This is a genomic window from Yoonia sp. JB2-21 (assembly GCF_055693545.1).
Map to the genome: position 1 here is coordinate 398514 of NZ_JBVFUC010000001.1, position 56546 is coordinate 455059.

Annotated in this window: 55 protein-coding genes and 1 pseudogene (2 of these 56 cut by a window edge); 23 read left to right on the plus strand and 33 right to left on the minus strand. The window is 56.2% G+C overall.

Annotation, left to right across the window (positions count from 1 at the left end; translation table 11 throughout):
- On the minus strand, positions 1 to 390 hold the 5' portion of the coding sequence (locus tag ACZ1G5_RS02015) for an HAD-IA family hydrolase (protein WP_472731270.1). It extends 279 nt beyond the left edge of the window; the window shows 390 of its 669 coding nt (coding positions 1-390); the start codon lies at positions 388 to 390; the stop codon falls past the left edge of the window.
- A gap of 121 nt (positions 391 to 511) precedes the next feature.
- Between ACZ1G5_RS02015 and glmU the strand changes: the two genes are divergently transcribed.
- The 3 genes from glmU to ACZ1G5_RS02030 are packed head-to-tail and all read left to right on the plus strand — an operon-like array spanning position 512 to position 4365.
- A complete protein-coding gene (gene glmU, locus ACZ1G5_RS02020) occupies positions 512 to 1855 on the plus strand; it encodes a bifunctional UDP-N-acetylglucosamine diphosphorylase/glucosamine-1-phosphate N-acetyltransferase GlmU (protein WP_472731271.1) in 1344 nt (447 codons plus the stop codon).
- Between the two features lie 3 nt (positions 1856 to 1858).
- A complete protein-coding gene (glmS, locus tag ACZ1G5_RS02025) occupies positions 1859 to 3682 on the plus strand; it encodes a glutamine--fructose-6-phosphate transaminase (isomerizing) (RefSeq protein WP_472731272.1) in 1824 nt (607 codons plus the stop codon).
- The gene (locus tag ACZ1G5_RS02030) at positions 3679 to 4365 is read left to right on the plus strand and encodes a DNA alkylation repair protein (protein WP_472731273.1); all 687 of its coding nucleotides are present in this window, start codon (positions 3679 to 3681) and stop codon (positions 4363 to 4365) included. Before glmS ends, ACZ1G5_RS02030 begins: the two co-directional genes overlap by 4 nt.
- Here the strand turns inward: ACZ1G5_RS02030 and ACZ1G5_RS02035 are convergent.
- On the minus strand, positions 4362 to 4838 hold the full coding sequence (locus ACZ1G5_RS02035; protein ID WP_472731274.1) for a D-galactarate dehydratase: 477 nt from the start codon (positions 4836 to 4838) through the stop codon (positions 4362 to 4364). The two genes, ACZ1G5_RS02030 and ACZ1G5_RS02035, sit on opposite strands and share 4 nt — an antisense overlap.
- 85 nt (positions 4839 to 4923) lie before the next feature.
- Between ACZ1G5_RS02035 and moaA the strand changes: the two genes are divergently transcribed.
- Positions 4924 to 5928, plus strand: coding sequence for a GTP 3',8-cyclase MoaA (moaA, locus tag ACZ1G5_RS02040; protein WP_472731275.1), 1005 nt, complete (start codon positions 4924 to 4926; stop codon positions 5926 to 5928).
- Between the two features lie 83 nt (positions 5929 to 6011).
- On the opposite strand, the gene ACZ1G5_RS02045 is transcribed toward moaA, so the two are convergent.
- A complete protein-coding gene (locus ACZ1G5_RS02045) occupies positions 6012 to 6425 on the minus strand; it encodes a hypothetical protein (protein ID WP_472731276.1) in 414 nt (137 codons plus the stop codon).
- Between the two features lie 183 nt (positions 6426 to 6608).
- On the opposite strand from ACZ1G5_RS02045, the pseudogene ACZ1G5_RS02050 reads away from it, so the two are divergent.
- Positions 6609 to 7989, plus strand: a pseudogene (locus ACZ1G5_RS02050) (IS1182 family transposase).
- Between the two features lie 186 nt (positions 7990 to 8175).
- Here the strand turns inward: ACZ1G5_RS02050 and ACZ1G5_RS02055 are convergent.
- Both ACZ1G5_RS02055 and argE read right to left on the minus strand, forming a co-directional pair.
- The gene (locus tag ACZ1G5_RS02055; RefSeq protein WP_472731277.1) at positions 8176 to 9339 is read right to left on the minus strand and encodes a M20 aminoacylase family protein; all 1164 of its coding nucleotides are present in this window, start codon (positions 9337 to 9339) and stop codon (positions 8176 to 8178) included.
- Positions 9340 to 9513: 174 nt separating this feature from the next.
- A complete protein-coding gene (gene argE / locus ACZ1G5_RS02060) occupies positions 9514 to 10674 on the minus strand; it encodes an acetylornithine deacetylase (RefSeq protein ID WP_472731278.1) in 1161 nt (386 codons plus the stop codon).
- A 217-nt stretch (positions 10675 to 10891) separates the two neighbouring features.
- On the opposite strand from argE, the gene ACZ1G5_RS02065 reads away from it, so the two are divergent.
- From ACZ1G5_RS02065 to ACZ1G5_RS02090, 6 genes are all read left to right on the plus strand, one after another.
- Positions 10892 to 11896, plus strand: a complete 1005-nt coding sequence (locus ACZ1G5_RS02065; protein WP_472731279.1) for an ABC transporter ATP-binding protein — start codon at positions 10892 to 10894, stop codon at positions 11894 to 11896.
- Complete coding sequence (locus tag ACZ1G5_RS02070) at positions 11889 to 12932, plus strand: ABC transporter ATP-binding protein (protein ID WP_472731280.1); 1044 nt, start codon at positions 11889 to 11891, stop codon at positions 12930 to 12932. Before ACZ1G5_RS02065 ends, ACZ1G5_RS02070 begins: the two co-directional genes overlap by 8 nt.
- Positions 12933 to 12957: 25 nt before the next feature.
- Entirely contained in the window at positions 12958 to 14673 is a 1716-nt protein-coding gene (locus ACZ1G5_RS02075; RefSeq protein WP_472731281.1) for a peptide ABC transporter substrate-binding protein, read from the plus strand.
- An 87-nt stretch (positions 14674 to 14760) separates the two neighbouring features.
- Positions 14761 to 15768: an ABC transporter permease gene (locus ACZ1G5_RS02080; RefSeq protein WP_472731282.1), complete on the plus strand. Its 1008-nt coding sequence runs from the start codon at positions 14761 to 14763 to the stop codon at positions 15766 to 15768.
- Positions 15761 to 16735: an ABC transporter permease gene (locus tag ACZ1G5_RS02085; protein ID WP_472731283.1), complete on the plus strand. Its 975-nt coding sequence runs from the start codon at positions 15761 to 15763 to the stop codon at positions 16733 to 16735. Before ACZ1G5_RS02080 ends, ACZ1G5_RS02085 begins: the two co-directional genes overlap by 8 nt.
- A gap of 101 nt (positions 16736 to 16836) precedes the next feature.
- Complete coding sequence (locus tag ACZ1G5_RS02090; protein WP_472731284.1) at positions 16837 to 17163, plus strand: barstar family protein; 327 nt, start codon at positions 16837 to 16839, stop codon at positions 17161 to 17163.
- Between the two features lie 173 nt (positions 17164 to 17336).
- On the opposite strand, the gene ACZ1G5_RS02095 is transcribed toward ACZ1G5_RS02090, so the two are convergent.
- The 3 genes from ACZ1G5_RS02095 to ACZ1G5_RS02105 all read right to left on the minus strand — a co-directional run bounded on the left by ACZ1G5_RS02095 (position 17337) and on the right by ACZ1G5_RS02105 (position 21001).
- Positions 17337 to 18854 (minus strand): NAD(P)(+) transhydrogenase (Re/Si-specific) subunit beta, encoded by a 1518-nt coding sequence (locus ACZ1G5_RS02095; RefSeq protein WP_472731285.1) that lies wholly within the window; start codon positions 18852 to 18854, stop codon positions 17337 to 17339.
- Between the two features lie 12 nt (positions 18855 to 18866).
- Entirely contained in the window at positions 18867 to 20447 is a 1581-nt protein-coding gene (locus ACZ1G5_RS02100) for a Re/Si-specific NAD(P)(+) transhydrogenase subunit alpha (RefSeq protein ID WP_472731286.1), read from the minus strand.
- Between the two features lie 104 nt (positions 20448 to 20551).
- Positions 20552 to 21001 (minus strand): methyltransferase family protein, encoded by a 450-nt coding sequence (locus tag ACZ1G5_RS02105; RefSeq protein WP_472731287.1) that lies wholly within the window; start codon positions 20999 to 21001, stop codon positions 20552 to 20554.
- 80 nt (positions 21002 to 21081) lie between these two features.
- Here ACZ1G5_RS02105 and ACZ1G5_RS02110 point away from each other — a divergent pair, with 80 nt between their 5' ends.
- The 3 genes from ACZ1G5_RS02110 to kynU are packed head-to-tail and all read left to right on the plus strand — an operon-like array spanning position 21082 to position 23397.
- Positions 21082 to 21840, plus strand: coding sequence for an SDR family NAD(P)-dependent oxidoreductase (locus ACZ1G5_RS02110; protein ID WP_472731288.1), 759 nt, complete (start codon positions 21082 to 21084; stop codon positions 21838 to 21840).
- A complete protein-coding gene (locus ACZ1G5_RS02115; protein ID WP_472734254.1) occupies positions 21840 to 22193 on the plus strand; it encodes a DUF1304 domain-containing protein in 354 nt (117 codons plus the stop codon). The genes ACZ1G5_RS02110 and ACZ1G5_RS02115 overlap by 1 nt, the downstream gene beginning before the upstream one ends.
- A 10-nt stretch (positions 22194 to 22203) precedes the next feature.
- Positions 22204 to 23397, plus strand: coding sequence for a kynureninase (gene kynU, locus ACZ1G5_RS02120; RefSeq protein ID WP_472731289.1), 1194 nt, complete (start codon positions 22204 to 22206; stop codon positions 23395 to 23397).
- Between the two features lie 3 nt (positions 23398 to 23400).
- Here kynU and ACZ1G5_RS02125 read toward each other — a convergent pair whose 3' ends face one another.
- Positions 23401 to 24258, minus strand: coding sequence for a YihY/virulence factor BrkB family protein (locus ACZ1G5_RS02125; protein ID WP_472731290.1), 858 nt, complete (start codon positions 24256 to 24258; stop codon positions 23401 to 23403).
- Positions 24259 to 24456: 198 nt separating this feature from the next.
- On the opposite strand from ACZ1G5_RS02125, the gene ACZ1G5_RS02130 reads away from it, so the two are divergent.
- Positions 24457 to 25098 (plus strand): nucleoside/nucleotide kinase family protein, encoded by a 642-nt coding sequence (locus ACZ1G5_RS02130; protein ID WP_472734255.1) that lies wholly within the window; start codon positions 24457 to 24459, stop codon positions 25096 to 25098.
- Here ACZ1G5_RS02130 and ACZ1G5_RS02135 read toward each other — a convergent pair.
- From ACZ1G5_RS02135 to ACZ1G5_RS02150, 4 genes are all read right to left on the minus strand, one after another.
- Positions 25095 to 26405 (minus strand): TRAP transporter large permease, encoded by a 1311-nt coding sequence (locus tag ACZ1G5_RS02135; protein WP_472731291.1) that lies wholly within the window; start codon positions 26403 to 26405, stop codon positions 25095 to 25097. The two genes, ACZ1G5_RS02130 and ACZ1G5_RS02135, sit on opposite strands and share 4 nt — an antisense overlap.
- Positions 26402 to 26905, minus strand: coding sequence for a TRAP transporter small permease (locus tag ACZ1G5_RS02140; protein ID WP_472731292.1), 504 nt, complete (start codon positions 26903 to 26905; stop codon positions 26402 to 26404). Before ACZ1G5_RS02140 ends, ACZ1G5_RS02135 begins: the two co-directional genes overlap by 4 nt.
- A 41-nt stretch (positions 26906 to 26946) precedes the next feature.
- Complete coding sequence (locus ACZ1G5_RS02145) at positions 26947 to 27978, minus strand: TRAP transporter substrate-binding protein (RefSeq protein ID WP_472731293.1); 1032 nt, start codon at positions 27976 to 27978, stop codon at positions 26947 to 26949.
- A gap of 71 nt (positions 27979 to 28049) precedes the next feature.
- Positions 28050 to 28736, minus strand: a complete 687-nt coding sequence (locus ACZ1G5_RS02150; RefSeq protein ID WP_472731294.1) for a fumarylacetoacetate hydrolase family protein — start codon at positions 28734 to 28736, stop codon at positions 28050 to 28052.
- Positions 28737 to 28853: 117 nt separating this feature from the next.
- On the opposite strand from ACZ1G5_RS02150, the gene ACZ1G5_RS02155 reads away from it, so the two are divergent.
- The 4 genes from ACZ1G5_RS02155 (at position 28854) to ACZ1G5_RS02170 (ending at position 32735) form a co-directional block, all read left to right on the plus strand.
- Positions 28854 to 29483, plus strand: a complete 630-nt coding sequence (locus ACZ1G5_RS02155; protein WP_472731295.1) for a paraquat-inducible protein A — start codon at positions 28854 to 28856, stop codon at positions 29481 to 29483.
- Positions 29453 to 30085: a paraquat-inducible protein A gene (locus tag ACZ1G5_RS02160; RefSeq protein ID WP_472731296.1), complete on the plus strand. Its 633-nt coding sequence runs from the start codon at positions 29453 to 29455 to the stop codon at positions 30083 to 30085. Before ACZ1G5_RS02155 ends, ACZ1G5_RS02160 begins: the two co-directional genes overlap by 31 nt.
- A complete protein-coding gene (locus ACZ1G5_RS02165; protein ID WP_472731297.1) occupies positions 30082 to 32175 on the plus strand; it encodes a PqiB family protein in 2094 nt (697 codons plus the stop codon). Before ACZ1G5_RS02160 ends, ACZ1G5_RS02165 begins: the two co-directional genes overlap by 4 nt.
- 68 nt (positions 32176 to 32243) lie before the next feature.
- Positions 32244 to 32735, plus strand: a complete 492-nt coding sequence (locus ACZ1G5_RS02170; protein ID WP_472731298.1) for a PqiC family protein — start codon at positions 32244 to 32246, stop codon at positions 32733 to 32735.
- Here ACZ1G5_RS02170 and ACZ1G5_RS02175 read toward each other — a convergent pair.
- The 5 genes from ACZ1G5_RS02175 to ACZ1G5_RS02195 all read right to left on the minus strand — a co-directional run bounded on the left by ACZ1G5_RS02175 (position 32724) and on the right by ACZ1G5_RS02195 (position 38040).
- Positions 32724 to 33869, minus strand: coding sequence for a Gfo/Idh/MocA family protein (locus ACZ1G5_RS02175; protein WP_472731299.1), 1146 nt, complete (start codon positions 33867 to 33869; stop codon positions 32724 to 32726). The genes ACZ1G5_RS02170 and ACZ1G5_RS02175 overlap by 12 nt on opposite strands.
- A 3-nt stretch (positions 33870 to 33872) precedes the next feature.
- Positions 33873 to 34925: a sugar phosphate isomerase/epimerase family protein gene (locus ACZ1G5_RS02180; RefSeq protein WP_472731300.1), complete on the minus strand. Its 1053-nt coding sequence runs from the start codon at positions 34923 to 34925 to the stop codon at positions 33873 to 33875.
- An 82-nt stretch (positions 34926 to 35007) separates the two neighbouring features.
- Positions 35008 to 36036 carry an ABC transporter substrate-binding protein gene (locus tag ACZ1G5_RS02185; RefSeq protein ID WP_472731301.1) on the minus strand — a complete coding sequence of 343 codons (1029 nt, stop codon included), beginning with the start codon at positions 36034 to 36036 and terminating at the stop codon, positions 35008 to 35010.
- Positions 36015 to 37382 (minus strand): sensor histidine kinase N-terminal domain-containing protein, encoded by a 1368-nt coding sequence (locus ACZ1G5_RS02190; RefSeq protein ID WP_472731302.1) that lies wholly within the window; start codon positions 37380 to 37382, stop codon positions 36015 to 36017. Before ACZ1G5_RS02190 ends, ACZ1G5_RS02185 begins: the two co-directional genes overlap by 22 nt.
- The gene (locus ACZ1G5_RS02195; RefSeq protein WP_472731303.1) at positions 37375 to 38040 is read right to left on the minus strand and encodes a response regulator transcription factor; all 666 of its coding nucleotides are present in this window, start codon (positions 38038 to 38040) and stop codon (positions 37375 to 37377) included. Before ACZ1G5_RS02195 ends, ACZ1G5_RS02190 begins: the two co-directional genes overlap by 8 nt.
- A 107-nt stretch (positions 38041 to 38147) precedes the next feature.
- On the opposite strand from ACZ1G5_RS02195, the gene ACZ1G5_RS02200 reads away from it, so the two are divergent.
- The 3 genes from ACZ1G5_RS02200 to ACZ1G5_RS02210 are packed head-to-tail and all read left to right on the plus strand — an operon-like array spanning position 38148 to position 41202.
- Positions 38148 to 39134: a tripartite tricarboxylate transporter substrate binding protein gene (locus tag ACZ1G5_RS02200; RefSeq protein ID WP_472731304.1), complete on the plus strand. Its 987-nt coding sequence runs from the start codon at positions 38148 to 38150 to the stop codon at positions 39132 to 39134.
- A 58-nt stretch (positions 39135 to 39192) separates the two neighbouring features.
- The gene (locus tag ACZ1G5_RS02205) at positions 39193 to 39681 is read left to right on the plus strand and encodes a tripartite tricarboxylate transporter TctB family protein (protein WP_472731305.1); all 489 of its coding nucleotides are present in this window, start codon (positions 39193 to 39195) and stop codon (positions 39679 to 39681) included.
- Between the two features lie 3 nt (positions 39682 to 39684).
- Entirely contained in the window at positions 39685 to 41202 is a 1518-nt protein-coding gene (locus ACZ1G5_RS02210) for a tripartite tricarboxylate transporter permease (RefSeq protein ID WP_472731306.1), read from the plus strand.
- On the opposite strand, the gene ACZ1G5_RS02215 is transcribed toward ACZ1G5_RS02210, so the two are convergent.
- From ACZ1G5_RS02215 to ACZ1G5_RS02255, 9 genes are all read right to left on the minus strand, one after another.
- Entirely contained in the window at positions 41199 to 41996 is a 798-nt protein-coding gene (locus ACZ1G5_RS02215) for an ABC transporter substrate-binding protein (protein WP_472731307.1), read from the minus strand. The two genes, ACZ1G5_RS02210 and ACZ1G5_RS02215, sit on opposite strands and share 4 nt — an antisense overlap.
- The gene (locus ACZ1G5_RS02220) at positions 41993 to 42682 is read right to left on the minus strand and encodes an ATP-binding cassette domain-containing protein (protein ID WP_472731308.1); all 690 of its coding nucleotides are present in this window, start codon (positions 42680 to 42682) and stop codon (positions 41993 to 41995) included. The genes ACZ1G5_RS02215 and ACZ1G5_RS02220 overlap by 4 nt, the downstream gene beginning before the upstream one ends.
- A 20-nt stretch (positions 42683 to 42702) precedes the next feature.
- Complete coding sequence (locus tag ACZ1G5_RS02225) at positions 42703 to 43407, minus strand: ABC transporter permease (RefSeq protein ID WP_472731309.1); 705 nt, start codon at positions 43405 to 43407, stop codon at positions 42703 to 42705.
- Between the two features lie 41 nt (positions 43408 to 43448).
- Positions 43449 to 44300, minus strand: a complete 852-nt coding sequence (locus tag ACZ1G5_RS02230; protein WP_472731310.1) for a metal ABC transporter permease — start codon at positions 44298 to 44300, stop codon at positions 43449 to 43451.
- Positions 44300 to 45154: a metal ABC transporter permease gene (locus tag ACZ1G5_RS02235; protein ID WP_472731311.1), complete on the minus strand. Its 855-nt coding sequence runs from the start codon at positions 45152 to 45154 to the stop codon at positions 44300 to 44302. Before ACZ1G5_RS02235 ends, ACZ1G5_RS02230 begins: the two co-directional genes overlap by 1 nt.
- Positions 45154 to 46023, minus strand: coding sequence for a manganese/iron ABC transporter ATP-binding protein (locus tag ACZ1G5_RS02240; protein ID WP_472731312.1), 870 nt, complete (start codon positions 46021 to 46023; stop codon positions 45154 to 45156). The genes ACZ1G5_RS02235 and ACZ1G5_RS02240 overlap by 1 nt, the downstream gene beginning before the upstream one ends.
- A complete protein-coding gene (locus tag ACZ1G5_RS02245) occupies positions 46020 to 46910 on the minus strand; it encodes a metal ABC transporter substrate-binding protein (protein ID WP_472731313.1) in 891 nt (296 codons plus the stop codon). The genes ACZ1G5_RS02240 and ACZ1G5_RS02245 overlap by 4 nt, the downstream gene beginning before the upstream one ends.
- 157 nt (positions 46911 to 47067) lie before the next feature.
- The gene (locus tag ACZ1G5_RS02250) at positions 47068 to 50232 is read right to left on the minus strand and encodes an efflux RND transporter permease subunit (protein ID WP_472731314.1); all 3165 of its coding nucleotides are present in this window, start codon (positions 50230 to 50232) and stop codon (positions 47068 to 47070) included.
- Entirely contained in the window at positions 50232 to 51332 is a 1101-nt protein-coding gene (locus ACZ1G5_RS02255; protein WP_472731315.1) for an efflux RND transporter periplasmic adaptor subunit, read from the minus strand. Before ACZ1G5_RS02255 ends, ACZ1G5_RS02250 begins: the two co-directional genes overlap by 1 nt.
- A gap of 126 nt (positions 51333 to 51458) precedes the next feature.
- Between ACZ1G5_RS02255 and ACZ1G5_RS02260 the strand changes: the two genes are divergently transcribed.
- A complete protein-coding gene (locus ACZ1G5_RS02260; protein WP_472734256.1) occupies positions 51459 to 51746 on the plus strand; it encodes a DUF1330 domain-containing protein in 288 nt (95 codons plus the stop codon).
- On the opposite strand, the gene ACZ1G5_RS02265 is transcribed toward ACZ1G5_RS02260, so the two are convergent.
- The 6 genes in view from ACZ1G5_RS02265 to ACZ1G5_RS02290 are tightly spaced (at most 12 nt apart) and all read right to left on the minus strand, a layout consistent with a single transcriptional unit that may run on beyond the window.
- Positions 51743 to 52672 carry an AEC family transporter gene (locus tag ACZ1G5_RS02265; RefSeq protein WP_472731316.1) on the minus strand — a complete coding sequence of 310 codons (930 nt, stop codon included), beginning with the start codon at positions 52670 to 52672 and terminating at the stop codon, positions 51743 to 51745. The genes ACZ1G5_RS02260 and ACZ1G5_RS02265 overlap by 4 nt on opposite strands.
- Positions 52673 to 52684: 12 nt before the next feature.
- Positions 52685 to 53488 carry an MBL fold metallo-hydrolase gene (locus ACZ1G5_RS02270; protein WP_472731317.1) on the minus strand — a complete coding sequence of 268 codons (804 nt, stop codon included), beginning with the start codon at positions 53486 to 53488 and terminating at the stop codon, positions 52685 to 52687.
- On the minus strand, positions 53485 to 54273 hold the full coding sequence (locus tag ACZ1G5_RS02275; protein WP_472731318.1) for a TatD family hydrolase: 789 nt from the start codon (positions 54271 to 54273) through the stop codon (positions 53485 to 53487). The genes ACZ1G5_RS02270 and ACZ1G5_RS02275 overlap by 4 nt, the downstream gene beginning before the upstream one ends.
- A gap of 10 nt (positions 54274 to 54283) precedes the next feature.
- Positions 54284 to 55390 (minus strand): DNA polymerase III subunit delta', encoded by a 1107-nt coding sequence (locus ACZ1G5_RS02280; protein WP_472731319.1) that lies wholly within the window; start codon positions 55388 to 55390, stop codon positions 54284 to 54286.
- Complete coding sequence (gene tmk / locus ACZ1G5_RS02285; RefSeq protein WP_472731320.1) at positions 55387 to 55995, minus strand: dTMP kinase; 609 nt, start codon at positions 55993 to 55995, stop codon at positions 55387 to 55389. Before tmk ends, ACZ1G5_RS02280 begins: the two co-directional genes overlap by 4 nt.
- A protein-coding gene (locus ACZ1G5_RS02290) for a D-alanyl-D-alanine carboxypeptidase family protein (RefSeq protein WP_472731321.1) crosses the window boundary here: on the minus strand, positions 55992 to 56546 show its 3' portion. The gene runs 627 nt beyond the window's last position; the window shows 555 of its 1182 coding nt (coding positions 628-1182); its start codon lies off the right edge, out of view — the gene reads right to left on this strand; its stop codon occupies positions 55992 to 55994. The genes tmk and ACZ1G5_RS02290 overlap by 4 nt, the downstream gene beginning before the upstream one ends.

Sequence of the window (56546 nt, forward strand, 5' to 3'; positions counted from 1 at the left end):
GCGCGCACCGAGGCTGGTCATCAGAGTTTCGGCCAGCCCTTCTGGCTTATTGGTTGCAATCCCGACGGCGTAGTCGGCCGCAAGCAACCTTTCGACTGCATCCATCGCTCCCGGGTACATCACCGTATGTGTATCAATATCATCTGCATAAGCCGCCAGCAGCGCCGGGTATTGCCTGTCAACCTCAGCCTCACCAAAACCATCGACCCGCGAAAACCCCAACCGCAGCATCGCGCGCCCGCCGCGCAGCGCAGTTGCGGCGTCTTGCCTATGGTCCAGCAGGTCGCCCAAACCCAGCCCACGAAAACAGCTGTTTGCAGCTGCAATCAGGTCACCGCTGGTGTCGGCTAGCGTCCCATCAAGATCAAAAATCACTGTCCGCTTCGTCATGGCTCTGCCCCTTGTTTCATCACTCTCTGTAACGCCATGTAAACTGATGTGAACCCCCATCCCCTTGTGATAATCAAAAAGGGCAGTAGAAGACGGGACAACAACAAGGTTCGAGGCAGCAATGGCAACCGCATTAATCATCCTGGGCGCAGGCATGGGCACACGCATGAATTCTGACCTGCCGAAAGTGCTGCATGAAATTGCTGGCGCTCCGATGCTCGTGCATGCCATGAAGTCTGGGGCCGCATTGAACCCTGAACGCACAGTTGTCGTTGCGGGCCACGGGGCGGCACAGGTAGAGAAAGCCGCAACGGCCTACGACCCAAGTGTGACCATCGCGCTCCAGTCCGAACAGTTGGGCACGGCGCATGCCGTCAACCAAGCCCGCGCTGCGCTGGACGGTTTCGATGGCGACGCGTTGGTGCTTTATGGCGATACACCGTTTATCCGGCCCGAGACACTGGCCGCAATGACCGCCGCACGGCTGACCCATGACGTTGTCGTATTGGGTTTTGAAGCCGCTGATCCGGGCCGCTATGGCCGTTTGATCATGCAAGACGACCAGTTGGACCGGATTGTTGAGTTCAAGGACGCATCGGACGAAGAACGCGCTGTAGCGCTTTGCAACAGCGGCGTTATTGCAGCAGATAGCCGGACGCTGTTTGAACTGCTGGACGCTGTGGGCAATGAAAATGCCGCAGGCGAGTATTATCTGACTGACATCATCGGCATCGCGCGGGCACGCGACCTGACAGCGACGGTCGTGCGCTGCGAAGAGGCTGAGACGCTTGGTATCAACTCCCGCGCGGAACTGGCCAATACAGAGGCGCTGTTCCAAGCCAAAACGCGGGCTGCTGCGCAAGAGGATGGGGTCACGTTGACCGCACCGGACACGGTCTTTTTCGCCCATGACACCGTCATAGGACGCGACACAGTGATTGAACCCAACGTCGTGTTTGGCCCCGGCGTGACAGTCGAAACCGGTGCAACCATCCGCGCCTTTAGCCATCTGGAAGGTTGCCATGTGTCGCGCGGCGCAGTTGTCGGACCCTATGCCCGCTTGCGTCCCGGCGCGGAACTGGCAGAGAACACCAAAGTCGGCAACTTTGTTGAAATCAAAAATGCGCAGATCGCTGAAGGTGCCAAGGTCAACCACCTGTCCTACATCGGCGACGCTGCCATTGGTGCGCGCAGCAATATCGGCGCAGGCACGATCACCTGCAATTATGACGGCGTGTTCAAGCACAAAACAACCATCGGAGAAGATGCCTTCATCGGCTCTAACACCATGCTGGTCGCCCCTGTCACCATAGGCGATCAGGCGATGACCGGCAGCGGGTCTGTCGTGACAAAAGACGTGCCGCCCGGTGATTTGGCCGTGGCGCGCGCGAAACAAGAAAACAAGGCAGGCTTTGCACTCCGCTTGTTCGAAAAACTCAAAACCAAAAAGCAAAAAGGGGCCTGAACCATGTGTGGTATTGTCGGCGTATTGGGCGATCATGAAGCAGCCCCATTATTGGTCGAGGCGCTCAAACGCCTTGAGTATCGGGGCTATGACAGCGCGGGGATCGCCACGATCAACGATCTGCGGCTGGATCGGCGGCGGGCGGTTGGCAAGCTGGTGAACCTGTCAGACGTGTTGGTGCATGATCCGCTGGCGGGCAAAGCCGGCATCGGCCACACCCGTTGGGCCACCCATGGCGCACCCAACGCAGGTAACGCACACCCGCATCAGGCGGGTGGCGTGGCTGTAGTGCACAATGGGATTATCGAGAATTTCCGCGAATTGCGCAGCTTTCTGGCCGATCAAGGCATTGGCTTCGAAACTGACACCGACACGGAAACCGTGGCCTTGTTGGCGAACTACTATCGCGATCAGGGTCTCAGCCCCCGCGATGCGGCAGAGCAAACCATCGCCCGGCTCGAAGGCGCCTATGCCCTGTGTTTCCTCTTTGATGGCGAAGACGACCTGCTGATCGCCGCGCGCAAGGGCCCACCGTTGGCAATTGGATATGGTGACGGTGAAATGTTCGTAGGCTCAGATGCCATCGCGCTCGCATCAATAACCGACCGGATCAGCTATCTGGAAGAGGGTGATTGGGCGGTGGTTACACGCGATGGCGTTGAAATCCGCGATGCAAACGGCGCGATTGCCAACCGCGCGGTCAAGACGATCCAGATTGATACGACCCGCGTTGATAAAGCCGGGTTCAAGCACTTCATGGCCAAGGAAATCGCGGAACAACCTGTCGTTCTGCAAGGTGCGCTGTCGCATTACATCAACGCGGATGGCACCGCGGTGACGATGCCGGAACCCGAAATCGACTTCGCGCAGGTTGAGCGTATGACCATGGTCGCCTGTGGCACCGCGTTCTATGCCTGTCTGGTTGCGAAATACTGGTTCGAACAGGTCGCGGGCATCCCGGTCGAGGTCGATGTCGCGTCTGAGTTCCGGTATCGGGAACCGCCTGTCACGGCGGGCACTGTAGCCCTGTTCGTCAGCCAGTCCGGCGAAACCGCAGATACGCTGGCCGCCCTGCGCTATATGGACGGCAAAGCTGCCAAGATCGTATCGGTTGTGAATGTCCCCGAAAGTTCCATTGCGCGCGAAAGCGATCTGCCCTTACCGATCCTGGCAGGTACCGAGATTGGGGTCGCATCGACCAAAGCCTTCACCTGCCAACTGACAACACTCGCGATCCTCGCGTTGCGCGCCGCCCAGATGCGCGGCAAATTATCCGATGCCGAGATGGCCGCGAAACTGGCCAACCTACGCAGCCTACCGGGGTTGTTGAACCACGCGCTGGGGATTGAGGACAAAACCAAGGACATCTCGCGCAAATTGGCTGAAACCCGCGATATCCTGTTTCTGGGGCGCGGCGCGATGTACCCGCTGGCGCTTGAGGGTGCCTTAAAATTAAAAGAAATCAGCTATATACATGCCGAAGCTTATGCCTCTGGTGAGTTAAAACACGGACCGATCGCTTTGGTCGACAAACACGTTCCCGTCATCGTCATGGCCCCCCGCGACAGCCTGTTCGACAAGACGGTTTCGAACATGCAAGAGGTTATGGCGCGTGGTGGCAAAGTGCTGTTGATCACGGATCAAGAGGGTGCGAATGAAGCCGGCGAAGGCGTTTGGGACACGATTATCATGCCGGAGATTGACGCGTTCCTCGCCCCCATCCTTTATGCAATCCCCGCGCAACTGCTCGCCTATCATACCGCAGTGGCCAAGGGCACGGATGTGGACCAACCACGTAACCTTGCCAAATCGGTCACCGTGGAATGACGACGCCCAAAGCCGCGATCGCGCAGCTGCGCGCCTTAGGTGACCCAGCCAAAGCTGTCGAGATGCACAAGTATCACAAGGTGGACCGACCGTACCTAGGTGTCGCCAATCCTATTATTGATGAACATGTGAAAGCATGGCGTGCCGAGATTGATCTTGATGCACGACTGGCGCTGGCGAAAAGCCTGTGGAGGGGAAATACGCATGAGGGCAGGATTGCTGCCGCGAAGCTGCTGACACAGGCGCGGATCCGGCCCGATGATGCAGGTGCCTGGGATCTGATTGTATCATGGGTGCCTGAGTTTGATGCATGGGCGGTGGCCGATCACGCCAGTATCGCCGGGCAAAAGCGTCTTGTTGCGGATACCGACCGTCTGGATTTGGTCGAGACATGGACCACATCCGATCACCTGTGGACGCGGCGCGCGGCACTCGTGATGACCTTGCCTTGGACCAAGCAGAACCATCCCAAGCCCGCCGATCTGGCGATCCGTGACCGCGTGCTGGGCTGGGCTGCAGGTTATGTCACTGATCACGATTGGTTTATTCAGAAGGCCATCGCCTGGTGGCTGCGCGAGTTGTCCAAACATGACCCAGACCGCGTGCGCGGCTTTCTACAGACGCATAACGCAGACATGAAGCCGTTTGCCGCGAAAGAGGCCGGTCGCAAATTGCCAGATTAGGGTGCCGCGAAAACCGTGATTTCTGGCAGCGATGTCAAGGGCGCTTCAATCAACCGCATGGCCGCCAGGCTCATCTGGCTGCCCGACCCGGCGGCGCCACCGGACGGACGTAGTTCAAGGTTGATCGTTTTACCTTGGTACTCTGCACGACCAGCTGTAAGTGCAGTGACCAAAGGTGTTTTCAGCCAAATTCCTGGCTCTGCCGGCGGTCCAAGTGACGCGATTGTCGTGCCAAGCGCCTGATCTTCTGCGGGTTCTTCGACCACAACGGCAGCATCACGTTCTTCCTGACTCGTTGTGTCGAACTGTTCCACGGTCGTGGCGGTCACCGGCGGTGGTGGCGGCGGTGCGGGGTTCAGGGTTGGCACAGGTGCCGCCACAGCGGGTGTTGCAGCACCCCCAAACACGCTTTGGAAGGATGGGGTGGAACAGCCCGCAAGGGCAACGATCGGCAGGATCAAAAATACTCTCATACGGATACACTATGACGCCTTTCCAGCCCTTGCAACGGCCCTCATGCCGCTTGCGCAGCCGACCGCCCGTGCTTAGGTTGCGCCCATGACAGCCCCATTGATCGACCCTTTTGCCCGCACCATCGCATACCTTCGGGTGTCGGTCACCGACCGTTGCGATTTCCGCTGCGTCTATTGCATGTCAGAGAATATGACCTTCCTGCCCAAGAAAGAACTGCTCACACTCGAAGAACTTGACCGCATGTGTTCGGCCTTTGTGCGATTGGGCGTGCAAAAGCTGCGCATTACGGGCGGCGAACCTTTGGTACGTCGCGACATCATGACGTTCTTCCGAGGCATGTCCCGGCATCTGGACACAGGCGCCCTGCAGGAACTGACCCTGACGACCAACGGCAGCCAGCTTGAGCGCTTCGCTGATGACCTCTTTGCTGCCGGCGTGCGCCGCATCAACGTCTCGCTTGATACGCTCGATGAGGCAAAGTTCGCTGATATTACCCGCTGGGGCCGCCTGCCCCAAGTATTGCGTGGGATTGATGCCGCCCAAAAGGCCGGGTTGCGGGTCAAGATTAACACCGTGGCCCTGAAAGGCTTTAACGAGGACGAGCTGGAAACCCTGACCGATTGGTGCGCATCCCGCGATATGGATCTGACGTTTATCGAAGTGATGCCTATGGGCGACATTGGGAACGAAGACCGGTTTGGACAGTACTGGTCGCTAAAAGACCTGCGCGCGCGGTTGGCGGAGCACTCCGCTTTGACAGACTTGCCGGAACGCACAGGCGGCCCGGCCCGCTATGTACGGGTTGAAAAGACCGGCCAAAAGATTGGCTTCATCACACCGCTGAGCCACAATTTCTGCGAAAGCTGCAACCGTGTGCGGATTACCTGCACAGGCGAGATTTATACATGCCTGGGCCAAGAGGGCCACTCCGACCTGCGGGCTCCGCTACGCGCTTCAGAGGCGGATATTGATCTTGAGAACGCAATCCGGGCCGCGATTGCGCTCAAACCCAAAGGGCACGACTTTGACTACTCGCGCCAGAAGGTCGACGGGCAGGTTAGTCGGCATATGTCGCATACGGGTGGGTAATTGTTGGGCGAGGTGGAAGACTGCGATGCGGGACTTTCCGGACTTTGGCGTAGCGAACTTTAACGTCCGTTCTTTCTAGCTTTCTAAGATTCAAAACCACGACAAGGAACATTTTGAAGAACCACATAGGTTTCGTCAAAGTAGGCAATCCGCTCTTGTATAGTTTCGGTGTCAGTTGATGGACATGTTTCGCCGATAGCGGAGCGGATGAGGTTTATTCGATCTTCTTCGCTGTTTACAGGCGTGGCAAAGAACAACTCGATATCATCCCGAAAAACGTCAGCGTGCCCTTCTGTACCGTCCTCAAAAGTTATTGGCACACCAACCAATTCTCTAACAGCTCGTAGATATACACGAGGTTCTAGGGCCAAATTGTTCTCATAGTAAGGTGTTAGACGTTCATAATACCATGCATCCGAATATCCCGTCCGATCTACTTCAATCGCGCACCCAGAAATGAGTAAAGTAAGAGGTAGAAAAATTTTCTGATATTTCATGGAGCTTACCTTTGCCTCGATACGTAGCAAACCTGCCGACGTTCATACTATGCTAGGCATTAACCAGACATTGGGCAATCGTGCAGCATCAGGTAAAATGGGCTGATTGTGTTGAAAAACTCTGCTTGTTTGGCGAGCTGATCGCTGATTCAATTTCGGTATTCATACTGGAGGTTGATTGCGATGATGGGACCGAAGCAGGAAGCGCAGGCGGCCTTGTTCTATGAGTTCTCGCTTGAAGATCACGTCCCGCAAGATCACCTGCTGCGTGCGATTGATCGGTTCGTTGATCTCAGCAGCATTCGCGCCCATCTGACGGATTTCTACAGCCACACAGGCCGCCCATCGATTGATCCGGAATTGATGATCCGCATGCTGCTGGTTGGATACTGCTTTGGCATCCGGTCCGAGCGTCGGCTCTGCGAAGAGGTGCATCTGAACCTCGCATATCGCTGGTTCTGCAAACTCGATCTGTCAGATCTCGATCCCCGATCATTCAACCTTCTCCAAGAACCGGCATGGACGGTTCCGTGACTGCGATCTGTTCCGCCATCTATTTGAGACGGTCGTGGAGCGCTGCATGGCTGAGGGTTTGGTTGGCGGCGAGACCTTTGCGATAGATGCCAGCATCATCCAGGCCGATGCCAACAAGCAATACTCAGCGTCAAAGGCGGAATGGGAGGCCGCGCAGATCGACCCGGCGGTCGTTCCGCGAGCCGTGCGGGAATATCTTGAGACATTGGATGACGCCGCATTTGGTGCCGCAAGCGATACGACACCAAAGTTCACATCCTTCTCTGATCCCGCCAGCCAGTGGACAGGTGCGTTGAAAGGACCAGCATTCTTTGCCTATTCGACCAATTATCTGATCGATACTGACCATGCGATCATTCTGGATGTCGAGGCGACCCGCGCCATCCGTCCGGCTGAGGTTGGGGCAACCCAAACAATGCTGACCCGCACGCGAGACAGGTTCGATCTTTTTCCAGACCGGCTGGCAGCGGACACCGCCTATGGTTCAGGCAACATGCTGGGTTGGCTGGTCGATCAAGACATTGAACCGCACGTTCCAGTGATCGACAAATCAGATCGCAAAGACGGGACATTCACTAATCTCGAGTTCCGCTACGATCCAGCCACAGACGAATACACCTGCCCTGGTGGCAAACCCCTCAAGAAGTACTGGCGTAAGATGCGCACCCCGCGCACCGGCGTTAGTAAGGATGGCATCAAACGGTACTACGCCAGCAAGACACACTGCTCCACCTGCGCCCTCAAAGAACGCTGCACGCCCAACAAAGATGCCCGCATTGTCTCACGGCATGTCCATGAGGCGGCGCGTGACAAGGCACGCGAGATCGCCAAGACAGACGCATATGCCGAAGCCAGCAGACGACGAAAGAAGGTCGAAATGCTCTTCGCCCATCTCAAGAAGATCATGCGGCTCGACCGCCTGCGTCTGCGCGGACCAAACGGTGCGAAAGACGAATTCCTCCTCGCCGAAACCGCCCAAAACCTCCGCAAACTCGCCAAACTGCGCCCAATGCGCCCCGCGATGACATAAGATCGACGCCAGCCACAATAAACACTCACATCATCGCGCTTCTCAAACCGAGTTTTTCAACACAATCAGCTCTAACCCGCCATTCACCGCAGTCAGCACCAAACCAATCTCATGTCATCATGGATCATCCTATACTTGCGACTGCGCGTCTTCTCTATCGGCAAGACTGGCGTCTTAACCGACCACTCAAGCGGCAGGCATCCTTTGCTCGACAATCTCGGCCCACCACGAACAGCCCGCCGGGATCGCTTCATCGGCAAAATTGTATTCTGGGTGGTGCACCGATGCAGTGTCCCCGTTCCCCACCAAAATATAGGCACCGGGTCGTTCTTCGAGCATGAATGCAAAGTCTTCCCCACCCATGACGAGAGGTGCGTCTTCGCAGGCCCCAGCCACTGATCTTGCCACATCCGCTGCGAACTCTGTCTGTGCATCGCTATTCACCATCACCGGATAGCCGCGAACGTAATCCACATCTGCACGCGCGCCAAAGGTCGCGGCGGTGCCCTGCGCTATCTCAATTAATCGCTTTTCGGCCAAATCACGTGTAGCCGCTGACAGCGTCCGTACTGTGCCACGGAGCTTCACCGTTTGCGGGATGACGTTGTGCGCCTTTGACGAGGTTTCAAAACTGGTTACTGACACCACGACCTGTTCAACTGGATCGACATTGCGCGACGCAATCGTCTGCAAGGCAATCACGATGTGACTGGCGACGACGGTCGTATCAATTGTTTCCTGGGGCTTCGCAGCGTGCCCACCCTTCCCTTCGATGGTCATTTCAAACTGATCTGCTGCCGCGAAAAAGGCCCCAGGGCGGATTGCAAAGCTGCCGACCGGGCGACCGGGCCAATTGTGCATGCCGTAGACCTCTTGAATACCGAAACGGTCCATCATGCCATCATCGCACATTTCCTTGCCGCCACCGCCACCTTCTTCGGCGGGTTGGAAGATGACGACGACAGTGCCATCAAAGTTACGCGTCTCGGATAGGTATTTTGCAGCGCCCAAAAGCATTGCGGTGTGTCCGTCATGGCCGCACGCATGCATCGCTCCGTCGACCTTGGACTTATACTCAAGCCCCGTCTGTTCATGGATTGGAAGCGCATCCATATCGGCGCGCAAGCCGATCACCTTGCCGCCCGTATCACTCTTGCCTTTGATCACACCAACAACGCCCGTTCGCCCAATACCGGTAACGATCTCATCGCAACCAAACTCTGTCAGCTTTTCCGCTACAATCGCAGAGGTCCGGTGCGTTTCGAACAGGATCTCTGGGTTTTCGTGCAGATCACGTCGCCATTGTGTGATTTCGGGTAGCAGTTCGGCGAAACGGTTCTTCACGGGCATGGGGATGTTCCAATCAATTGGGCTACTTTAATGGTGCTTCAAAATGGTGTGGCGTCAATAGCCAACGGTGGTGTTATGGCGGGTCATTCCCTTAAGGTTTTGTAACAAGGTGCAAAAGAAGACCAAGAATTACAAAGATAAATTTCGCGCGTGGGCGCAGCACAACGATAGGCGCTAATCGGCCAGCATATCAACCAGGCGGCCGATAAAGGCTTCACCTTGCTGGAACTGATCAACACTGACAAATTCATTGGGCTGATGAGCCTGAGCGATGTCGCCGGGGCCGCAGATCACCGCAGAATATCCGCGTTCCTGAAATTGGCCAGCCTCGGTGCCATAGCTGACTACATTGCTGGCGTTTTCTCCGGTCAACTGACGCACAAGCGCTTCGGCCTTGCCATCTTTCTCGGGGACCAGCCCCGGAACGTAGAAATGCTGTTCTGCTGTGATCCCCGCCTCGGGTCGCACGGCTTTCATTTCGCTCTCAATATCGGCTATTTTAGCGTGAAAACGAGCCTGCCACTCGGCGATATCGTCGCCCGGGACGATACGAAAATCAAAGCCAAAGTGGCAATCTTTCGCGGTGATATTATGAGCGGTTCCGCCACTGATCATGCCCACGTGCAGCGTAGTATAGGGTGGCACAAAGTCGGCCGCGAGATCGTTGGGCGTCTTCGCGGCATTTTCGGCATTCACCTCATTTGCCCAGTTGATCAGCTTTGCCCCCATCATGATGGCGCTCACGCCAGTAGGGGCCAATGACGAATGCACCTCAAACCCGCGGAAGTGCACCTTATGGCCGATCCCACCCTTATGGCCGGTGACGACCTTCATCATCGACGGCTCGCCCACCAGCGCCGTATCGGCGCGCGGCATGCCCATGCTGACCATATGATCGATCATCGGTGGGGCACCGAGACAGCCAACCTCTTCGTCATAGCTCAGCGCGATTTGCAATGGTCGTTTGATCCCGCGTTCAAGGGCCAAAGGCACGGCGGACAACGCCAAGGCATCAAAGCCTTTCATGTCGCAGGTGCCGCGTCCGTAAAGCTTGCCGTTCCGCTCGGTCACGGTGAACGGGTCCGTATCCCATGCCTGCCCGTCAACGGGTACGACATCCGTGTGTCCAGATAAGACAACACCGCCATCAATCTCTGGGCCAATATGTGCGTAAAGCGCGGCTTTCTTGCCATCCTCGTTTGGGACGCGCGTCGCATTCACGCCGAGGTCAGCCAAGTAATCCTCAACAAAATCAATGAGTTCAAGATTACTGTCGCGACTCACTGTTGGATATCCGACCAAGTGATCCATCAATTCTCGGGCGTTGAGGGTCATATCAATCCTTTCAAGACAAACCGCATTTCGCACAAGTAAGAGCATATCTTGTGCAAAAGACCGGCAGCGACACTGTGGCGGGTTCATTGCTGTCCTGCAAACAGGTTTCGACTTGCGGGATTAAAATTTGATGATACCGTCTGATGCTAACGCCACTCGCGGAAAACAAGCGCAGGGCGAAAAAAACAAAAATACTGAACCACTTGGGAGGTTCTATATGCCCGATGGGGCGCTGCCTGTTCTGGATGTCCGGGACCTCAAAACTGTATTTCGAACGCGCGGTGGCGAAGTCCACGCGGTCAATGACGTCAGCTTCTCTTTGAAGCCGGGGGAATTGTTGGGCGTTGTTGGTGAAAGTGGCTCTGGCAAGTCGGTGACGATGATGTCGCTGCTAGGTCTGTTGCCTTCGCCCCCTGCCGAAGTGCGCAACGGTTCGGTGACTTTTGACGGCAAAGATCTTTTGAATGTGCCACCAGATACGCTGCGCTCTGTGCGTGGTGGCAAAATTGGCTTTGTGTTTCAGGATCCGATGACCTCGCTCAACCCGGTCTATACCGTCGGCTATCAAATCGCAGAGCCTCTGCGTAAGCATATGGGCATGAACAAGCGTCAGGCCGCTGTCAGATCGCAAGAATTGCTCGAGCTTGTGGGCATTCCTGACGCAAAACAGCGCCTCGATGACTACCCGCACCAGTTTTCCGGCGGCATGCGCCAGCGTGTGATGATCGCGATTGCTTTGGCGTGTGATCCGCAAGTGCTGATCGCCGATGAGCCGACAACCGCGCTCGACGTCACCATTCAGGCCCAAATTCTAGAACTGATGAAAGACCTGCGCGAAAAGCTGGGCATGGCCGTGATCTGGATCACCCATGACCTTGGGGTGATTGCAGGTATCGCGGACCGCGTGATGGTCATGTATGGCGGTCAGATTGTGGAACACGCACCCGTGGATCGTCTGTTCAATGACCCTCAGCACCCCTACACCCGCGCCCTGCTCAAAACGATCCCGACGATCCAGGGTGAGCGTGCGGCACGCCTGACGATTATCGAAGGCCAGCCGCCCATTATGACTGGTCCGCCTGTAGGCTGCCCCTTTCGCGAACGCTGCGATGTCGCGTTAGACCGCTGCGACGTGCAAAATCCATTGCGCTACGACCTTGGCGATGGTCATGATGCCGCGTGCTTCTTTGATGCGCGTACCGGGGGTGCACGCAATGTTTGATGAGACCAAAAAACCGTTGGTCTCAGTCAGAGACCTCAAGATGCATTTCCCGATCTATGCAGGTCTTTTGCGCCGCCGTGTCGGCGAAGTGAAAGCGGTTGATGGTGTCAGCTTTGACGTCATGGAAGGTGAAACGCTGGGTCTTGTGGGCGAAAGCGGCTGTGGCAAATCCACCTGTGGCCGGGCGGTGTTGCGCCTTTATGATATCACGTCTGGCTCTATCGAGATTGATAGCCGCGAAATTGGGGCTACCCCCCAATCGCAACTGCGCAGCATGCGCCCGACGATGCAGATGGTGTTCCAAGATCCGCAAGCGTCGTTGAACCCGCGCATGACCGTGGAAGACATCATCAAAGAACCTCTGGACGAGCACACCAAGGGCACCGACGCAGAAAAACGCGAAAAGGTCGGCGAGCTGATGGATGCGGTCGGGCTGAACCGCAAGTTCGCCAAACGCTATCCGCACGCATTTTCTGGTGGCCAACGCCAGCGGATCGGGATCGCCCGTGCGCTTGCGCTAAACCCCAAGTTTATCGTCTGTGATGAACCGATTGCGGCGTTGGATGTGTCCATTCAGGCCCAAGTGGTGAACCTGCTCGAAGATCTGCAAGAACAGTTCGGTCTGACCTATCTGTTTATCAGCCACGATCTGTCCATGGTGCGCCATATCGCGACCCGTGTGGCGGTGATGTATCTGGGTAAAGTGGTCGAACTTGCACCACGCGAGGCACTGTACGCTGACCCGCTGCACCCTTACACCAAAGCTTTGCTGTCGGCGGTCCCTGAGCCGGACCCGAGCCTTGCGCGCACCACAAAACGCATCATTCTCAAGGGCGATGTCCCTTCCCCGTCAAATCCACCAAAGGGCTGCAATTTCTGCACCCGTTGCCCGTCCGTCATGGATATTTGCAAGACGGTGGAACCCGAATACCGCGAGGTGCGCCCCGGCCGGTTCACGGCTTGCCACCTGCTCAACGAAATAACCGACGCTGCGGAGCAAACCGCAGGTCAAGAGGCCGCAGAGCACACAACATGAAAAAGACCAACAAGGAGAATCTAAAATGAAACTCAAAACAGCCCTGATGGGCGCTGTTGCCAGCATGGTGCTTGCGCCGATGGCCAATGCCGATGGGCATGAAGGCGAGCGCGGCCGCGATGGCGAACTGCGCATTATTTATTGGCAGGCCCCTTCCATCATGAACCCCTATCTGTCGGGGGGCACGAAAGAGCTTGAGGCTGCCAGCCTCGTGATCGAACCGCTTGCCCGTTACGACACCGAAGGCAACCTTGTCGCTTGGTTGGCAGAAAGCGTTCCAACCGTTGCAAATGGTGGCGTGTCCGAGGATCTGACATCGATCACGTGGGTTCTCAAAGAGGGTCTGCTCTGGTCTGATGGTACACCCGTGACATCGGCTGACGTCAAATTCTCTTGGGAATATTGCACCGCTGATGGTGGTGGCTGTGCACAGTCTGAAAAATACCTGGACGTCGAAAGCGTTGATACTCCTGATGACCGGACTGTTGTCGTCAACTTCAGCGTGCCAAAGCCGTTCCCGTACGGTCCTTTCGTTGGCGCGCAGGCTCCGATCATTCAGGCCGCCCAGTTCGCAGACTGCCTTGGGCCAAAAGCCCCTGAATGCACCGACCAGAACTTTAACCCAATTGGTACCGGCCCATTTGTTGTCACGGAATTCCGCACGAATGACGTGATCACACTGGCCGCTAACGAAAACTACCGCGAGGAAGGCAAACCCGCATTTGCAACGGTGACCTTCAAAGGTGGTGGCGATGCCGCAGCTGCTGGCCGTGCCGTGCATGAAACCGGCGAATATGACTATGCTTGGAACCTTCAATTGGCGCCAGATGTCCTCAGCGGCATGGCCGAAGCTGGTCTGGGCGAAAACGTGGTGGCCTTTGGGACATCAGTCGAACGCATCTTGATGAACCTGACTAACGTTGATCCGGCTTTGGGTGACCAGCGTGGCGTAATCGGCAATCCGCACCCGTTCCTGACGGATAAATCTGTACGTCAGGCGATGTCGATGGCAATCGATCGCGCGCTATTGACAGAAGTGGGTTATGGTGACTTTGGCCGCCTCACTTGTAACGTGCTTCCTGCACCGGCGATTTATAACTCGACAGCGAATGATTCCTGCCTTGTACAGGATATCGAAGGTGCGAAGGCACTGCTGGATGAGGCCGGTTGGGCTGTCGGCGGTGACGGTTTCCGCGAGAAGGATGGCGTGCGTCTGTCTGTGTTGTATCAGACTTCGACCAATGCGGTGCGTCAGGACTATCAGGCCCTGATCAAAGAATGGTGGGAAGAAATCGGTATCGAAACCGAACTGCGCAACATTGATGCGTCAGTCTTCTTTGGGTCTGACCCAGGGTCTCCTGACACGTTCCAGAAGTTCTTTGCCGATGTCGAAATGTTCACCAACAACTTCGACGGCACAGACCCAGAGGCCTATATGGCTGGCTGGACATGCGATCAGGCACCGCAGCCGGAAAACCAGTGGCAAGGCAACAACATGCCGCGCTTCTGCTCTGAAGAGTATGACGCCCTGCGCGCCGAAATGGCGACAACCGGCGATATCGAAGAGCGGGCACGTCTTGCCAAGGCGATGAATGATATCCTGATGCAAGAGTACATCATTCTTCCGCTGACACACCGTGGTCGTAACTCTGCCCATGCCAAGACGCTGGGCGGTGTTGATCTGAATGTGTGGGACTCTGAGCTGTGGAACGCAGCCGACTGGTACCGCATCGGCGAGTAAATCACTCTGACGCAGCCCTTGAGCGCTCGAGGGCTGCGTTCTCTCCCTCCACCCGATCCCCGAAAGCCACGTGTAAAGGCGTCGTAAATGCTGACCTACACTATCCGTAGATTGCTGCTGTCGATCCCGACGCTTCTATTCATTGCTTTTGTGATTTTCATGCTGCTCGAACTCGCACCGGGCGATCCGATGGCCAGCATGCCTTTGACAATTCCCCCCGAGGTGCGCCAACAAATGCGCGAAGCTTTGGGGCTGGGTGAACCCTGGTGGGTGCGTTTCCCGCTCTGGCTCAACCAGTTCTTCATCGTCGAACCGCAATACTGGATCGACAATACCTTTGGTACCAATTTTGCCGATGGTGCCCAGCGTATCATCAGCTTTCAATCCCGCAGCCCAGTCTTTGACACTATCGCAGAGCGGATGCCGCAGACCCTTTGGGTTGTTGGCATGTCCTATGTGGTTGGCGTGCTGATCGCCCTGCCCATCGGGATTATCAGCGCCTATAAGCAGTACTCGGTCTTCGATCAGGCCGGCACGTTCGTCAGTATGATCGGCTTTTCCGTCCCACCTTTCTTTTCGGGTGTCTTGCTGATCGTGATCTTCTCTGTCCAGCTAGGCTGGCTGCCGTCGATTTACGATACCACGCTTGTGGTCAACTCGTGGGACGCGTTTGTGCAGCAGCTGCGGCAGATGGTCATGCCGGTGATGGTTCTGGCCCTGCAAACGACCGCGCAGGTCAGCCGCTATATGCGCGCCTCGATGCTGGATAACCTCAGCCAAGACTACGTGCGCACAGCCCGCGCCAAAGGCATGACCGAGAGTGTCGTGGTGATGAAGCACGTGTTGCGCAATTCCATGATCCCTGTTGTGACGGTGATCGCGCTCGGCATTCCATCCATCTTTGGCGGTGCCATTATCACCGAGCAGATTTTCAAGGTGAATGGTCTGGGGCAGCTTTTGATCATCGCGCTGCAAGGGTCTGACATTCCGATGGTCATGACCATCACCTTCCTGCTGGCGGTACTGATCGTCATGATGAACCTGATTGCCGATGTGCTTTACGGCATTCTTGATCCGAGGATCCGCTATGACTGATTTCTCAAATCCGCCAGGTGCAGATCTGTTGCCCGACGAGGCGCCTGCCCCCGTCACCCGCAACCAGTGGTGGGATGTCTGGGACCAGTTCCGCACCCACAAAGGCGCTGTTTTTGGTCTAGGGTTTCTTGTTTTCATCACGCTTTTCGTGACCGTCGGCCCATGGCTCTGGCAGGTTGATCCGGGCAAACTGGACATCCGCAACAAGGACGTGCGCCCCATTTATATGGCTATCTTTGATGGCAACGCCAAGGTCAATTGGGGCAATCCGATGGGGACCGATAACCTTGGCCGCGATATCATGGCGAACATCATGCAAGGTGGGCGCATATCGCTTGCTGTGGGCTGGACCGCCATGATTTTGGCAGTGTTCTTGGGGACGCTGGTCGGCGTTCTGGCAGGGTACTTTCGCCGGTTGGACGGCCCGCTGATGCGCTTTACTGATCTGGTTTTGTCACTGCCTTTGCTGCCACTGCTGTTGGTGATGATGCTACTGTTCCGCGATCCGCTGCGTGCAGCCTTTGGGCCAGAGAACGGCATCTTCATCCTGATCGTGACGGGCATCGGCATCACCTCGTGGATGCAAACCGCCCGCATCGTGCGCGGCGACGTCATGGCGCTGAAAGAGCGCGAGTTCGTGTTGGCCGCCCGGTCCATCGGCACCCCTGCCCGGAGGATGATCACACGGCATCTGCTGCCCAACGTGCTGTCGCCGATCATGGTATCAGCGACCTTGGGTCTGGCCACAGCGATTATTACCGAGAGTGCTTTGTCTTTCCTTGGCCTTGGCTTCCCGTCTGACTTCCCCACATGGGGTAAGATTTTGTTTGATAGTGTCGACCGGATGACAGCATTTCCAGAGCGCGTGCTCTGGCCCGGTCTGGCGATTTCGCTGACAGTGCTGGCCGTGAACTATATTGGCGACGGGTTGCGGGATGCGTTGGATCCAAGGATCAGAGGGCTGTAGGGAAGGACGTCAGTAGGGTTGGCTTGTGTCAGCTTCGCGGACGGAGCTGCCGTTAGCGGTAGGGCACCTCATCTTTTTAATCGCGCATGTAAGGTACCGCTATGAAACAGAGTGTGACAATCGATTGTTCGGAAATTCACGATTGGTCATCGTTTCATGACGTGTTTGCTGCCGCATTTGGATTCCCAGATTTTTACGGGCGAAACTGTGACGCGTGGATAGATTGCATGACCAGATTAGATGAGGAATTCTCCAAAATTGAGGTGCCCGAAGGCGAAATCGTGGTACTACAACTTGAAAACGCCCAGAAGCTTAAAAAAGCCGCCGCTGACATTTTAGGTGGTCTTCTTGAGATTTCGGCATTTGTGAATTGGCGGCGGATTGAAGTTAAACAGCAACCAATTCTATTGGTATCGGGATACGCTTAGGGCTTGCCGAACGTCATCAACACGCGGCGGCAGTACAATCAAAGAATGGGCTCAAACCAGACATTCGCAGACCTTGTTTCTTTTTAATATGCTCAACTGCACGCAAAAGCCCCGCAGCAGATGCTGCGGGGCTTTTTCTTGTAAGGTGGATCATGATCCACCTTACCCGATCATCAATCAATCTTTGGCAGTAGCGCATCCAGTGATGCCTTCGCATCACCATAGAACATCCGCGTGTTGTCCTTAAAGAACAGCGGGTTCTCGATGCCTGAATAGCCTGTCCCCTGCCCGCGCTTAGACACGAACACCTGCTTGGCTTTCCAGCATTCAAGCACTGGCATCCCGGCAATCGGGCTGTTCGGATCATCCTGTGCCGCCGGGTTCACGATGTCATTGGACCCGATAACAATAGCGACGTCCGTTTCGGGGAAGTCTTCGTTGATCTCGTCCATTTCCATCACGATGTCATAAGGCACCTTCGCTTCGGCCAGCAGCACGTTCATGTGCCCGGGCAGACGCCCCGCAACCGGGTGGATTGCAAAGCGCACGTTCTTGCCTTTGGCACGCAGTTTGCGCACCAGTTCAGAGACAGCCTGCTGCGCCTGTGCGACGGCCATGCCGTAGCCCGGGATGATGATCACGCTGTCAGCTTCGTTAAGTGCCGTCGCAACACCATCCGCGTCGATCGCCACCTGTTCGCCTTCCACGGCCATCTGTTCGCCCTGTGGGCCGCCGAAGCCGCCCAAGATCACGCTCACAAAGGAGCGATTCATCGCCTTACACATGATGTAGGACAGGATCGCGCCGGAGGACCCGACGAGCGCACCGACCACAATCAACAGGTCATTGCCGAGGCTGAAACCAATGGCCGCCGCCGCCCAGCCAGAATAGCTGTTCAGCATGGACACAACGACAGGCATATCTGCGCCGCCAATGCCCATGATCAGGTGATAGCCAATAAACAGACCCGCCAGTGTCAGCAGGACCAATGCCCAAGAACCAGAGCCGCCCATATACATGATCAACAAGATCACAGACAGCGCCGCCGCACCCGCGTTCAGGAAGTGACCGCCGGGCAGCTTGTTTGCACCTGTGTCGACCTTGAAGGGCAGCAGGCTGGAATTGCCCGCCAGCTTGGCATAGGCGATCACGGACCCCGTAAAGGTGACCGCACCGATCCAAATACCCAAAACCAGCTCAACCCGTAGGATGCTGATCTCAACGCTGGATTTCTTGGCGATCAGTTGGCCAAAGGCGCTGAGGCCCTCGTAGGCTTCTTTTGGCAAGCCGATGGCGGTGATCCCATCTGGTCCCACAGCGCCCAGCACTTGGCCGTTCGCCTCATAAAGTGCGCTCATGTTGTTGATCATGATGTCAGCATTAAAGCCCACAAAAACCGCAGCCAGACCCACCATCGAGTGCATGATGGCAACCAGCTCTGGCATTTGCGTCATCTCGACTTTGGTTGCCAGTTGATAGCCAACCAAACCACCCAGACCGATCAGCAAAACTGACAGCAGGCCAAGGCCCGCACCGGGGCCAACCAGCGTAGCAAAAACAGCCAGCGCCATACCTGCGATCCCGTACCAGACGGCCCGCTTTGCGCTTTCCTGCCCGGACAGACCGCCCAGTGATAGGATGAAAAGTACCCCTGCGACCACATAGGCCGCGATTGTGAATGCGTTATCCATTGCCCTGCCCCTTTAAGACTTTTGGAACATGGCGAGCATGCGCCGTGTCACGAGGAAGCCACCAAAGATATTGATGGCTGCCATGAAGATACCAAGTGCTGCAAGCAGCGTGATCAGCGCGCTGGTTGATCCGATCTGGATCAGCGCACCGAGAATGATGATCGAGGAGATCGCATTGGTCACAGCCATCAGCGGCGTGTGCAGCGAATGTGCCACGTTCCAGATCACCTGAAAGCCGATGAACACAGATAGCACAAAAACGATGAAGTGTTGCATAAAGCTGGCCGGCATTCCCGGGATCAGACCGATCCCAAGGATCAAAGCCGCACCAATGGCCAAAAGGCCCACTTGCGTCTTGGTTTCTTTCTTAAAGGCCGCATCTTCTGCCGCACGCTTTTCTTCCGCTGTCAGCTCTTTTGGTGCTTCCTTCTTGGGGGCCGCCGCGATGGCGGCCACCTTCGGCGGTGGCGGTGGGAAGGTAATCTCGCCCTTATGGGTGGCTGTCGCCCCACGGATGACATCGTCTTCCATATTGTGGTTTGGCGTGCCGTCTTTTTCAGGGGTCAAGTCCGTCATCATATGACGGATGTTTGTCGCATAGAGCGTAGAAGACTGCGCAGCCATCCGGCTTGGGAAATCAGTGTAGCCGATGATCGTCACGCCATTGTCGGTCACGACCTTTTCGTCCATCATGGTCAGTTTGCAATTCCCGCCACGTTCCGCCGCCAAGTCGACAATGACTGAGCCGGGTTTCATGCTTTCGACCATATCTTTGGTCCAAAGCTCCGGCGCGTCGCGGCCGGGGATCAGGGCAGTTGTGATGACGATGTCGATGTCGGGTGCGATTTCACGGAATTTGGCCAGCTGTGCGGCTGCAAATTCGGGGCTGGACACAGCGGCGTAGCCACCTGTTGCAGAACCATCCTGCTGTTCTTCCTCAAAATCGAGGAAGACGAACTCTGCCCCCATGCTCTCAACCTGCTCGGCCACTTCTGGGCGCACATCGAAGGCGTAGGTAATCGCACCCAGCGATGTGGCCGTGCCAATCGCGGCCAGACCAGCAACGCCTGCACCAACGACAAGCACCTTAGCGGGGGGGACTTTACCCGCCGCCGTGACCTGACCAGTGAAGAAGCGGCCAAAATTGTTCCCGGCCTCGATCACAGCGCGGTAGCCTGCGATATTGGCCATAGACGATAGCGCGTCCATCTTCTGCGCACGCGAAATACGCGGCACCATGTCCATTGCGATAACAGTAGCGCCTTTCTTATTGGCCGCCGCCATCAGTTTTTCATTTTGTGCTGGGTAGAAGAATGAGATCAGTGTCTGATCTTCGCGCAGTTTCTTCACTTCGGCATCTGAGGGTGGGCGCACCTTGGCGATAACGTCGGCGGCTTTGTAAAGGGCAGTGGCGGTCTTGACGACCTCAACACCGGCGTCCTTGTAAGCCTGATCAGAGAACCCGGCACCGGCACCGGCCCCCGCTTCAATCACGCATGTATAGCCAAGCTTTTGCAGATCCTTGGCAGAAGCAGGTGTCATTGCAACACGGTCTTCGCCCTCAAACGTCTCTTTTGGTGTGCCGATCTTCACGGACCATCCCCCATATCAGTTCTCGCAGTGAAAGTGCATTATAGCGCGAAAGATTATTTCACAAGAGAATGGCAGCTATGACTCTATATGTCATGCGCTAACAGTCACACCCAACGTCGCGTCTTTTGGCAGTAGCGCGCGAAATCCGCCCGAAATTTGACCCGCAAGCGGTTCTCTTCGGGGATGATGAAGCGTTGGGTGATCGTGAACATGAAGAGCGGGACGAGCAGAAGTGCGACGGGCGCGTCCCACCGTAATGCTAGACCTGCAAGGATCAGCGCATCCCCAAGATAGATCGGGTTGCGGGTCCGTTTGAATATGCCAGATGATACGAGCCGGTCGGCTTCCATATGCGGGATGATTGTTGTGCGTTGTTTGCGCATCTCAGCTGCGGCAAGTAAGATCAGCACGATCCCGCCGCCAACCAAAAGCCCGCCCACAAAATCCGCGAGCGGTCCGTCGATCGTCCAAGATGTTGGCTGCAGTTGTGCAATCCACCAAGTCAGAACAGCGGCCAGCAACAACCAAACGGGCGGTATGTCGATCCATTTCATGTCAAATCTTTTGACCGACAGCTTTGCCCTTGTCCATGCCTGCCTTGCGGTTAGCATAGGGTCAAACGAAAGGATCACCTATGGAACACGCAGGCAAACACGCGTTGGTTACGGGCGGTGGCACGGGCATTGGCGCTGGGATCGCGATTGCCTTGGCCGAAGCTGGTGCCGAGGTGACAATTACGGGCCGACGCGCTGATAAACTGGCAGAGGTCGCCGCGCATTCAAATCGCATTCATGCGTTGGAAATGGATGTGAATGACGAAGCATCGGTCAGGGACGGCATTGCCCGAGCCGCAGCAGCGCGCGGGCCGATCCAGATCTGCGTCGCGAATGCTGGCATCGCCGAAGGTGGCCCCTTTGAGAAAACCACGCTGGATCAATGGCGCAAGACCATGACAACCAACCTTGATGGTGTCTTTCTGACCGTCCAAGCAGCCATGGCCACACTAGAGGACGCCACCCCTGCCCGCATGATTGTCGTCAGTTCCATCGCCGGGGTCCGGGGGCTGAAGAATGCGATCCCCTACACCGTGACCAAACATGGCGTCATCGGCTTGATCCGGGGATTGTCCGAGGAATTCATGCGCCGCCCCATCACGTTCAACGCGCTTTGCCCCGGTTATGTGGACACCGACATCGTGCGCAACCAGCTGCCGGGGCTGATGAAGCGTTTGGGCGTCGATGAACAAGGGTCGATTGATGCGATTGCCAAGGGTAACCGGCATCGTAAGTTGCTGGAGGTGGATGAGACCACCGCCGCGGCTATGTGGCTCTGCTCGGACGGGGCGCGCAGTATCAATGGGCAAACAATTCAAATTTCAGGAGGGCAAGTTTGATGATTGGTCCAATCCTTGTCGTCCTCGTCGCGCTGATCCATGCTTATTTTCTGGTGCTTGAGATGTTCCGTTGGGAGGCACCGCGTACCCGCAAGGTCTTTGGCACAACGCCTGAATTTGCTGCCGAAAGCAAGGTCATGGCGGCCAATCAGGGGCTTTACAACGGTTTCCTGTCGGCCGGACTGCTGTACGGATTGATCATGGGCGTGGCTGGCGGCCAGATGGTCATCTTCCTTTTGCTCTGCGTGGTTGTCGCGGGCATCTATGCGGCGATGTGCGGGATCAAAGCAGCGCTCTTTGCGCAGACTGTTCCAGCAACGCTGGCATTGATCGCGTTGTTATTGAAAATCTAAGGACTGCGCCATGACCGACTTTGCGGCCACCAAAGCCATGTTCTATTTGCCTGAGGGCATGATCTACCTTGACGGCAATTCCTTAGGACCACTGCCGAAAGCCACCGAAGCACGCGTGGCACGGACCGTGACCGCCGAATGGGGCGAGAAAGTGATCACAGGCTGGAACCGAGCGGGCTGGATGGCGCAGCCGACGGAACTGGGTGACCGTATTGGACGGCTCATTGGGGCAGAACCGGGACATGTCGTCTTGGGCGATACCCTGTCGATCAAGGTCTATCAGGCGCTGGCGGCGGCGATTGATCTGGTACCCGACCGTAAGGTGATCCTGACCGATAGCGGGAATTTTCCCTCTGACATCTACATGGCCGAGGGGTTGATCAAATCGCTGGGACGCGGGCATGAATTGCGCGTGGTGGCACCCGAGGATGTCGCCGATCACATCAATGATGATCTGGCCGTGCTGATGTTGACACAGGTAGACTACCGCACGGGCCGGTTGCACGACATGAAGGCGCTGACAACGCAGGCTCATGCCGCCGGGGCTGTTACAGTGTGGGACCTCGCGCACACCGCTGGTGCGATGGCCGTGGATTTACAGGGCTGCAAGGCAGATTTCGCCGTTGGATGCACCTACAAGTATTTGAACGCTGGCCCCGGTGCGCCGGCATTCATTTACGTCGCACCAGCTCACATCGACAATTGCCAGCCCGCTTTGTCAGGGTGGCTGGGGCATGAGGCCCCCTTTGCCTTCGACCTCGACTATCGCCCCGGCACCGGGATCGAGCGGATGCGTGTCGGCACACCGTCAGTATTGCAAATGGCAGCGCTCGATGCCTCGCTTGATATCTGGGATGGGGTTGATATGGCCGCCCTACGCGCAGCCTCTATTGCGCTGACCGAACAGTTTATCGCAGGGGTCGAGACGCGTTGTCCGCAACTGACCCTTGCCAGCCCGCGTCATCCGCATCAGCGCGGAAGTCAGGTGTCATTCGCGTTCGCACATGGCTATGCCGCAATGCAGGCTTGTATCGCGCGCAATGTCATCGGTGATTTTCGGGCCCCCGACATCATGCGCTTTGGCTTTTGCCCGCTATTTATTGATGCCGGTGATGTCGACCGTGCCGTGGGGATCATTGCAGATGTGATGAACAAAAGACTGTGGGATGACCCGACCTATAGACGGGTTGCACGCGTCACGTGACCACTAGATGAAGGTCGTATCATCGCCCTGACCGTGATTGTCGTAACCATGGACTTCAACGTTCAGTGCCGCGCCCAGCAGGATCAGATAGGCGCTTACATAGAGCCACAACAACAACCCGATGACGGCCCCTATCGAGCCATAGACTTCGTTGTAGCTGGCGAAGTTCGTCAAATAGTAGGACAGGCCAGCCGACGCCCCGACCCACAAAACAACGACGACAAAGGCACCAATAGTGATCCAGCGACCACGGCTGCCAATCCGGGCGGGGCCGAAGCGATAAAGCAAGCTCAACCCGATCATCAGCACGCTGAGGGCAACTAGCCAGCGGATACCTTCCAGCAACCACGCCGTTGAATTGGCAACAGGAATGAAGGCAAGGCCAATGGGGACAATGACGACAACAGTCAGCGCCACGATCGCCAATGACACCAATGCCACCGTCAGCATCAGCGCCACCATCATTTGCCAGACCCCGTTGCGCATCCGCTGCCCCGCGATTGCGTTCAAACCACCAATCAAAGCTGCCACCCCGGCCCGGCAAGACCAAAGCGCAAGTGCAATGGAGACAACGGTTGCCCAACCTAGCGCCCCAGAGGGTGCAGCCACCAAACGAAAGACCTGAGATGCAATCAGGTTATAGGCGTCGGGCGGAATGATGTCTTCCATCAACGCAAGTTGTTCCGCAATGACGACCGGATCAGCGATCAAACCAAAGATGGCGATGACGGCTGCAATCCCTGGAAAAATGCCAAACATTCCAAAGAACGCAACACCAGCGGCGATCAACCCCAGATGCTTTTCGCCTGCAGTCGTCCAAACCGCAACCAACACCCGCCATATCTTTAGTAGGTTCGCCATCTCAACTTGTTGCTCACGTGGTTTCGCATCTTTGCTTCTACTTAGGGCAAACCATCAATAATCACCACTTTTGACCGCAAACTAGATCTTTTGTCCTCAGCGATTGACTGCTTGCACGCAAAAAAAATGTCGCGTCAGAATGAAACAAGGGCTAGGCTAAAACAAAACGGGGCAAACCCCGAAGCTGAGGCAGACGCAGTGAACACCCTGACCGAACACACCAACACGCTGGCAGAGCGCGTGTTGAACCAAGACAATGATCGTTATCTGGTCGCCATTACCGGTGCACCGGGATGTGGTAAATCGACCTTGGCAAGTGAACTTGCACGGCGCCTGAATGCGCAAGGTCGCAAGGCTATTGTCGTGCCTATGGACGGTTTTCACCTTGATAATGGTATCCTCGAAGCGCGCGGTCTGAGACCCCGCAAAGGTGCACCAGAAACCTTTGACGCGCCCGGGTTCCTGCGTCTTGTACGCGCGCTCAAAACTGGCGATGAAGTCTTTGCGCCCTCATTTGACAGAACACGCGATTTGGCGATTGCAGGCTCTGTGGCCGTGCCCGCCGAAGCGAAGGTTGTTATCGTAGAGGGCAACTACCTGATGTTCGACGAAGTGCCCTGGTCCGAACTTGCGGGCCTGTGGGACTTGTCCGTGCGCCTTGACGTACCAATGCCGGAGTTGCGTGCGCGCTTGATACACCGATGGCTGAGCCTGAATTATTCCTCGGCTGTTGCCACACGTCGTGCGGAAGGCAATGATATTCCGAACGCCCAGCGCGTTATAGAGCGCGCCCTGCCCTGCGATTTCATCCTCAATGGAGAACCTGCCCCAAGTTCCTAAATGAAGACCAGTGTGATGGCCGGGAACATTAATAGGATGATCACGCGAACGACGTCTGACCCGACAAAAAACAGCACAGATCTATAAGTGGCCGTCATCGGCGTATCTTGGTCCATACTGTTGATAATAAACAGGTTCATCCCGACCGGTGGGGTGATCAGCCCAACCTCTACGACAATCAGAACCATGATGCCGAACCAGATCGCCAACTCTTCGGTTGTCATGCCAAAATCAAGACCCGAAATCACAGGCCAAAAAATTGGCACGGTCAGCAAGATCATCGACAGACTGTCCATCAGGCAGCCCAAGATCAAATAGAACATCAGGATCAGGATCATCACTATCCAAGGGCTGAACCCTTGATCTGTCACCCATGACGACAACTCTTGCGGGACTTGGGTCAATGCCAAGAACCCGTTGTAGAACCCGGCCCCCAGCACGATGAAAAAAATCATGCCGGTGCCAGTGGCAGTTTCCGTGATACTTTGACGAAAAACCTCCCAATTCAGTGCCCCCGAGAAGAGCGCGATCAAGCCGGTTCCCATCGCACCAACAGCGGCACCTTCGGTTGGCGTGAACCAGCCGTTGTAGATACCGCCCACCACCAGACCAAAGACGATCAACACTGGCCAGACTGCGCCAAGCGCAAGGAAACGCTCCGTATAGCCGATCCGGGGCCGCGTGCCGGCCTGATCTGGATAAAGCCGAACATAAAACGCGATTGTCAGCATATAACCCAATGCGGCAAGGATCCCGGGTATGAAAGCAGCAGCGAAAAGCTTGGCGATATTCTGTTCAGTCAGGATGGCGTAAATCACCAAAATGACGGACGGCGGGATAAGAATGCCCAAGGTGCCGCCCGCGGCTAGTGTCGCGGTCGAAAAACCACCCGAATAGCCATATTTGCGCAATTCCGGCAAAGCGACTTTGCTCATCGTTGCAGCCGTAGCCAAGGACGACCCGCAAATTGCGCCAAAGCCCGCGCATGCCCCGACAGAGGCCATCGCCATCCCACCTTTGCGGTGCCCCAACCATGCCTCTGCCGCTTTGAACAGGGACCGCGACATGCCTGAATAGGTCGCGAATTGGCCCATCAGAAGGAACATGGGGATGATTGAAAGATTATAACTTGAGAAGGTGGAAAACACCTCTGACTTGAGCCGTGCCATAAAGACCGTTGTTCCATCGGTGGCCAGCCACAGACCGCCAATCCCGCACAACAACATTGCCAGTCCGATGGGCGCGCGCAGAAAGATCAGCAACAATAATACAGGAAAGGACAGATAGCCCAGCGTCAGATCTGTCATATGATACGCTGACCCGTCAGGCGCATCACGGCGCAATAGATACTCACGATGCTCGCAGTGATCGCCGCAATAAGGCTTGCCGCATAAGCCCACCAAATCGGAAATTGGATCAGATAGGTTGTCTCGCCATAGCGCATCTTGTCTTGCATACCAACAAACAGCCGCCATGTGATCAACACGATGATCGCAGCCATCACAACGCTCCAGAACGTGCCCAGCGCACGGTCGACACCCGACCCCATCCCGTTGGTGAACACATCCACCTTGGCATGTGCACCACTGAGCTGCGTCAATGGCAAGAAAGCAAAGATAGCAAAGGCAACACCCGCCTCTACCAGTTCGAAGTCACCCAGAATTGGCCCGACACCTAGGTCAATCAGCCAATCACCCATACTGCGCAAACCGCCCGAGTGGGCCAGATCGCTCAGTTCACGCCCACTCACACTGATGCACACAACAAACACCAATACGCACAGTACCACGCCGCCAAGCAAGGCCATCACATTTGCCAGTCTCTGAATGCCGGTGTGCAACACCTGCCTTAGTTGTCCATATTATGTTTGGCAATCAGGGCGGTTGCCGCTTCAAAAAGGCCGGTGCCATCGATACCGGCGGCATCAGCCTCGGCGATCCAATTGTCAATTGTGGGCTGGCTGGCTGCACGCCATGCGGCAACCTGATCTGCGTCTAGCGTGACGATATTGTTGCCCGCTTCTTCGGCCAGTTCACGCCCGGGCGCATCGTATTCCTGCATTGTCCGCCCAGCAAATGCCGAAAATTCTAGACCTGAGTTGGCCTCTACCACGGCCTGCAAATCCGCTGGCAATGCGTCGAAAGCATCCTGATTCATCGCCATGATAAACGCTGTTGTATAGAGCGCTTCGCCCGGGAATTCGGTGTGGTTGCTGATCAGCTCCTGCACCTTCAACGCTGGCACAACTTCCCATGGGATCACGGCGCCATCGATCACGCCACGCGACAGGGATTCAGGCACAGCAGGAACGGGCATGCCGACCGATGTTGCACCCAATTCTGTAAACAGCGTCGTTGTTGTGCGGGTTGGTGCGCGCAGCTTGAGGCCGCGTAGATCGTCGACATCCGTGATGGGTCTGTTGGCATGGATCACACCGGGGCCATGCACCCACAGCCCCAATGGTTTGAATGCTGCGAAATCGGTATCCATCATCCGCGCCTCTGCCAGTTCCCAAAACGCCCGTGACGTTGCCTCGGCATCGGGCGACAAGAACGGCAGTTCAAACACTTCCAACTGTGGGAAACGCCCCGGTGTGTAGCCAGCCACTGTCCAGATGATGTCGGCGACGCCGTCAATCGCCTGATCAATTAGCTGGGGTGGCGTACCGCCAAGCTGCATGGAAGGGAAGCGGTCGATCTTGATCCGGCCATCGCTGTCCGCCTCTACCTTGTCGGCCCAGACATCCAGAATATGCGCCGGTACATTTGCCTGTGCTGGCAGGAATTGATGTAGGCGCAATGTAATCTCTTGCGCGGTCGCAGCCGCCGCAAAGCAAGCGCTGGCCAGCGCCCCCATCAAAATCCGACGAGAAATGGTCATGATGATCCTCCAGGCATGAAATATGAGGCGATAGTGTCGTGATCGCGCGACAAGACGCAAGGCTCATTCAATCAGATGATTGTTGTTTCAACTGCGGCGAATTCGCCAATTGTCCCACGTAAAACGTCACCGCGCACAACCGGACCTACACCAGCGGGCGTGCCTGTCATGATAAGATCACCAGCGTGAAGAGTGTAAAGCGATGATAGATCGGCGATAATTTCAGGAATTGACCAGACCATATTGGCCAGCAGTGCCTGTTGACGCACCTGACCGTTCACCTCAAGCCGCAGCGTCAAATTGCTGATGTCGGTATCGCCAGATTTTTCGGTCAGCGGGCCGATGATGGCTGCATCGTCGAAATCCTTGCCGGTGTCCCAAGGCCGGCGCTTTGCTTTTGCCGCGGCCTGAAGATCGCGCCGCGTCATATCCAGACCGCAACCATAGCCAAAGACCGCCGTCATGGCGTCACTCTGAGGGATGTCTTTCGCCGTCGCGCCGATGGCAACCACCAATTCCATCTCATGATGTAAATCAGAGGTGCGTGGCGGATATGGCATTTGATTGCCTGACAGCAAAACCGCATGCGCCGATTTGGTAAAGTAGAATGGCGCTTCCCGGTCTACTTCATGACCCATTTCAGCCGCGTGATCGGCGTAGTTTCGGCCAACACAAAAGATCCGCCCCACGGGAAAGCCTGATGCCCCTTGCACGGGGACAACAGGCGTTGGACGAGGTAGAAAAACTGTGTCTGTCATTGCACTCTCTGCGCGTTGCGTTGAAGGTGGCGAAGGCCTATCCTATTTATGATCCACGCGATATCCTCGTGACAGCTTTGGGGCAAGACCCATTGACCGGCAGGAGCCTGAAACCAGGTGACAGTAAGTACAACGCAACTTGACGATCTGGTGGCCTGTCCGCAGTGCGACACGCTGCACCTTGCGCGTGCGCTGCCTGACAATGCGCGCGCGCACTGTCAGCAATGCGGTATCATCCTGATGACATCACAACCCGCGGCGATGGCCCGTATTCTGAGCCTTGCCTTGACCGCGTTCATCATGATGATTGCCGCTGTCAGCTTTCCATTCCTAACGCTTGATGCAGGCGGATTGCACAATGCGACATCGGTGATTGATGCGGTATTGGCGTTCAATGACGGCTATGCCTTCCCGCTGGCAGTCGCCGTTGCTTTCTTTATCGTTGTGATCCCGCTTATCCGTCTAACCGCGCTGATCTATGCGCTTGGCCCTTTGGTTCGCGAGAAGAGTCCACGTCAAGGCGCGCGCAAGGCGTTTGCATTGGCCGAAAGACTGCGCCCCTGGAGCATGGCCGAGATCTTCATCGTTGGCGTGACCGTCGCGCTGATTAAGGTGGCTGGCCTTGCCGCTGTCACTATTGGCCCCGCATTTTGGGCTTTCGCCGGGGTGGTGATCATCACCGTCCTGAAAGATCAAATGATTTGTAGGTATTCGATTTGGGAAGCGCTGGACAAAGCCACGGCCTGATCACGGCGCGGGATGCGGGCCTTGTGGCCTGTCAGCAGTGTGGACAGGTGCATGCTATTGGCACGCCGGTTTGCAAACGCTGCGAAGGCCGTTTGCAAAGCCGCGATACTGAAAGCCTACAGAAAGTCTGGGCGTGGCTGATCGCTGGCATGATTGCCTATATTCCGGCCAATACCTACCCGATGCTGCTAACATCGACGCTTATCGAACGGTCTGAGAGTACGATTATCGGTGGTGTGATTGAACTTTTTGAGCATGGCTCTTGGGGTATCGCTACGATTGTTTTTGTAGCCTCCGTGATGATCCCCGTGGGGAAATTCATCGCAATTATCTATCTCGCGCTGAGTGTGCAGCGCCGCTCGATCGCCAATCGGCACGAACGTCACAAAGCCTACGAGATCGTTGAATTCATTGGTCGCTGGTCAATGATTGACGTCTTTGTCGTTGCAATCCTTTCAGCGCTGGTGCAACTCGATACCATTGCTACAATCAACCCCGGTATTGCGGCCATGAGTTTTGCCTTGTCCGTGATTTTCACGATGCTATCCGCGCAAGCCTTTGATGCGCGATTGATTTGGGACACAGACAGGACGCAAGCATGAGCGACCCGACCGGAAATAGCCCAGCGCCACTTGATGTTAGACCAGTAGAACGACGGGTCTGGCAGCGGCTGTCGTTGGTCTGGCTTGTACCGCTGATCGCTTTGGCCATTTCCTTGGGTGCCGCATGGCAAAGCTATGCCGATCGCGGGACGCTCATCACGATCAGCTTTGAAAACGCATCCGGTATCAGCGCTGGCGAAACGATGATAAAGTACCGCGACGTCACAATCGGCGAGGTCGAGGATGTGGAATTCTCCGAAGGTCTGACTGATGTGCTGGTTCATGCCCGCATTGACAAAACGGTCGCACCTTTTCTGGATGATGATGCACAGTTCTGGGTAATACGACCTGACGTATCGGTTCGAGGGATCACCGGACTTGAGACTGTATTGTCGGGCGTATTCATCGAAGGCAATTGGGACACTGAGGCCGACGTTGCCCAGACACAGTTCACCGGGCTTGAGCAACCTAATCTGACGCGTGCCAATCAGCGCGGCACGCGTGTCGTTCTACGCGCCGATGAAGGTGGAAGCATCGCCGCCGGTGCGCCGATCCTGCACAAAGGGATCGAGGTCGGCTATCTGGAAAAGCCAGAGTTGTCGTTTAACGGACGGCAGGTGGTCGTGAACGCTTTTATCGAAAGCCCCTATGACCGACGCATCACCAGCAGCACCCGTTTTTGGGACACATCGGGGTTCAGCGTATCATTCGGCACCGGTGGTGTCTCTTTGGACGTAAACTCACTGGCTTCATTGATTGAGGGTGGGATCGCCTTCGATACTGTTGTGTCAGGGGGCGAGGCAATTAATGATGGGCATCGCTTCAATATCTTTGAGAGCGAACAGGCGGCGCGAGACAGCCTTTTCACCGACCCCAACGCAGAGGTATTGGAAGTTGCTGTTCTGTTTGAGCAGTCCGTGAGCGGTCTGGCCGTTGGGTCTGAAGTCCGCTTCCAGGGTATCCGAATTGGTGAGGTCAGTGACCTGAACGCCATTGTGGTTGGAGATGCAGACAATGCACAAGTCCGGTTGCAGGCCGTGTTGGCGATTGAGCCATCTCGTCTCGGGATGGGCCCCGACGCAACGGTCGACGAGGCGTTGGAGCTTCTCTCCGATTTCGTAACGCGCGGTCTGCGCGCCCGGATGGTGACGGGCAACATTCTTGCGGGTACATTGTTTGTAGAACTGGTGACGCAGAATGATGCATTGCCCGCGATCATGAACAGAACCTCTGGGGACTTCCCGGTTATACCAACAACGGACTCGCTGATTTCCGATGTTGCAGCCACGGCAGAGGGTTTGTTGGCCCGGATCAACTCCCTCCCCGTAGAAGAGCTGATGGATGGGGCGATCAACCTTATGGATAGCTTTGAGCGATTGGCCAATGACGAATACACCCGTGCCACGCCCGCCGCCTTGGTGGCATTGCTGGACGAGTCTCGCGAGCTTATTGCATCGGAAGATATCCAAGCGATACCAAAGGACCTGCGGGATGTGATCGCAGATCTAGATGGGCTGGTCGCCGAGGCGACCGAGGTGGGGTTGATCTCTGATCTGGATGCTGCGATCGCGACGGCTGGCAAAGTCGCCGAGAACATTGACCTGGCCACACGCAACTTGCCCCAAATCACGGCAGATATCGAAGCCTTCACCGCCCGCGCCAACGCTTTGGAACTGGAAGCGCTGGTTGTCTCTGCAACGGAAACGCTCAACGCCATTGATGGGTTTCTCAGCACTGAAGATGCCATCGCTTTTCCCGGCGAGGCGAACGCAGCGCTGTCAACAATGCGCGCACTGTTGGATGAGGTCCGCGAGGGCGGCGCGGTTGCAAACGTTAACGCCGCGCTCGCGTCGGCAAATGAAGCTGCAAAGGCGGTCGAAGACGCCGTCAGCACGCTGCCCGCCTTGGCCGCCCGCGCAAATCAGTTGGTCAGCCAAACAGAAGCTGTCGTGAACAGCTACAGCGAACGGTCACGGTTCAGCGCGGAAACTTTGGCTACCCTGCGCGACATCCAAGAAGCTTCGGATGCGATTTCTTCACTGGCGCGCACGATTGAGCGAAACCCTAACTCCTTGTTGATTGGACGGTAAGAATGTTTTCACGACTGTTAGTCTTGGCCATCGCGGCCGCGGCGGCCTGCAGCCCGCTTGAAAATCGCGTGGCCCTTAGTCCAATGCAATCCTCGCTGGACCTGCGTCCTTTGGTCGGCAGCGCAATGGTCCGTACCGTTTCGTTACCAACTTACGCTGCTGCGGAAGAGATCCCCCTTGCGACGGCTGGCGGACGCATCACGATCAACGAGGACGTGCTTTGGGCCGACGAACCCGAACGCGCGGTGACGCTGATTCTGACCCGCACAATTGGCGATATCATCAATGCGGACGTTGGCCCCGATCCCTGGCCATTTGTCGGGTTGCCGGATGTCTCTGTTGACGTCCGGGTCGAACGGATGCTGGGCAGTGTCGATGGGACATTCGCGTTGACCGGCCAGTTCTTTGTTGCCAGCGAAGGCGCCCAGTTCCGCGACAGCACGCACAGCTTCGAGATCTCACAAAACATGGCTGATACGTCGCTTGACAGCATTGCCGCGGCACAGTCGGCCGCACTCCTTCAGCTATCAGAACAGATCGCACGGACCCTAGGGCGCTAGTTTCACCCAAGCGCCATCCCGTTTGGATGACCGGACGCAGGCATCCACGAATTGCATGCCCTTCAGACCGTCTTCGATAGTTGGGTAGAGCACATCCGCAGACACATCGCGCCCTTCGCGGTGTGCCGTGATCGCGTCTGCGGCTTCGCGATATATCGTGGCAAACCCTTCAAGATAGCCTTCGGGGTGGCCCGCAGGGATACGCGTGACGCGTTCTGCGGCATGGCCAGTGTCTGCCCCACCCCGTGTCAAAAGCTGTTTAGGTGCGCCGTAGGGTGTGAACCAAAGCTGATTGGGATTTTCCTGCATCCATTCCAGCCCCCCTTTTTCGCCATAGATGCGCAAACGCAACCCGTTTTCATTGCCAGGTGCCACCTGACTGCACCACAGCATTCCACGTGCACCGCCGGCAAACCGCATCATGACATGGGCGTTGTCATCCAACTGCCTACCGCTGACAAAGGCCTGAAGATCGGCGGACAGTGTTTCGAGTTCCAAACCGGTCACGAATGACGCAAGGTTGAACGCGTGCGTCCCGATATCGCCGGTTGACCCGCCGGCCCCCGAACGCGCAGGATCGGTGCGCCATTCCGCCTGTTTGAACTCTTCATGTTGGGTCAACCAGTCCTGCGCATATTCAACCTGCACCACGCGGATTTTGCCCAATGCGCCATCCGCGACCATCTGGCGTGCCTGCCGCATCATTGGGTAGCCAGTATAGTTATGGGTCAGCACAAAAAGCGCGTCGCTGTCATGGGCCGACTTTGCCAGTTTCTTGGCATCAGCCATCGTCGATGTCAGCGGCTTGTCGCAGATTACATGAATGCCGCGTTTGAGGAACTCGCGCGCCGCCGCATAGTGCACGTGGTTTGGCGTCACAATTGCGACCGCTTCGATCCCGTCTTTCAGACGCGCTTCACGGATCGCCATGGCTTTGAAATCATCATAAGTGCGCGCCGGATCAAGCCCAAGTGCCGCGCCGGACACCTGCGCCTTTTCGGGTGTGGAGGACAGAGCACCAGCGACGAGGTTGAACCGGCCATCAAGCCGTGCCGCAATACGATGCACGCCGCCGATAAAGGCGTCATTGCCCCCGCCAACCATGCCAAGGCGAATAGGTCTATCATAGCTCATGTTCTAAATCCCCAACATCTTGCGGTTCGTGGCGGCATCTACCGCGCCACCAGCAAAGTCATCAAAGGCCCGTTCTGTGACGCGAATAATGTGGTCTTTGACGAATTGCGCGCCTTCACGTGCGCCATCTTCCGGGTGCTTCAGACAGCATTCCCATTCCACCACGGCCCAACCGTCAAAATCATTTGCCGCCATTTTTGAGAAGATAGATGCGAAATCAACTTGCCCATCGCCAAGGCTCCGAAAGCGCCCTGCCCGATCGACCCATGATTGATAGCCGCCGTAGACACCTTGCCGCCCTGTCGGATTGAATTCCGCATCTTTGACATGGAACATCTTGATACGATCTTTGTAGATGTCGATGTGGTCAAGGTAGTCGAGGCACTGCAACACATAGTGCGAAGGATCATAGAGCATGTTGCAGCGGGCGTGGCCGTTCACCCGCTCCAAGAACATTTCAAATGTGATGCCATCATGCAGGTCTTCACCCGGGTGAATTTCGTAGCAGACATCAACGCCATTTTCATCGGCATGATCCAGAATAGGGCGCCAACGCGCGGCAAGTTCATCGAACGCGGCCTCAACAAGACCGGCAGGGCGTTGTGGCCACGGATAAATATAGGGCCAAGCCAATGCACCTGAGAACGTGGCCATCTGGCCGATACCCATGTTTTTGGACGCGCTGATGGCCATCTTGACCTGATCGACGGCCCAGGCTTGGCGCGCCTGCGGATTGCCCTGCACATGCGGTGCCGCGAAACCGTCAAAGGCCGTGTCATAGGCCGGGTTCACCGCAACAAGCTGGCCCTGCAAATGTGTTGAAAGCTCTGTGACTTCAACCCCATTTTCGGTTGCCTGACCGGTGAACGCGTCGCAATAGTCTTTTGACCCGGCGGCTTTCGTAAGATCAAAGAAGCGGCCATCCCAACTGGGGACTTGCACACCATCATATCCGCAATCCGCGGCCCATTTGGTGATACCATCCCATGTGTTGAACGGTGCATCATCACCGGCAAATTGTGCCAAAAACAACGCGGGCCCTTTGATCGTTTTCATCGCAAATTCCTCCAACTAGAAGAAACTATAACGATTTAGAAATGACTGACTAGCCCCTATGAAACCCGACCAGGAAATCAATTTATTGCGACGCACTGGTATCTGACTGGATGATCGCGCTCTCCCATTCTCGTACGAACGTGCGCCGCTTCAGGCGATCGAGATAGGTCATAAGGGCAGGTTCCAATGCGATGCTGCTCCGACCCTTGATATCAAGGCGTCGGTCAAGTAGCGGCAAAGGGAACTCATCGGTTTGCGTATCATCTGATTGTGCTGAAATCAGGTGTCTGACAAAATCAGCTGCTGCATCCGACTGTTTACTTTGGTTTGAAACAAATGCCGTGCGCATCATCGTTGTCGGAAAATCCGAAGGCAGTATGATCTCGAGTTGATCATGGGTATCCTGCCGGGCGCGCGCATAGCTGCCAAGTACATTGTAGGCGACCGCAATCGTGCCATCAGCCAGATCGTCTATCATAGCTCCTGAACAGCAATAGAGCTTCGCATTCAGGCTCCCCATGACTTCGGTTAGCCGCCAAAAGCTCTCTGACGCCCGCGCATCTTGTGTTGCAAACAGATAACCCAGCCCCGACTGCCGCACATCATATGTGCCGACCCTGCCGCGAAACCGATCTGGATCAGCACGTAACGCTTGTATCAGTTCCAGGCGGGTGCGCGGAATGGCGACGCCAGCGAACGCTGCTTTGTTGATGACAATTGTGGCGGGTTCTGTGGTAAAGGCAAAAAGGCTTTGTCGCCACTGCGCCCATGCGGGATGCGTGATATCATCAATCCTCAGCGCATATCCATCGTTTGCCAACTTCAACTGCAAATCCATCGCGCTCGAGATCACGACATCAAACTGATCAGGAGATGCGCGAAATACCTGATCAAGATCGGCAGTTCCGGTAACAAGATAATCAACCGCAAGGTTCGGCCGCGTGCGCAAAAAACTCTCGATGATCGGTGCGAAAAAAGAGGTGTCCGTACTTGAAACAATCCGCAAGGTTTGTGCGCTCTGCGCCCCTTCGAACAAGCGCTGATCTTCCCAATCCTGCGCATGTGCAAACGCTGGAAAAAAACAGATCGCTAAAAAGATAATGTAACGCATGCGCCCCCCTCAGGTCTGTTAGCCAAGGTTAGTTTTCCGCCGTGTGCGTTGGCTACATCCTGCACAATTGTCAGACCCAACCCCGACCCAACAATACCTGCGACGTTCGCACCGCGCTTAAACCGCTTGACCAGATCGGCGATCTCCTCTGTCGCAAATCCGCTACCTTCATCGGAAATGCAAATATGGCTTTCGGGCGCGGCGCCGACCGTAATCGTAATTTTGCTTTCAGCGGGTGAGTACTTCAGCGCATTGTCGATCAAATTACGCACAGCATTCTGTACAAGAATTGGATCACCTTCCACCCAGGCCTGCCGATCTTGCGTCATCTGCAGATCAATATCCTTCATCTCTGCAATGGGGGTGAGCTGCACCAAGAGCTCTTCCACAAGACCGACCAGATCAATCCTATGCTGCTCGAGGTTATCTGTTCGAAAAGCGATCATCGCATGGTCCAGCAGCTGTCCCGCCGCACGAGAACTTTCATCAATCGCACGCACCATCGACCGGAGCGCCTGACGGTTCTCTGGTAGTTCAACACGATGCAAGGTCGTTTCAGCATGAGACCGCACAGTCGCAAGCGGCGTGCGGACGCGGTGCGCCGCCTCAGCAATGAAGTTTTCGGATTGTAGTAGCGATTGGTTCAGGCGGGCCATGAGGCTGTTCAGCGATGATACAAGTGGGGCCATCTCAACCGGAACGGGTTTGACAACCGGCCGCAAGTCCTTGGGACCACGTCGCGTGATCGAATTGGTCAAAGTTTGCAGTTGACCCAATGTGATCGAGGTGGCCCAGAACGCAATCAGTGTAGCAAGCGCAAAAAAGCCAGCACCAAAGAATGCGACGTTTTGGGAAATTCGGTTCAGCGTCCCTGAAAGCGCATCTTGCGTCTGACCGACCGAGACGATGATATTGGTGCGAAAATCAGCCCCAATCAAGGTGCGCGATGCGCTTGCCAACCGCACCGGCACACCGTCAAAATCTATCGTCTGATAAAGTCGATCAGCACCCGCTGGAACCACAACCATAGGCAATGCATCATAGCCGGAAATAACCCTGTCATCCTGATAAATGGCGTAGAATACCCGATCATCGGATTGGGTGCTGAGCATCGAAAGCGACGCATAGGGGAAATCGACCTCAACCAATCCATCCCGCACGATGGCTGCATCCAGGATGGAGCTGACAGATGCACCAATGATCTGATCCTGCCCGGCCTGAGCGATCTGGGTCGCATAACTGCGCACAACCACAAACAGCACGACCGCAAGCACCGCAGCGCCCCCAACGAGAGTGACAGCCAAGCGATTACGCAGCGATCCAGCGACGCGCACACCATCAGTCATGATCGAGCCGATAGCCAAGACCACGATGTGTTGTAATCGACACGCTGGAGTGTTCCAGATGTTTGCGCAGACGGCCAATATAGACCTCAACCGCATTTTCAGACACGTCTTCCTCGTAAGAAAACAACCTATCAATCAGCTTGGTTTTCGGAAAGAGTTGCCCTGGCGCACTCATCATCAATTCGAGCAGGCGCAGTTCACGATTGCGCAGATTTATTACGTTTTCACCGATTGTCAGATGCCCCGCAACCGGATCAAACGCCACGTCTCCGTACCTAGTGACTGTGCGTGCTGTCCCGGCCTTACGGCGTAGTACGGCCCGACAGCGCGCCTGTAGTTCTGCGTGATCGAATGGCTTGGTGATATAGTCGTCTGCCCCCAAATCCAAAACGCTGATTCTGTCTGAGACTTCCGATCGGGCCGTCAAAACGATGACCGGTGTATCGATTTCACCGGCCCGGTGGCTCTTGAGAAAGCTGCGCCCATCGCCGTCAGGAAGCATAATATCAAGCAAGATAAGATCGTACTCACCCGTTTCCGAAAACGCCGTTGCATCCTCTAATTTCTCTGCATGGTCAATGACATGCCCATCAAGTTGCATCCTTGAGCAAATCGCGTTTGCCAGTTCGATATTGTCCTCAACCAGAAGAAACCTCATCCCTTTGATATGCCTTTCTTACATCGTGACAGGTCCGTGTCAGGTTATTGTGGTCCCTTCTCGTAACTGATCCACCACGCGGTCAGTTGTCAAATGGGAGGACTACTATGAAATCGTTTAACATGACCCGCCGGGTCGTGATGGCTGCTGCTACGGCGGCGCTGTCTTTTGCGACGCCTGCGGCTGCTGATGGCCACCAGGTCGTCGACAGCATCCACTTTCTGATTCCCGGCGGCGCCGGCGGCGGATGGGACGGCACCGCGCGTGGAACGGGCGAAGCGCTGACGGCGGCTGGCCTTGTTGGTCAAGCCACATATGAAAACATGTCAGGCGGCGGTGGCGGCAAAGCCATCGGCTATCTGATCGAAAACGCCGACAGCCAGCACGGCACATTGATGGTGAACTCTACGCCTATCGTAATCCGGTCACTGACGGGTGTGTTCCCCCAAAACTTTCGCGACCTGACGCTCGTGGCAGGCACCATTGGTGACTACGCGGCTATTGTCGTGGGCAAAGATAGCCCTGTGAATGACATGGCGGGTCTTGTTGCTGCCTATCAGGCGGATCCACGCGGTACTGCCATCGGTGGTGGTTCGGTGCCAGGCGGTCTTGATCACCTTGTTGCGGCTATCGTCATGAAAGCGGCTGGCGAAGATGCCACCGAAGTGAAGTACATTCCGTATGACGCAGGTGGTGAAGCCATGGCAGCGCTGTTGTCTGGCGAAATCGCAGCATTGAGCACCGGTTTCTCTGAGGCGATTGCACTCGCAGAAGCTGGTGAAGTCAAAATCATCGGTGTTACTGCGCCAGAGCGCATCGAGAGCTATCCCGACGCACCAACGATGAACGAGCAAGGCATCGAGGCCGAGTTCGTCAACTGGCGTGGCTTCTTTGCGGCCCCGGGCCTGCCGGATGACAAGCTTGCCATGTATCAAGATGCCATCGCCAAAATGTACGACACACCAGAGTGGGAAGCTGTGCGCGCCCAGAACGGTTGGGTCAACATTTACAATAATGGCGACGATTTCCTGAGCTTCCTTGAGAACCAAGAGCAAGTGATTGGCGATCTGATGAAAGAACTGGGCTTCCTCTAAGAAGCTACTTTTTTGTCCGGCGGGCACGCTCGCCGGACGTCTCGACTTGGGGGAGACTATGGCGCTAGATCGCTGGATTGCACTGATCATTCTGCTGATGTGCACGGGCTATGCCTACACTGCATTTTTTGCGATGGACGATAAGCTGGCGCCTTTCATGCGCCGTGACCCAATCTGGCCGTCGACATTTCCAAAGGTCTTGTCTGTCTTTGGCATCATCGCCGCCGTCATTATCATTCTGGGATTTGAGAAAGGCGACGGCGCGATCAAAGCAGGCGAAATCAACTATCGCCGCTTGCAAGACTACAAGATTGGACAGGCCGTTTTCTTGCTCGGCCTTATGGCAGCCTACGCTTTGCTCCTGCGCCCTTTGGGTTTTCTCGGGTCAACGGTCGGCTTTCTTGCAATCGGTTCGTTTTTGCTGGGCGAGCGTCGCTTACACATCACAATTCCTGTCGCGCTGATCGCAGCAGGCAGCATCTGGTATCTGGTCCAAGAAGTGCTTGGCATTTTCTTGCGACCGTGGCCGTTCTTTCTCGGAGTTTGAGGAATGCTTGAAGGACTCATGATTGGCCTAGTAACGGCCTTTTCCTTAACGAATATACTGATGGTCATCGGCGGTTGCCTGATCGGCACGTTCATCGGCATGCTTCCCGGCCTTGGCCCAATGTCGATCATCGCCATTATGATCCCTGTTGCGATTTCGATCGGGGATCCGTCAGCGGCGCTGATCTTGCTGGCCGGGGTCTACTACGGTGCAATCTTCGGCGGCTCGACTTCGTCGATCCTCATAAACGCCCCAGGCGTTGCCTCAACCGTTGCCTCCAGCTTTGATGGCTACCCACTGGCCCGCCAGGGCAAGGCCGGCAAGGCACTGACAGTTGCCGCGATTTCGTCTTTTGCTGGCGGCACAATTGGTGCAATACTTTTGATGATCTTCGCGCCAGCCCTATCTTCTGTTGCGCTGTTATTCGGCTCGCCCGAGTATTTCGCGCTGATGGTTGTCGGCCTGTCTGCAATCGCTGCCTTTGCGGGTACCGGCCAAGTGATCAAAGCTTTGCTCATGACACTCGTTGGTCTGATGTTGGCAACGATCGGCGAAGGCGTGCTGTTCAACATGCCACGTTTCACCTTTGGGATCATGGACCTGCAATCCGGCCTTGGGTTTATCACACTGGCGATGGCGATGTTTGCCTTGCCCGAGGCGCTCTATCTCGTACTCGACCCGTCCCGTTCAAAATCTGAGGACAGCAAGGGCGAAATCAAAGACCTGCGTATCACCCGCGAAGAGGCCCGCCAGATTGCCCCGGTTGTCGGTCGGCAATCCATCCAAGGTTTCCTTATCGGCGTTCTGCCTGGTGCTGGCGCAACGATCGCATCTTTCTTGGGCTATGCCGTTGAACGCAACATTGCCTCTAAAGAGGAGCAAGAACAATTCGGGAAAGGTAGCCTGAAGGGCCTCGCCGCCCCAGAAAGTGCCAACAACGCGGCCTGTACCGGATCCTTTGTGCCCCTGCTGACGCTTGGGATACCCGGCTCTGGCACCACGGCCATCCTGCTCGGCGCTTTGATCGCGCTTAACGTCTCTCCGGGTCCGCGTTTGATGATTGATGAACCTCAAATCTTTTGGGCGGTGATCATTTCCATGTACCTTGGCAACCTGATATTGTTGATCCTCAACCTGCCACTGATCCCCTACATCGCCAAAGTCCTGCTGGTACCGCGCACTTTCCTGATACCCTTCATCCTGTTTTTCACGATGATGGGGGCTTATATCGGGCAGAACAACGCGACTGAATTGTTGTTGCTGGTCGGGCTTGGCATCTGTGCGACGATACTGCGCTTTGCCGACTATCCGCTGGCGCCACTCCTGATTGGCTTCATCCTGGGGCCGATGCTTGAGAACAATTTCTCACGGTCCATGAACTTGTATGATGGTGTTGGGTTCATCTTCGAACGCCCCATGACATTGGGACTGCTGGTCGTCGCAGCGTTGCTGATCGTGCTTCCGAGCTACCGTGCCCGTCGCGCAAGGCTGCGGGCAGCAGGCGTCGCAGACGGGGATTAATCGGTCGTCTGCGCGTTGAAGGTAAATAGCTGTTCGCCGTTGATCTGATAGGCATTGATCAACGCAGCGGCCGTTTCCGAGGTAAGCCAGTCTTCGAGTGCCACAGCCTGTGTGAATTTCGCATGCAGGTGCCGGTCTGGGGCAACGGGAATATAGGCATATTGGTTAAACAGCGCGGGATCACCGGAAAAGAGTACGACCAAGTCCCCCTTGTTGCCGAAATTCAACCAACTCGCGCGGTCAGCCAGGACATAGGCATTCATCGCAGATGCAGTGTTCAGAGCGGCCCCCATGCCAGCTCCCACTTCACGGTACCACGAGCCGGTAGGCGTTAGTCCGGCGGCGGACCAGAGTGCCTGTTCCTTCTTGTGGGTTCCACTCTCGTCCCCTCGGCTGACAAAGATCGCCTGAACGTCTTCAACAGCCCTGAGCGCCGCAGGCGCGTCTTGGACGCCCGCAACCTTTGCAGGATCATCCAGCGGGCCGATCAATACAAAGTCGTTGTACATGATTTCGCGCCGGTGTGTGCCATAACCATCAGCGACAAAAGCATCTTCTGCGGTTTGGGAATGGGTCAGGATCGCGTCGACATCACCGGCGGCACCCAGGCGCAATGCTTGGCCCGTCCCGACGACAAGCAACTCAACCTTGATGCCGGTCTCTGCCTCAATCGCGGGCAGCAAGATATCTGACAGACCGGAGTTCTGAAACGAGGTCGTCACCGCCATACGCATCGTATCTGCATGCGCGGTGGAGCAAAGCGCGAGGAGTATGATCGTAAGAAATCGCATCATTCAACGATACCTCCTTGAAGCAGTGCCGTGGCTTGCGGTGTCTGTGGGGCCTTAAAAAATGCCTCTGCCGGGCTTTGTTCGATAATGTCACCATGCATCAAAAAGATGATGTCTTGGGCAAGTCGCTTTGCCTGACCAATGTCGTGCGTCGCCATAACAATCCGCGTTCCTTTGGCCTGCACCTCTTGCAAGATCGCTTCGATTTCGCGGGTGGCGCGGCCATCAAGGTTTGCGCAAGGCTCATCCAGAAACACCACGTCCGGCTCACGAATAAGCGCCCGCGCAAGTGCCAGTTTCTGCTTTTCACCGCCGGACAAACGAGGTGCAGATCGTACAAGCGCATCACCCAGCCCCACTCGCTCTGCCCATTCACCGGCGCGCGCATCGGCTTCGGCTTTGCTGATACCACGCAACCTGAGCGGATAGGCCAGATTGTCTTTGACGGATCGGCGCAACATGATCGGCGCTTGGAACACAAAGGCCTGTCTTTCTTGTGCTTCGGCCGTTGGGACTTGCCATGCAACTTGACCACTTGCCAGCCGCTCAATCCCGTGCAGCGCGCGCAACAGCTTGGTCTTGCCAGCCCCGTTCGGCCCCATAACAATGGTAAATCCCTCGGACGAAATCTCTAAATCGACAGGCCCAAGCAGCGTCTGATCACGCCGTTTCACCACGGCACCAGACATTTTGAGTGGCAAAATGGATACTACCATTTTTCCTCACTCTCTGTCTGGCTTACAGCGTGGATTGCCAGATTGACCGCGATGGCCAACCCGATCAGGACAAAGCCAAGTCCCAGAGCCAGCGCAAAGTCCCCCTTTCCGGTTTCCAATGCAATGGCCGTCGTAAGAACACGCGTCGCATTGTCGATGTTCCCACCCACAATCATGATGGCGCCGACTTCGCCTATCGCGCGGCCAAATCCCGCCAGCGAGGCGGTGATCAAGGCACGCCGTCCATCCCAAAGCAACGTCTTGATCCGTTGCCAGCGTGAGGTGGACAGCGAAATCAGCAAATCATGATATTCCGCCCAAATGTCTCGGATCGCTTGATGCGCAATGGATGCGATCAGCGGTGTGATGATAATCACCTGTGCGATAATCATCGCCGTTGGCGTGAATAGCAAATTGAACACCCCAAAAGGACCGGATCGCGATAAGAGCAGATAAACGATCAACCCAACAACCACGGGCGGAAGCCCCATCAGCGCGTTCAACAGTGCAATCGTCGCGCGTCGATGGCGGAAACGGCGAATAGCAAGCCACGCCCCGAAAGGCAAACCTACCGCTGAAGCGATGACAACGGCTGTTAGTGTGACTTGAAGTGAACGTAAGGTGATATCGACAAGGTCAGCATCGAAAGACACCACGAGCCAGAAACCAGCAACGAGCCCTTCCCAGATTTCACCCATGTCTGCACCCTCAAAACTGCACGCATCGTTTCACGTGCAGTTCACCCGTTCAATGCGGAATCCGACACCTGATCGGTCATTTGGCGCATCTTGATGTTGGCGCGGACAAATGCCGCCACGAAGATGATGGTCAGAACCAGAATAACGGTTGGTGCGGGTGCGCTGTCGATGAAGAAACTCAGATAGACGCCCGCAAACCCGGACAGCAATGTGACGCCAACGGCGATAGGCAACATCATCGCAAAACGCTTGGTGAGCAAAAAGGCGATTGCTCCGGGCGCGATCAACAGGCCAATGGCAAGGATAATCCCCACTGCCGCTAAGGTTGCAACGATGGTCAGCGAAATGAGCGCGAGTAGGCCGTAATGCAGCCACCCAACGCGCAAGCCAACCGCTTGCGCCTGGACGGGGTCAAAAGCATGCAGCATGAAATCCCGGCGCTTTGCCACGACCACCACAGCCACTAAAACCGCTATCGCCCCGGCTGTCCAAAGGTCTTGCGTACTCACACCAAGCATGTTGCCGAATAAGATATGATCAAGATGCACATCGGTCGTGACTTTGGTGTAGAGCACGAGCCCAAAGCCAAACATGCCCGAAAACACAATTCCCATAATCGTGTCCTGCTTGACCCGGCTATGGGCAGCCAAAAACCCCGTACTCAGCGCACAGAACATACCTGCCACAAACGCCCCGATAATCAGCGGTATATTCAACAGATAGGCCAGTATGATCCCCGGTAGGACCGCGTGGCTGATCGCGTCGCCCATCAGCGACCAGCCCTTCAGCACCAGATAACAAGACAGCAAACTGGTGGGGACCGCGATGATGGCCATCATCAGGAATGCCTTATTCATAAATGCGAACTGAAACGGGAAGAGCAGCGTTTCCATCAGTTGACCTCGAGCGCCGATGCCGCCCGGCGGCGGGCGGCGAGGTACCCGTGTTTGGGTGCAAGAAAGAAGGCTGCCAGGAAAATCAGCGTTTGCAGCGACACGATGATCCCGCCCGTCGCTCCGTCCGTAAAGTAGCTAAGGTAGGCCCCGGCAAAGCTGGTGCCTGCCCCGATAGTGACGCTCAACACCAAGAGCCTTGGGAACCGGTCGGTCAACAGATAAGCCGTTGCCCCCGGCGTCACGACCATCGCGATGACAAGGAAAGCCCCGACAGTTTGCAGGGCCGCAACGCAAGAGGCCGAGAGCAATGTAAAGAAAACGACACGCAAAACATCTGGCCGCAACCCGATGGACCTTGCATGGTTTTCATCAAAGAAGGTGACCATCAGGTCTTTCCATTTAGCAAGCAGCACGGCCAATGTAACAAAACCGATAATCGCCAGTTGAACTGTATCTGACGGTGAAATCGCGAGGATATTGCCAAGGGTGATCGTCTGTACGCTCACGGATGTGGGTGACAACGACACCATGAAAAGCCCCAAGCCAAAGAACGACGTAAAGATCAAGCCGATGATCGTGTCCTCTTTCAACCCGGAGCGTTGGTTGAGAAACAGCATGGCACCCGCCGCCAATCCCCCCGCCGCAAAAGCACCCAGCGCGAACGGCAGACCCAGCATGTAAGCCCCGGCGACACCCGGCACGATAGAGTGGCTAAGCGCGTCCCCGATCAGCGACCAACCCTTGAGCATCAGATAGGCGGACAGAAATGCGCAGATGCCGCCGACCAAGGCGCTGACCCACATGGCATTAAACATGTAGGCGTAGCTGAAAGGTTCCAGCAGCCAACCCATCAGCTTGGTTCTTTCGTGTCGTCTTTGGTGGTTTGGTGATCGTCGCCGTAGACGATGAAGGGGCGTTCGTCATCCGTGATTACCCGGATCTGGCGACTGTCGTCGTCGTCATGCAGGTCCGCACCGCCAAGCACAAAGTGACGCAAGACGCCGCCAAAGGCGCGCTCCAGATTGTCATGCGTAAAGACATCTTTTGTCAGACCGTATGCGAGGATCGTTTCTTTCACCAAAATCGTCCGATCACAAAACTCCGGTACTGAGCCCAGATTGTGGGTCGAAACCAGTATGACCCGCCCCTCATCCCGCAAATCGCGCAGCAGGGCGACAATGGCATCCTCGGTCTGGACATCAACGCCAGTGAAGGGCTCATCCAGCAAGATCACCCGCCCGTCTTGTGCCAGAGCACGCGCCAGAAACACGCGTTTACGTTGACCGCCCGAAAGCTCGCCGATTTGGCGTGTGCGAAAGTCAGACATATTCACCCGCGCCAAGGCATCAGTGACCGCGGCATGATCGGCGGCTTTGGGGCGGCGAAAGAACCCCATATGCCCATAGCGACCCATCATCACGACATCTTCGACAAGCACCGGGAAGGTCCAGTCGACTTCCTCGGATTGCGGGACATAGGCCACGATGTTCTGGCGCAAGGCCTCGTTCACATGCATACCCAGCACGGAAATTTCGCCCTTGGCAGCGGGCACAAAGCCCATGATTGCCTTGAACAACGTGGATTTCCCGGCGCCATTGACCCCCACAAGGGCCGTGATGGTCCCTGTTGGAATTTCAAAGCTCGCATTGCGCAACGCCGTGTGGCCGTTGCGGTAGGTCACCGTCACATCGTGCGACATGATGCCGGGGGTGTCGCTCATTCTGTCAGGCCTGCCGCAATGGTCTCGGTCGTGACCCGTAGCAGGTCGAGGTAAGTCGGCACGGGGCCATCCGCTTCGGTCAGGCTATCGACGTAAAGCACGCCCGCATATTCTGCGTCTGTCTCTCGGGCGACCTGTTCAGCCGGCGCTTGGCTGACGGTGCTTTCGCAGAACACCGCGGGGATATTGTTCTCGCGCACTGTGTCGATCACACGGCGCACCTGTTGCGGGGTGCCCTGTTGATCAGCGTTGATGGGCCAGAGGTACAGTTCCTGCATCTCAAAATCACGGGCGAGGTAGCTAAAGGCCCCTTCGCAGGTGACCAGCCAGCGCTGCTGGGCAGCAACGGCGAGGATTTGTTCACGCAATGGGGCAATGGCTTCGGTAATCTCGACCTTATAGGCCTCTGCGTTCGCAGCGTAGATTTCAGCATTGTCGGGATCATGTGCGATGAATGCATCGCGAATATTATCCACATAGATCAACGCACTCTCGAAACTCATCCAGGCATGCGGGTTCGGCTTACCGTCATACTCGCCCGAAGAAATACTCATTGGCTCGATGCCGTCGCTGAGTGTCGCACTGGGCACATCAGACAGGTTGGCAAAGAACTGTTCAAACCACAGTTCCAGGTTCAGTCCATTCCACAGGATCAAATCGGCGTCCTGCGCGCGGATGATGTCGCGGGGCGTTGGCTGATAGCCGTGGATCTCTGCCCCGGCCTTTGTGATGCTTTCAACGATAGCGGCGTCACCGGCGACATTTTGAGCCATATCGGCGATCACCGTAAAGGTGGTGACAGCTTTGAACTGCGCCTCATCAGCCATCGTGGCGGTGGAAAGGACGGTCGCGACAGCAATCGATGAGAGGTGTTTGATCATCTTCATTCAGTGTCCCTTCGAGCGCAATGTATCGATAAGAAGCCTGCTTATGCGACTTATTCGCAATTGTAAATCTAAATGAGAACGATTCTTAACTGGTCACATGATTTTGAATCCATTCAAGGTTTGCGGTTCAGCGCACGACCGGATTGCGTAGCTTTGCCTACTCGGCCGGGGCAACGGCCCCCAACGTTTCTTCAAGCGGTTCCGGCTTGCGCAAAACAAGCCGTAGTAATGGTGGCACAGTCAAAAGTGTCAGGAACGCCGACATTGATAGCCCGCCCACGACCACGGCACCCAGACCGCGATAAAGTTCAGACCCTTCGCCCGGAAACACCACCAATGGCAGCATGCCCATGACGCTGGTTAGCGTGGACATGAAGATGGGTCGAATACGGTTGCGCGTTGCCTCTTCGATTGCGGCGACCGGATCCATCCCCTCTTCTCTGAGGTGGTGCAATGCTTGGTGTACAATCAGGATCGCATTGTTCACCACGATCCCCACCAGGATCACAAAGCCCAGCAGTGTCAGCATATCCATCGGTTGGGTCTGGTAGAGGTTCAGCACGGCCAAGCCCCCAACCCCGCCGGCTGCCGCAACAGGAACAGCGATCAAAATGACCAGCGGGAGTACGAAGCTTTCAAACAGGATTGCCATCACCAGAAAGACGATGATCAGCGCCACGATCAGGTTAATCTGAATAGCGGACCATGTCTGGCTCAACTGGTCTGCCGTGCCCGAAACGCTCAGCCTGATATCACTAGGAATGCCCTCTTCTTGCAGCACGGCGACGACCTTTTGTTCCAACAGCTCCACGGCCTGTTCCAACGGAAGCGTATCGGCGGGGCGCACTTCAAGGGTAACCGTTCGCAACCTTTCGCGATGCCGGATTTCTGTCGGCCCGGCGGTCAGCACGACATCTGCAAGCGCTGAAACAGGAACGATCTGTCCGTTTGGGGTGACAACCGGGTAGTTTCCGACGTCCTGCGTGCGGGCGGCCTGGTTCGTCGCAGGGTCACCTTTCAGCACCAGATCGACCCGTTCCGCGCCGACCGTAATCTCGGCCACACGCAAGCCATCGTTGAAAGCATCAACAGTCGCAGCCAGCGCTGAACTGTCCAAACCAGCGTCAGCAAGGCGCAACCTGTCTGGGATCAGCCGCACCTCTGGCGCGCCAAGCTCAAGCCCCGGAATAGGACGGAACTGGTGCCCTTCGGAACGCGGCAACAAGCCAGAGACGATACCCGCTGCACGACCTGCAACACCGAGGATATCCGCCAGATTTTGCCCAGATACGTTCAGCTCAATCGTACGACCGCCACCCACACCTCGGCCAAACAGTGATGGTTGCGTCATAAAGCCAAAGGTTCCGGGCTCTGCAAATATTGGCCGGCTCAGTACGGGGATCAGTTCGCCAGCGCGCTGGCTGTCTACGGCCCCTGCCCCAACGAATGAGTTCCCCGGCGTTGCAACGAAGAAAAAGCTCTCGATTGTCGGGGTGCCATCGTCGGTCTGTGTCTCCGGTGCGGCCTCCCAAAGCGGCTCGGCAACACGCTCAATCCGCTGCGCAATCGTTTCGGTGGTTTCAAGATTATAGCCGGGCGGCGGAATGATCAGGCCAAACACAAGGTTGCGGTTGCCTTCGGGCAGATATTCGAGCCTTGGCAGAAACGTCCAGCTTGCCACTGCTGCACCACCCGCGATCAGGGCCACCATCAAAACTCCAATGGTCCTGAACCGCACGGTCATGCGCACATACGCCATCACCATCGCACGAAACCCACGCGCCAGATGATCAAGCCCCCAGATACCTATCGCCTTTTGATCGTCGCGCCGCAGCAGACGGCTCGCCAGTGCCGGGATCACGGTCACCGCAACCACCAGTGACAAAAGTACGGACACAGAGATTGCAACGGCGATGTCACGGAACAATTGCCCAGCCTCAAGCTGCGTGATCAGGATCGGGACAAAGACCAGCACAGTCGTCAGCGCCGAAACAAGGATCGCGCCCCAGACCTGTTTTGCACCCAGATAGGCCGCCTCACGTCGGGAATAACCCTTTTCACGCAGGCGATATATGTTCTCCAGCACAACAATCGCCGCATCCACGATCATGCCGACGGCAAAGGCGATGCCTGCAAGTGAAATCACGTTCAGCGTGCGCCCGGTTGCAGCCATCACCACGAAGGTGGCGACGATGGAGACCGGGATTGACAGCGACACGATGACCACCGCCCTTGGCGACCGCAGGAACAGCATCAAGATCAGCGCTGCAAGTGCCCCGCCGATGTAGATGTTCTGCGTGACGAGGTCGATCGCGCCTTCGATATAGACCGTTTCGTCATAGACTTGATCCATGATCAGCCCTTGATCAGCGACGGGCCCGGCTTGCAATTCCGCCAAGACAAGCCGCAGTTCCTCCATCACCGTGATGACATTGGCCCCGGATTCCCGCACGACGTTGAACGCCAGCCCCGGCTCGCCCTTGAACCGCAAACGCGCGGTCGGTTCTTTGAATGCAAAGGTAACATCCGCCACGTCACCAACGCGGACGCGTCCCGTCCCGCCGCGCGCCGCATCAGAGCGCAGAACAACATTGCGGATCGCCTCTTCGGTATTAAGGCTGCTCTCTGTGCGGACAACGTAGCGCCGTTTGCCTTCGTCAACATCCCCTGCTGAGATTGAGATATTCTCGGCCCGCAGCCGTTGCACCACCTCTGGTACAGTCAGGCCAAAACGTGAAAGACGCCGGGGGTCGACAACCACCTGCAATTCACGGGTCACGCCACCGAAGACGTTGACGGCCGCCACACCGGCAATCCGTTCCACACGGTCTTTCACGATGTCTTCGAGGAAATCGCCGTAAGTCGGGATCGGTTGTATGTTTCCATCCTGCGCTGTGATCAGCACCCACGCAATGGGGCTGTCGTCCGCCCCAGACGTGTTGAGCGTTGGCTCATTCGCTTCGGCAGGATAGCCACCAACCCGGTCAAGTCGGTTGGAGACCAGCATGAGTGACTGGCTCATATCCGTACCAATCGCAAACTCAAGCGTGACCTCGGCCTGACCAGTCCGCGATCGTGATGTCATGATCTCCAGGCCGTCGAGACCGCGCAACGTCTCTTCTTGCGGATTGACGATCTCGCGCTCGATCTCAGACGGGGCCGCACCGGGCCAGCTGGTTTCGATCACAACAATCGGTTTGCGGACGTCAGGCGCCAACTGGATTGGTATCTGTGTCAGGGCAAGCGCGCCAAACAGCACAGCCATGAGCACAGCGGCAATTACTGCAACGGGACGCTCTATGGAATAGCGAATAAAGTCCATCAGTTCGTCTCGATTAGGTTGGCGGCAATGGCCTGACCAGGCCGGAGACGCTCATTCCCACGTACCACCACCAGATCGCCGGGTGCTAAACCGCTGAGAACCTCGTAGCGGTCGCCCAAAGGAACGCCCAAAGTGATCGGGCGTGGCTGCGCCTGATCGTCGGCAGCTACAAAGACGGTCCAGCCACCGCGCCCCTGTACCAGAGCATCTTTTGGCACCGACAGGACGTCGCGTGCTTCGCCGACCGGGATTTCGACGGTCAATGACTGGCCCACTGCCGCACTGGTGACAGCAGACAAGTCTGGCGCGGCGAAAAGGACAGCACGTGTGCGTGTTGACGGATCCTCGACTGGAAGGATCGCGCGGAGTTCGAGCGTGAGTTCAGCCCCTGTTTCTGTGCTTGCCTCAACAATCTGGCCTGGCTGTAGAAAAGCCGTGTAACGCGACGGCACATTGGCCTGGACCTCAAATGCATCGGTATCCAACAGACGAACGACAGGTGTCCCGGCCTGAATGAATGCGCCTGGAATTGTGTTTACCTCCAAGACAACCCCAGAAAACGGGGCAAGGATTTCGCTGCGATCAAGCTGATAATTTGTTTCGGCAATACGCGCTTCGGCACTTTTCTGACGCGCTTGCGCTTCGACAAACTGCGCTTCCGCTTCAAGGAAATCGGCCTGTGCATCATCAAATCTGCCCTGACTAAACGACGTCCCGCCACGCAACGCTTCGACCCGCTCTAGTGCGACGCGCGCCCGATCAACGCGCGCACGCGCCGTCTCTATCGCGGCGTTCGCTTCGGCCAGTTGCGCCTGTGATTGGGCCACCTGAATAGTCAGCAAATCATCGTTCAATTCAACAAGCAGATCACCCGCTTCAACGCGCATGCCGGCCAGAACCGCCACGACCTCGACGTTGCCAGCCACACGTCCCGCCACATTGCCATCTCGCGCTGTCGTCACCTCGGCAAATACTGGAACGGTCTCGGCCAACGCTTGCATTTCAACCGGTTGAACGCCGACGGCCGCTGGACGTCCTTGTGCCTGCAGGGACGAAGTGGCCAGCATCACAAAGATCATAGAATGTACGAAAGTGCGCATTGTCGGCTCCGTCCTGGCCCCTCGCTAAGGTAGCTTACCTGCACCGAAGTCAACAAAACCAAATGCTTGCCATTCCGCTGTCAAGGACTGACCATGCGCAAACTGCCCAACAAAGGAGCGCCAGAAATGCCCAAAGGCTACATCATCGGCCATATCACTGTGAACAACCCGGAAGCCTATCAGGAGTATGTGGTGCGCGATACGCCCATCATCGAGGCTTATGGAGGCAGACCGTTGGTGCGCGGCGGCACCTCGGAACAGCCAGAGGGCCCACAGTTTGCGCGCCACGTTGTTTTTGAGTTCGACGATTTTGCGCAGGCAAAGGCGCTCTACAGCGATCCAGAATATCAGGAGGTCGCCCGCATCAGGCGCGAGAATGCGACCAGCATGATCGTTTTGGTCGAGGGCGTTTAGGGCAGCAGCGCAAGCCACACCCACACCGACAGTATCGACAAACCTGTTGCCATCAACACGGATGAGGCCGCGACGCGGCGCGCCTTACCATACATATTGGCAAAGACATATGCATTGATCCCCGGCGCCATTGCGGCGGTCAGGATGGCCGAGCGCAGTGCGGCATCCGACAGACCATTCATCCGTGCCAAACCCCAGACCAGCATGGGCTGCAAGATCAGTGAGATCGCGACGACGAACAGGATGGTGCGCATGTCCCCCTCGGGACGATAGCGATAGAGCACCCCGCCCAATCCAAACAATGCCGCAGGCAAAGCAGCGCGCACCATCAGATCAATCGCATCGGTCAGCACCAGAGGCAATCGAATACCACCCAGATTGACGACAAAACCCAGAGTGATCCCGACGATCAGAGCATTATGGAACATCGCATTCAGGACTTTGCCGGGAAGCGTCGCGATACTGCCGCCGCGATTGCGCACAATTTCCATCGCCGTAATGCCAACCGCATAGCAAAATGGCGAATGGATCGCGATAATCGCATAATTGGCCTCAAGCGCTGCAACGCCATAGGCGCGTTCGGTTATTGGCAAACCCAACAAAAGCGAATTTGCAAATAAACAACAAAAGCCGATGGCGACGCTATCTTCCCAGTCACGTGCAAAAATGTACCGCGCACCCACAAGGCCCGCGACAAAACAGGCAAAGGCGGCGATATAGTAGCTCCCCATCAGCGCGAGATCGAAATTCTGCTCTAGATCAAGGGTCGAAATCGCACGAAACAACAGACACGGAATGGCAAAGCCTTGGGTGAATTTCATCAGCCCATCAACGCCACTATCGCTGAAATAGCCTTTCCAGACAGCAACATAGCCGAACCCGATCACAAAGAAGACCGGTAAGATGACGTCAATTAAAGCTGCCATCGTGGCTTCCTTTTATGTGACGTCAACCGTCAACGTCATGCCGTCATAGGCCGGGTGGACGTGCTCTGGGGTCTCTGCCGCGACCACGGCATAGTCCAAATCATTGTGCATATTCGTCAGGATGGCCCGTTTTGGGCTGGCACGTTCGATCCATGCAAGCGTGTTACTCAAATGTGAATGGGTCGGATGCGGGTCACGGCGCAATGCGTCAACGATCCAACACTCTAATCCCATCAAATTGGGCCAGACATCTTCCGGGATTGCAGAAACATCAGGGAGATAAGCCACGTCGCCAATGCGGAACCCAAGCGCATCGATACCACCATGTTCGACCTCAAAGGGGCGCAAAACAATGTCACCACCTGCGCCGCTGATCGTGATGTCGCCATCAATGGCGTTCAAATCGCAAATTGGTGGATAGGCTGATCCCTTGGGCTGAACAAATGCATAGCCAAACCGGCCCAACAAATCATTGGTCGTGTCGCCATCTGCCCAAACCTGCAACCGCGCGCGCATGTTGAAGACGACCATCCGCAGATCATCAATCCCGTGAACATGGTCCGCGTGCCCATGCGTGTAGACGACGGCATCCAGCGTACCGACATCAGCCGCCAGAAGTTGTGCCCGCATATCGGGGGATGTATCGATCAAGATCCGCGTGATTTGCTCACCGCATGTGCGCGTCACCAAAAGCGAGCATCGGGTACGCACATTTTTTGGGTTCTGAGGGTCACATGCCCCCCACAGCCCACCAAGACGCGGAACTCCGCCCGACGACCCACATCCCAAAATTCGAAAGCTGATCTGGTCTGTCATAGCCGCGCTTTCCAAAACAGTCTGTCAAAATTTTCTGTCGTTTTCTTGGCGAAATCCTCATAGCTCAATCCGAAAATTTCCGCCCCGACTTTGGCCGTGTGTGCGGTGTAGGAGGGTTCGTTTCGTTTCCCACGAAACGGCGGCGGTGCCAGATAGGGACTGTCCGTCTCTACCAAAATCCGATCAACAGGTGCTGTCGCAAAGATATCGCGGAGGTCTTGGCTCTTGGGAAAGGCTGCAATGCCCGACATCGACAAGTAGAACCCCATATCAAGGGCTGCTGTTGCCAGCGCGGCACTGCTCGAAAAGCAATGCATCACGCAAGTGAATGCACCCTGATCAAATTCTTCGCGCAAAATATGCGCCATGTCATCGTCGGCCGCACGCGCATGAATGATCAGTGGCAACTTGGTCTGGCGTGCCGCGGCGATATGAATGCGCAGGGACTGCTGCTGTATTTCGGCACTTTCAGACATATAATGATAGTCCAGACCAGTTTCACCGATACCAACAAATTTGGGGTGGGCTGCAAGGGCAAGCAATTCGTCAAGTGTCGCAAGGGGCTCTTCTGAGGCACTCATTGGATGGGTCCCAGCGGCATAGAACACAGGCGCATATGCGTCTGCGATGGCGCGAACCTGCGGCTCAAGGCGCAGCTTTGTGCAGATTGTCACCATCCGTGTGACACCCGCCGCGACGGCACGCGCAATGACGTCATCACGCTCTGCGTCAAAGTCGGGAAAATCAAGGTGGCAATGGCTGTCGACGATGGTCGCTGGGGTCATGACGCGGCTTTCAGGCTACGGCAGTCCCTTGTGCCGTCTCTTCTATCTTGAAAATCATATCAAGGATCAATGCCGCAGGGTCAAGGTTCACAGCGCGCCCATGGCGGGACCGATCGGTTAATTCTTGCTGGAGCTGCGCCCAACGCCGCGCCGCGCGATCATCTGGCGCAAGTCTGGCCAAGAGCCGCGCCTCTCCGGGTGCACCTTGTGCAGAAGGCTCACCCATCAGTCCCGCACGTGCAACACGTGACAAAAACAGATCAATCAGATCAAGCGTCATGCCAAAATGCACCTCTGCCGCGCGTCCAACGCAGCGATCAGCAATCCCCAACGCGTTGGGACGATCGACGTGCGGCAGCTGGTCAAATGTCTTGATCAGTTGCGCATACAGCGCCAACCCATCATGGTTCAATAAGCGGATTGCGTCCCCCGCAGACCCACCGGCCAAGGCCGCCAAGCTTTCGGATTGTTCTGACGCGTGACCGGCCTGTTCCAGCGCGCGTTGAAGATCATCTGCGCCCAAACGTGCGCACCGCAACTCACGACATCGGGAACGGATTGTGGGCAACAACCGCGAGGGCTGATGCGCGATCAGCAGGATGGTACAATTTGCGGGAGGTTCTTCCAACTCCTTGAGGATCGCATTTGCTGCGTTGCGGTTCAGTTCATCTGCGGCATCCACGATGACGACCCGGTGCCCGCCATCTGCTGCCGACATCTGAAAAAAGGTCTTGAGACTACGCACTGCATCGACCGTAATCTCTGACTTCAGCTTTTTTGTTTTCTCATCCCAAGGGCGGCGGATCAAAGACAGACGTGGATGCGCACCCGCCTGGATCAGCCGCGCATCCGGATGCTCAGGGTCAACGGCAAAGGTTGGCTCCCCTAACAATCCAGCACTTGGATCGGCAAGAAGGAATGTCGCAATCTTCCATGCCAACGTTGCCTTGCCAACACCGCGTGGCCCCGTGATCAGCCACCCAGAGTGCAGGCGCCCTGCCCCAAAGGCATCCAGAAAATCAGCCTCGGCCTTTGACTGCCCGAATAACTTTGGTGTCTGACGGGGATGGGGAGCGCCAACAATACGATCCGGCTCTGGGATATCGTCGTCACTCATCCGTGGGCTGCAATCTCGCTGGCGATTTGATCAGCGGTGCGATTACCGTCAATCAGCACACAGCGGTCAGGGTTGGCTTTTGCAAGCGCAAGAAATCCATGACGCAAGGTTTCCTGAAACCCCAGTCCGAATTCTTCGAACCGGTCTTCGCCCGACTGACGCGCCAAGCCCCGCTTTAGTGCTGTTGCCGGGTCCATATCAATAATGAAAGTCAGATCAGGCTCGCGGCCGATCATCAAAGAATGCAAACTGTCGACGATACCGCATAGATCACCACGGGTCGCCCCCTGATAGACGCGCGTGCTATCGGCAAACCGATCCGAGATCACGGTCTTGCCTGCAGCCAAGGCCGGTTCAATCGTTTTTTCCAGATGATCCCGGCGAGACGCCGTAAAAAGCAGAATTTCGGTTTCGGGCGACCACCGGTCCGGGTCACCGGTCAAGACCAGCTGCCGGATTTCCTCAGCCCCCGGGCTGCCGCCGGGTTCGCGGGTCAAAACAATATCTTTGCCTTGGGCGCGCAGGTGATCTGCAAAGCGGCGTGATTGCGTAGACTTTCCAGACCCGTCAATGCCTTCGAACGTAATAAATCGGGGTTCAGTCATGCCTCTTCGGCAACCTCTTCACTCCCGCCAGGTCCATACTTATGCCAAAGTACCAGGGCCGCGGTGCGCATCCGCGTCGCAAAGCCGCCGCGCGCCACGTCGACTTCAGCAACCAAAGGAATACGTTTCTCGGGCAGGTCGTCGAGTGCGATGACCAACTCGCCTAACTGTTGGCCGGCAGTGATCGGCGCTTCGATCGGACCATCATAGACAACATCCGCTTCAATCTCGCCTTGGTTCAATATTGGCACCAGCAATGAAAAGTCTTCTGCCACCGTCAAGCCAACCGTTGGCAATTCACCCATCCATACATCAGCCGACGCAATACGCGTACCCGCCTCTGCCACCTCTTTTTCGGCAAACTGCCGGAACGCCCAGTTGATAATTTTTGTCGATTCCTCGGCGCGTTGCTCGCGTGTCTCAAGCCCGGTAATGACAAAGATCACACGACGATCGCCCTGCTTGGCAGAGCCGACCAGACCATAGCCTGCTTCTTGCGTATGCCCGGTCTTCAGTCCATCAGCGCCAATGCCCATCGACAAAACAGGATT

Excerpts from the sequence above, each read along its gene's own strand:
- glmU (WP_472731271.1), top strand. The coding sequence starts at position 512 with ATGGCAACCGCATTAATCATCCTGGGCGCAGGCATGGGCACACGCATG.
- glmS (WP_472731272.1), top strand. The coding sequence starts at position 1,859 with ATGTGTGGTATTGTCGGCGTATTGGGCGATCATGAAGCAGCCCCATTA.
- ACZ1G5_RS02030 (WP_472731273.1), top strand. The coding sequence starts at position 3,679 with ATGACGACGCCCAAAGCCGCGATCGCGCAGCTGCGCGCCTTAGGTGAC.
- ACZ1G5_RS02035 (WP_472731274.1), bottom strand. The coding sequence starts at position 4,838 with ATGAGAGTATTTTTGATCCTGCCGATCGTTGCCCTTGCGGGCTGTTCC.
- moaA (WP_472731275.1), top strand. The coding sequence starts at position 4,924 with ATGACAGCCCCATTGATCGACCCTTTTGCCCGCACCATCGCATACCTT.
- ACZ1G5_RS02045 (WP_472731276.1), bottom strand. The coding sequence starts at position 6,425 with ATGAAATATCAGAAAATTTTTCTACCTCTTACTTTACTCATTTCTGGG.
- ACZ1G5_RS02055 (WP_472731277.1), bottom strand. The coding sequence starts at position 9,339 with ATGCCCGTGAAGAACCGTTTCGCCGAACTGCTACCCGAAATCACACAA.
- argE (WP_472731278.1), bottom strand. The coding sequence starts at position 10,674 with ATGACCCTCAACGCCCGAGAATTGATGGATCACTTGGTCGGATATCCA.
- ACZ1G5_RS02065 (WP_472731279.1), top strand. The coding sequence starts at position 10,892 with ATGCCCGATGGGGCGCTGCCTGTTCTGGATGTCCGGGACCTCAAAACT.
- ACZ1G5_RS02070 (WP_472731280.1), top strand. The coding sequence starts at position 11,889 with ATGTTTGATGAGACCAAAAAACCGTTGGTCTCAGTCAGAGACCTCAAG.
- ACZ1G5_RS02075 (WP_472731281.1), top strand. The coding sequence starts at position 12,958 with ATGAAACTCAAAACAGCCCTGATGGGCGCTGTTGCCAGCATGGTGCTT.
- ACZ1G5_RS02080 (WP_472731282.1), top strand. The coding sequence starts at position 14,761 with ATGCTGACCTACACTATCCGTAGATTGCTGCTGTCGATCCCGACGCTT.
- ACZ1G5_RS02085 (WP_472731283.1), top strand. The coding sequence starts at position 15,761 with ATGACTGATTTCTCAAATCCGCCAGGTGCAGATCTGTTGCCCGACGAG.
- ACZ1G5_RS02090 (WP_472731284.1), top strand. The coding sequence starts at position 16,837 with ATGAAACAGAGTGTGACAATCGATTGTTCGGAAATTCACGATTGGTCA.
- ACZ1G5_RS02095 (WP_472731285.1), bottom strand. The coding sequence starts at position 18,854 with ATGGATAACGCATTCACAATCGCGGCCTATGTGGTCGCAGGGGTACTT.
- ACZ1G5_RS02105 (WP_472731287.1), bottom strand. The coding sequence starts at position 21,001 with ATGAAATGGATCGACATACCGCCCGTTTGGTTGTTGCTGGCCGCTGTT.
- ACZ1G5_RS02110 (WP_472731288.1), top strand. The coding sequence starts at position 21,082 with ATGGAACACGCAGGCAAACACGCGTTGGTTACGGGCGGTGGCACGGGC.
- ACZ1G5_RS02115 (WP_472734254.1), top strand. The coding sequence starts at position 21,840 with ATGATTGGTCCAATCCTTGTCGTCCTCGTCGCGCTGATCCATGCTTAT.
- kynU (WP_472731289.1), top strand. The coding sequence starts at position 22,204 with ATGACCGACTTTGCGGCCACCAAAGCCATGTTCTATTTGCCTGAGGGC.
- ACZ1G5_RS02125 (WP_472731290.1), bottom strand. The coding sequence starts at position 24,258 with ATGGCGAACCTACTAAAGATATGGCGGGTGTTGGTTGCGGTTTGGACG.
- ACZ1G5_RS02135 (WP_472731291.1), bottom strand. The coding sequence starts at position 26,405 with ATGACAGATCTGACGCTGGGCTATCTGTCCTTTCCTGTATTATTGTTG.
- ACZ1G5_RS02140 (WP_472731292.1), bottom strand. The coding sequence starts at position 26,905 with ATGGCCTTGCTTGGCGGCGTGGTACTGTGCGTATTGGTGTTTGTTGTG.
- ACZ1G5_RS02145 (WP_472731293.1), bottom strand. The coding sequence starts at position 27,978 with ATGACCATTTCTCGTCGGATTTTGATGGGGGCGCTGGCCAGCGCTTGC.
- ACZ1G5_RS02150 (WP_472731294.1), bottom strand. The coding sequence starts at position 28,736 with ATGACAGACACAGTTTTTCTACCTCGTCCAACGCCTGTTGTCCCCGTG.
- ACZ1G5_RS02165 (WP_472731297.1), top strand. The coding sequence starts at position 30,082 with ATGAGCGACCCGACCGGAAATAGCCCAGCGCCACTTGATGTTAGACCA.
- ACZ1G5_RS02175 (WP_472731299.1), bottom strand. The coding sequence starts at position 33,869 with ATGAGCTATGATAGACCTATTCGCCTTGGCATGGTTGGCGGGGGCAAT.
- ACZ1G5_RS02180 (WP_472731300.1), bottom strand. The coding sequence starts at position 34,925 with ATGAAAACGATCAAAGGGCCCGCGTTGTTTTTGGCACAATTTGCCGGT.
- ACZ1G5_RS02185 (WP_472731301.1), bottom strand. The coding sequence starts at position 36,036 with ATGCGTTACATTATCTTTTTAGCGATCTGTTTTTTTCCAGCGTTTGCA.
- ACZ1G5_RS02190 (WP_472731302.1), bottom strand. The coding sequence starts at position 37,382 with ATGACTGATGGTGTGCGCGTCGCTGGATCGCTGCGTAATCGCTTGGCT.
- ACZ1G5_RS02195 (WP_472731303.1), bottom strand. The coding sequence starts at position 38,040 with ATGAGGTTTCTTCTGGTTGAGGACAATATCGAACTGGCAAACGCGATT.
- ACZ1G5_RS02200 (WP_472731304.1), top strand. The coding sequence starts at position 38,148 with ATGAAATCGTTTAACATGACCCGCCGGGTCGTGATGGCTGCTGCTACG.
- ACZ1G5_RS02205 (WP_472731305.1), top strand. The coding sequence starts at position 39,193 with ATGGCGCTAGATCGCTGGATTGCACTGATCATTCTGCTGATGTGCACG.
- ACZ1G5_RS02210 (WP_472731306.1), top strand. The coding sequence starts at position 39,685 with ATGCTTGAAGGACTCATGATTGGCCTAGTAACGGCCTTTTCCTTAACG.
- ACZ1G5_RS02215 (WP_472731307.1), bottom strand. The coding sequence starts at position 41,996 with ATGATGCGATTTCTTACGATCATACTCCTCGCGCTTTGCTCCACCGCG.
- ACZ1G5_RS02220 (WP_472731308.1), bottom strand. The coding sequence starts at position 42,682 with ATGTCTGGTGCCGTGGTGAAACGGCGTGATCAGACGCTGCTTGGGCCT.
- ACZ1G5_RS02225 (WP_472731309.1), bottom strand. The coding sequence starts at position 43,407 with ATGGGTGAAATCTGGGAAGGGCTCGTTGCTGGTTTCTGGCTCGTGGTG.
- ACZ1G5_RS02230 (WP_472731310.1), bottom strand. The coding sequence starts at position 44,300 with ATGGAAACGCTGCTCTTCCCGTTTCAGTTCGCATTTATGAATAAGGCA.
- ACZ1G5_RS02235 (WP_472731311.1), bottom strand. The coding sequence starts at position 45,154 with ATGGGTTGGCTGCTGGAACCTTTCAGCTACGCCTACATGTTTAATGCC.
- ACZ1G5_RS02240 (WP_472731312.1), bottom strand. The coding sequence starts at position 46,023 with ATGAGCGACACCCCCGGCATCATGTCGCACGATGTGACGGTGACCTAC.
- ACZ1G5_RS02245 (WP_472731313.1), bottom strand. The coding sequence starts at position 46,910 with ATGAAGATGATCAAACACCTCTCATCGATTGCTGTCGCGACCGTCCTT.
- ACZ1G5_RS02250 (WP_472731314.1), bottom strand. The coding sequence starts at position 50,232 with ATGGACTTTATTCGCTATTCCATAGAGCGTCCCGTTGCAGTAATTGCC.
- ACZ1G5_RS02255 (WP_472731315.1), bottom strand. The coding sequence starts at position 51,332 with ATGCGCACTTTCGTACATTCTATGATCTTTGTGATGCTGGCCACTTCG.
- ACZ1G5_RS02260 (WP_472734256.1), top strand. The coding sequence starts at position 51,459 with ATGCCCAAAGGCTACATCATCGGCCATATCACTGTGAACAACCCGGAA.
- ACZ1G5_RS02265 (WP_472731316.1), bottom strand. The coding sequence starts at position 52,672 with ATGGCAGCTTTAATTGACGTCATCTTACCGGTCTTCTTTGTGATCGGG.
- ACZ1G5_RS02270 (WP_472731317.1), bottom strand. The coding sequence starts at position 53,488 with ATGACAGACCAGATCAGCTTTCGAATTTTGGGATGTGGGTCGTCGGGC.
- ACZ1G5_RS02275 (WP_472731318.1), bottom strand. The coding sequence starts at position 54,273 with ATGACCCCAGCGACCATCGTCGACAGCCATTGCCACCTTGATTTTCCC.
- ACZ1G5_RS02280 (WP_472731319.1), bottom strand. The coding sequence starts at position 55,390 with ATGAGTGACGACGATATCCCAGAGCCGGATCGTATTGTTGGCGCTCCC.
- tmk (WP_472731320.1), bottom strand. The coding sequence starts at position 55,995 with ATGACTGAACCCCGATTTATTACGTTCGAAGGCATTGACGGGTCTGGA.